The organism is Bacteroides reticulotermitis JCM 10512 (assembly GCF_000517545.1).
Taxonomy (GTDB): domain Bacteria; phylum Bacteroidota; class Bacteroidia; order Bacteroidales; family Bacteroidaceae; genus Bacteroides; species Bacteroides reticulotermitis.
In genome coordinates, this window is the sequence record NZ_BAIV01000006.1 from 57,672 (window position 1) to 115,342 (window position 57,671).

Annotated in this window: 43 protein-coding genes and 9 pseudogenes (2 of these 52 cut by a window edge); 34 read left to right on the plus strand and 18 right to left on the minus strand. The window is 41.6% G+C overall.

Features of this window, described 5'->3' with window-relative positions; translation table 11 throughout:
* Together JCM10512_RS04970 and JCM10512_RS04975 are read left to right on the plus strand one after the other, a co-directional pair.
* Window positions 1–1,399 carry the 3' portion of a S46 family peptidase gene (locus JCM10512_RS04970; RefSeq protein ID WP_044161037.1) on the plus strand. 761 nt of this gene lie to the left of the window's left edge, so 1,399 of the gene's 2,160 nt are visible here — the last part of the coding sequence; its start codon lies beyond the left edge, outside the window; it ends in the stop codon at window positions 1,397–1,399.
* A pseudogene (locus JCM10512_RS04975) lies at window positions 1,399–3,557 on the plus strand (S46 family peptidase). Before JCM10512_RS04970 ends, JCM10512_RS04975 begins: the two are co-directional and overlap by 1 nt.
* Before the next feature lie 77 nt (window positions 3,558–3,634).
* Here JCM10512_RS04975 and JCM10512_RS04980 read toward each other — a convergent pair.
* Window positions 3,635–3,817, minus strand: a complete 183-nt coding sequence (locus JCM10512_RS04980; protein WP_044161040.1) for a hypothetical protein — start codon at window positions 3,815–3,817, stop codon at window positions 3,635–3,637.
* Window positions 3,814–4,940: pseudogene (locus tag JCM10512_RS04985) on the minus strand (glycosyltransferase family protein). Before JCM10512_RS04985 ends, JCM10512_RS04980 begins: the two are co-directional and overlap by 4 nt.
* Window positions 4,941–5,135: 195 nt before the next feature.
* On the opposite strand from JCM10512_RS04985, the gene trxA reads away from it, so the two are divergent.
* The 3 genes from trxA to JCM10512_RS22710 all read left to right on the plus strand — a co-directional run bounded on the left by trxA (window position 5,136) and on the right by JCM10512_RS22710 (window position 6,614).
* A complete protein-coding gene (gene trxA / locus JCM10512_RS04990; RefSeq protein WP_044161043.1) occupies window positions 5,136–5,435 on the plus strand; it encodes a thioredoxin in 300 nt (99 codons plus the stop codon).
* An 18-nt stretch (window positions 5,436–5,453) separates the two neighbouring features.
* On the plus strand, window positions 5,454–5,921 hold the full coding sequence (locus tag JCM10512_RS04995; RefSeq protein ID WP_044161046.1) for a thioredoxin family protein: 468 nt from the start codon (window positions 5,454–5,456) through the stop codon (window positions 5,919–5,921).
* Between the two features lie 540 nt (window positions 5,922–6,461).
* Window positions 6,462–6,614: a hypothetical protein gene (locus tag JCM10512_RS22710; protein ID WP_158332183.1), complete on the plus strand. Its 153-nt coding sequence runs from the start codon at window positions 6,462–6,464 to the stop codon at window positions 6,612–6,614.
* 279 nt (window positions 6,615–6,893) lie between these two features.
* Here the strand turns inward: JCM10512_RS22710 and JCM10512_RS05000 are convergent, their stop codons facing one another.
* Complete coding sequence (locus JCM10512_RS05000; protein WP_044161048.1) at window positions 6,894–7,454, minus strand: NADH peroxidase; 561 nt, start codon at window positions 7,452–7,454, stop codon at window positions 6,894–6,896.
* A gap of 36 nt (window positions 7,455–7,490) precedes the next feature.
* Window positions 7,491–7,901 carry a Fur family transcriptional regulator gene (locus tag JCM10512_RS05005; protein ID WP_148298276.1) on the minus strand — a complete coding sequence of 137 codons (411 nt, stop codon included), beginning with the start codon at window positions 7,899–7,901 and terminating at the stop codon, window positions 7,491–7,493.
* A gap of 248 nt (window positions 7,902–8,149) precedes the next feature.
* Here JCM10512_RS05005 and JCM10512_RS05010 point away from each other — a divergent pair, with 248 nt between their 5' ends.
* Window positions 8,150–10,075, plus strand: a complete 1,926-nt coding sequence (locus tag JCM10512_RS05010; protein WP_044161052.1) for an NAD(+) synthase — start codon at window positions 8,150–8,152, stop codon at window positions 10,073–10,075.
* Window positions 10,076–10,322: 247 nt separating this feature from the next.
* Here JCM10512_RS05010 and JCM10512_RS05015 read toward each other — a convergent pair whose 3' ends face one another.
* From JCM10512_RS05015 to JCM10512_RS05050, 9 genes are all read right to left on the minus strand, one after another.
* A complete protein-coding gene (locus tag JCM10512_RS05015; protein ID WP_044161054.1) occupies window positions 10,323–10,886 on the minus strand; it encodes a phosphatase domain-containing putative toxin in 564 nt (187 codons plus the stop codon).
* Window positions 10,886–12,010 (minus strand): bifunctional histidinol-phosphatase/imidazoleglycerol-phosphate dehydratase HisB, encoded by a 1,125-nt coding sequence (gene hisB / locus JCM10512_RS05020; RefSeq protein ID WP_044161057.1) that lies wholly within the window; start codon window positions 12,008–12,010, stop codon window positions 10,886–10,888. The genes JCM10512_RS05015 and hisB overlap by 1 nt, the downstream gene beginning before the upstream one ends.
* 6 nt (window positions 12,011–12,016) lie before the next feature.
* Window positions 12,017–13,057 carry a histidinol-phosphate transaminase gene (hisC, locus tag JCM10512_RS05025; protein WP_044161059.1) on the minus strand — a complete coding sequence of 347 codons (1,041 nt, stop codon included), beginning with the start codon at window positions 13,055–13,057 and terminating at the stop codon, window positions 12,017–12,019.
* Between the two features lie 10 nt (window positions 13,058–13,067).
* A complete protein-coding gene (gene hisD / locus JCM10512_RS05030) occupies window positions 13,068–14,357 on the minus strand; it encodes a histidinol dehydrogenase (protein ID WP_044161061.1) in 1,290 nt (429 codons plus the stop codon).
* A gap of 12 nt (window positions 14,358–14,369) precedes the next feature.
* The gene (gene hisG / locus JCM10512_RS05035) at window positions 14,370–15,221 is read right to left on the minus strand and encodes an ATP phosphoribosyltransferase (RefSeq protein WP_044161064.1); all 852 of its coding nucleotides are present in this window, start codon (window positions 15,219–15,221) and stop codon (window positions 14,370–14,372) included.
* Window positions 15,222–15,477: 256 nt separating this feature from the next.
* Window positions 15,478–15,969 carry a PaaI family thioesterase gene (locus JCM10512_RS05040; RefSeq protein ID WP_044161066.1) on the minus strand — a complete coding sequence of 164 codons (492 nt, stop codon included), beginning with the start codon at window positions 15,967–15,969 and terminating at the stop codon, window positions 15,478–15,480.
* 154 nt (window positions 15,970–16,123) lie between these two features.
* Window positions 16,124–17,731 (minus strand): fimbrillin family protein, encoded by a 1,608-nt coding sequence (locus tag JCM10512_RS05045; RefSeq protein ID WP_244436910.1) that lies wholly within the window; start codon window positions 17,729–17,731, stop codon window positions 16,124–16,126.
* Window positions 17,728–17,940, minus strand: a complete 213-nt coding sequence (locus JCM10512_RS23400) for a fimbrillin family protein (protein ID WP_244436912.1) — start codon at window positions 17,938–17,940, stop codon at window positions 17,728–17,730. The genes JCM10512_RS05045 and JCM10512_RS23400 overlap by 4 nt, the downstream gene beginning before the upstream one ends.
* A 337-nt stretch (window positions 17,941–18,277) precedes the next feature.
* Window positions 18,278–18,934, minus strand: a complete 657-nt coding sequence (locus JCM10512_RS05050) for a DUF2490 domain-containing protein (protein ID WP_394354183.1) — start codon at window positions 18,932–18,934, stop codon at window positions 18,278–18,280.
* 291 nt (window positions 18,935–19,225) lie between these two features.
* Between JCM10512_RS05050 and JCM10512_RS05055 the strand changes: the two are divergent.
* The 7 genes and pseudogenes from JCM10512_RS05055 (at window position 19,226) to JCM10512_RS05080 (ending at window position 26,759) form a co-directional block, all read left to right on the plus strand.
* Window positions 19,226–19,727, plus strand: a pseudogene (locus JCM10512_RS05055) (DMP19 family protein).
* 82 nt (window positions 19,728–19,809) lie between these two features.
* Complete coding sequence (locus JCM10512_RS05060; protein WP_044161225.1) at window positions 19,810–20,622, plus strand: hypothetical protein; 813 nt, start codon at window positions 19,810–19,812, stop codon at window positions 20,620–20,622.
* 26 nt (window positions 20,623–20,648) lie between these two features.
* Window positions 20,649–21,194, plus strand: a complete 546-nt coding sequence (locus JCM10512_RS05065; protein WP_044161228.1) for a Yip1 family protein — start codon at window positions 20,649–20,651, stop codon at window positions 21,192–21,194.
* 12 nt (window positions 21,195–21,206) lie between these two features.
* On the plus strand, window positions 21,207–21,659 hold the full coding sequence (gene smpB / locus JCM10512_RS05070; protein ID WP_044161069.1) for an SsrA-binding protein: 453 nt from the start codon (window positions 21,207–21,209) through the stop codon (window positions 21,657–21,659).
* Window positions 21,660–21,707: 48 nt separating this feature from the next.
* Entirely contained in the window at window positions 21,708–24,455 is a 2,748-nt protein-coding gene (gene metH, locus JCM10512_RS05075) for a methionine synthase (protein WP_081741220.1), read from the plus strand.
* A 634-nt stretch (window positions 24,456–25,089) separates the two neighbouring features.
* Window positions 25,090–25,215: a symporter small accessory protein gene (locus JCM10512_RS23405; RefSeq protein WP_244436914.1), complete on the plus strand. Its 126-nt coding sequence runs from the start codon at window positions 25,090–25,092 to the stop codon at window positions 25,213–25,215.
* Window positions 25,212–26,759 carry a sodium:solute symporter family protein gene (locus JCM10512_RS05080; RefSeq protein ID WP_044161072.1) on the plus strand — a complete coding sequence of 516 codons (1,548 nt, stop codon included), beginning with the start codon at window positions 25,212–25,214 and terminating at the stop codon, window positions 26,757–26,759. The genes JCM10512_RS23405 and JCM10512_RS05080 overlap by 4 nt, the downstream gene beginning before the upstream one ends.
* 79 nt (window positions 26,760–26,838) lie before the next feature.
* On the opposite strand, the pseudogene JCM10512_RS05085 reads toward JCM10512_RS05080, so the two are convergent.
* Window positions 26,839–28,232: pseudogene (locus JCM10512_RS05085) on the minus strand (MltF family protein).
* Window positions 28,233–28,245: 13 nt separating this feature from the next.
* The gene (gene udk, locus JCM10512_RS05090) at window positions 28,246–28,857 is read right to left on the minus strand and encodes a uridine kinase (RefSeq protein WP_044161075.1); all 612 of its coding nucleotides are present in this window, start codon (window positions 28,855–28,857) and stop codon (window positions 28,246–28,248) included.
* Between the two features lie 101 nt (window positions 28,858–28,958).
* On the opposite strand from udk, the gene JCM10512_RS05095 reads away from it, so the two are divergent.
* The 14 genes and pseudogenes from JCM10512_RS05095 (at window position 28,959) to JCM10512_RS05150 (ending at window position 46,614) form a co-directional block, all read left to right on the plus strand.
* Window positions 28,959–29,258 (plus strand): Dabb family protein, encoded by a 300-nt coding sequence (locus tag JCM10512_RS05095; RefSeq protein WP_044161077.1) that lies wholly within the window; start codon window positions 28,959–28,961, stop codon window positions 29,256–29,258.
* 13 nt (window positions 29,259–29,271) lie between these two features.
* A complete protein-coding gene (locus JCM10512_RS05100) occupies window positions 29,272–31,314 on the plus strand; it encodes a protein-disulfide reductase DsbD family protein (protein WP_044161080.1) in 2,043 nt (680 codons plus the stop codon).
* 287 nt (window positions 31,315–31,601) lie between these two features.
* Window positions 31,602–32,303 (plus strand): iron-sulfur cluster assembly scaffold protein, encoded by a 702-nt coding sequence (locus tag JCM10512_RS05105; RefSeq protein WP_044161082.1) that lies wholly within the window; start codon window positions 31,602–31,604, stop codon window positions 32,301–32,303.
* Window positions 32,304–32,321: 18 nt separating this feature from the next.
* Window positions 32,322–33,331 (plus strand): annotated as a pseudogene (locus JCM10512_RS05110) (GGGtGRT protein).
* A gap of 277 nt (window positions 33,332–33,608) precedes the next feature.
* A complete protein-coding gene (locus tag JCM10512_RS05115; protein WP_044161085.1) occupies window positions 33,609–34,190 on the plus strand; it encodes an epoxyqueuosine reductase QueH in 582 nt (193 codons plus the stop codon).
* A 3-nt stretch (window positions 34,191–34,193) separates the two neighbouring features.
* Window positions 34,194–34,706, plus strand: a complete 513-nt coding sequence (locus JCM10512_RS23410; protein ID WP_244436915.1) for a tetratricopeptide repeat protein — start codon at window positions 34,194–34,196, stop codon at window positions 34,704–34,706.
* Window positions 34,646–35,971 (plus strand): AraC family transcriptional regulator, encoded by a 1,326-nt coding sequence (locus JCM10512_RS05120; protein ID WP_244436917.1) that lies wholly within the window; start codon window positions 34,646–34,648, stop codon window positions 35,969–35,971. Before JCM10512_RS23410 ends, JCM10512_RS05120 begins: the two co-directional genes overlap by 61 nt.
* 130 nt (window positions 35,972–36,101) lie before the next feature.
* Complete coding sequence (locus JCM10512_RS05125; protein WP_044161088.1) at window positions 36,102–39,218, plus strand: SusC/RagA family TonB-linked outer membrane protein; 3,117 nt, start codon at window positions 36,102–36,104, stop codon at window positions 39,216–39,218.
* Window positions 39,219–39,240: 22 nt separating this feature from the next.
* A complete protein-coding gene (locus JCM10512_RS05130; RefSeq protein WP_081741221.1) occupies window positions 39,241–40,584 on the plus strand; it encodes a RagB/SusD family nutrient uptake outer membrane protein in 1,344 nt (447 codons plus the stop codon).
* A gap of 117 nt (window positions 40,585–40,701) precedes the next feature.
* Window positions 40,702–41,412 (plus strand): DUF4843 domain-containing protein, encoded by a 711-nt coding sequence (locus tag JCM10512_RS05135; RefSeq protein ID WP_081741222.1) that lies wholly within the window; start codon window positions 40,702–40,704, stop codon window positions 41,410–41,412.
* 21 nt (window positions 41,413–41,433) lie between these two features.
* Window positions 41,434–43,023 (plus strand): PKD-like family lipoprotein, encoded by a 1,590-nt coding sequence (locus tag JCM10512_RS05140; protein ID WP_081741223.1) that lies wholly within the window; start codon window positions 41,434–41,436, stop codon window positions 43,021–43,023.
* An 8-nt stretch (window positions 43,024–43,031) separates the two neighbouring features.
* Window positions 43,032–43,637 carry a DUF4369 domain-containing protein gene (locus JCM10512_RS23415; protein WP_244436920.1) on the plus strand — a complete coding sequence of 202 codons (606 nt, stop codon included), beginning with the start codon at window positions 43,032–43,034 and terminating at the stop codon, window positions 43,635–43,637.
* Window positions 43,637–44,206, plus strand: a complete 570-nt coding sequence (locus JCM10512_RS23420; protein ID WP_244436922.1) for a TlpA family protein disulfide reductase — start codon at window positions 43,637–43,639, stop codon at window positions 44,204–44,206. Before JCM10512_RS23415 ends, JCM10512_RS23420 begins: the two co-directional genes overlap by 1 nt.
* Before the next feature lie 2,042 nt (window positions 44,207–46,248).
* Window positions 46,249–46,614 carry a DUF1622 domain-containing protein gene (locus JCM10512_RS05150; RefSeq protein ID WP_044161099.1) on the plus strand — a complete coding sequence of 122 codons (366 nt, stop codon included), beginning with the start codon at window positions 46,249–46,251 and terminating at the stop codon, window positions 46,612–46,614.
* Between the two features lie 20 nt (window positions 46,615–46,634).
* On the opposite strand, the pseudogene bamJ reads toward JCM10512_RS05150, so the two are convergent.
* Together bamJ and JCM10512_RS05160 are read right to left on the minus strand one after the other, a co-directional pair.
* Window positions 46,635–47,035, minus strand: a pseudogene (gene bamJ, locus JCM10512_RS05155) (BamJ family beta-barrel-assembly machinery protein).
* Between the two features lie 49 nt (window positions 47,036–47,084).
* Window positions 47,085–48,113 carry an energy transducer TonB gene (locus tag JCM10512_RS05160; protein WP_044161101.1) on the minus strand — a complete coding sequence of 343 codons (1,029 nt, stop codon included), beginning with the start codon at window positions 48,111–48,113 and terminating at the stop codon, window positions 47,085–47,087.
* Window positions 48,114–48,231: 118 nt separating this feature from the next.
* Here JCM10512_RS05160 and pheS point away from each other — a divergent pair, with 118 nt between their 5' ends.
* The 7 genes and pseudogenes from pheS to JCM10512_RS05195 all read left to right on the plus strand — a co-directional run bounded on the left by pheS (window position 48,232) and on the right by JCM10512_RS05195 (window position 57,024).
* Window positions 48,232–49,251 (plus strand): phenylalanine--tRNA ligase subunit alpha, encoded by a 1,020-nt coding sequence (gene pheS / locus JCM10512_RS05165; protein WP_044161104.1) that lies wholly within the window; start codon window positions 48,232–48,234, stop codon window positions 49,249–49,251.
* Between the two features lie 100 nt (window positions 49,252–49,351).
* Window positions 49,352–50,550, plus strand: a pseudogene (locus JCM10512_RS05170) (MFS transporter).
* On the plus strand, window positions 50,547–51,224 hold the full coding sequence (nth, locus tag JCM10512_RS05175; RefSeq protein WP_044161108.1) for an endonuclease III: 678 nt from the start codon (window positions 50,547–50,549) through the stop codon (window positions 51,222–51,224). Before JCM10512_RS05170 ends, nth begins: the two are co-directional and overlap by 4 nt.
* A gap of 91 nt (window positions 51,225–51,315) precedes the next feature.
* Window positions 51,316–52,575 (plus strand): phosphoglycerate kinase, encoded by a 1,260-nt coding sequence (locus JCM10512_RS05180; protein WP_044161110.1) that lies wholly within the window; start codon window positions 51,316–51,318, stop codon window positions 52,573–52,575.
* Window positions 52,576–52,654: 79 nt separating this feature from the next.
* Window positions 52,655–53,617 carry an ABC transporter substrate-binding protein gene (locus JCM10512_RS05185; protein WP_044161113.1) on the plus strand — a complete coding sequence of 321 codons (963 nt, stop codon included), beginning with the start codon at window positions 52,655–52,657 and terminating at the stop codon, window positions 53,615–53,617.
* A gap of 11 nt (window positions 53,618–53,628) precedes the next feature.
* Window positions 53,629–54,814, plus strand: a pseudogene (locus JCM10512_RS05190) (DUF418 domain-containing protein).
* Window positions 54,815–54,820: 6 nt separating this feature from the next.
* Window positions 54,821–57,024 (plus strand): annotated as a pseudogene (locus JCM10512_RS05195) (tetratricopeptide repeat protein).
* Between the two features lie 329 nt (window positions 57,025–57,353).
* Here JCM10512_RS05195 and JCM10512_RS05200 read toward each other — a convergent pair.
* Window positions 57,354–57,671, minus strand: partial view of a Maf-like protein gene (locus JCM10512_RS05200; RefSeq protein WP_044161116.1) — the 3' portion only. The gene runs 264 nt beyond the window's last position; 318 of the gene's 582 nt are visible here — the last part of the coding sequence; the start codon falls outside the window, past its right edge; the stop codon is at window positions 57,354–57,356.

The following is a 57,671-nucleotide window of genomic DNA, read 5'->3' on the forward strand; positions in this document are numbered from 1 at the left end:
TCAGAAACATTTATCTATTTCACTGAAAGGTTTGAAAGAAGGAGATTATGCCATGATTATGGGATTTCCGGGAAGCACAAGCCGCTATCTGACTGTTTCCGAAATTAAGGAGCGCATGGAGTCGACCAATGATCCTCGTATCCGCATTCGGGGTGCCCGCTTGTCTGTACTGAAAGAAGTTATGAATGCCAGCGACAAAATACGCATCCAGTATGCGAACAAATATGCCGGATCGAGCAATTACTGGAAGAATTCCATCGGAATGAATAAAGCAATTATCGACAATGACGTATTAGGCACCAAAGCCGAACAGGAAACGCTGTTTGCTGCTTTTGCACAAAAACAGAATAACAGCGATTATGTGAAGGTTGTGAGTCAGATTGACAACCACATAGCCCAGACTTCTCCGCTAAACTATCAGTTTACCAGCCTGCGTGAAGTATTCTTCGCTGCCATTGAATTTGGTAATAATCAGCTAACCACGCTGCGTGAAGCATTAGTTGCCAAGAATGACTCTTTAATTAAAGTCCGTTTACAGGAACTTAAAGAGGCCTATGCTGAAGTTCACAACAAAGACTACGACCATGAAGTAGACCGCAAGGTAGCCAAAGCTTTATTCCCATTGTATGCCGAAATGATTCCGGCAGAGCAACGCCCGTCTATCTACCGGGTTATCGAACAGAAGTATAAAGGAGATTACAATAAGTTTATTGACGAGATGTACGACCATTCAATCATGGCCAATCAAACCAACTTTGATAATTTCGTTAAGAAACCAACTGTTAAAGTTATCGATCAGGATCTGGCTATACAATATTGTCAATCCAAGTACGATGCCTACAGACAGCTTGCAAGCCAACTTCAAGAACTGAACAAAGACTTAGCTCTTTTGCATAAAACATACATCCGCGGACTAAACGAGATGAAGTTACCCGTTCCCTCCTATCCGGATGCGAACTTTACCATTCGGTTGACTTACGGAAATGTGAAAGCATATAGCCCTAAAGACGGTGTGCACTATAATTACTATACGACAACCAATGGAATACTTGAAAAAGAGAATCCGGAAGACCGTGAATTCGTAGTACCTGCCAAGCTGAAAGAATTGATCGAGAACAAAGACTATGGTCGTTACGCTTTGCCCAACGGTGAAATGCCGGTTTGCTTCCTGTCGACGAATGACATCACCGGTGGTAATTCAGGAAGTCCTGTTCTGAATGAAAACGGCGAACTGATTGGTTGTGCTTTTGATGGTAACTGGGAATCACTAAGTGGTGATATTAACTTCGATAACAGCCTGCAACGCTGTATTAATTTGGATATACGCTATGTACTCTTTATCTTGGATAAACTAGGCAACTGCGGACATTTGATTAATGAAATGACAATTGTAGAATAATGAAGAAACTATTTTTATTTACTACTTTTTTATTAGCAACCTTAAGCATTCACGCCGATGAAGGGATGTGGATGCTTACCGACTTGAAAGCGCAGAATGCGGTTGCTATGCGAGAATTAGGACTTGAAATTCCTATTGAAGAAGTTTACAACGCCAACGGATTATCTCTGAAAGATGCAGTCGTGCATTTTGGAGGAGGCTGTACTGGCGAAATCATCTCTTCTGAGGGACTGATCCTTACCAACCATCACTGTGGCTATGGAGCTATCCAACAACATAGTAGCGTAGAGCATGATTATTTAACCGATGGCTTCTGGGCCATGAATCGGGATGCCGAGCTCCTACGCCTGAACTAACCGTTACTTTCATTGACCGTATACTGGATGTAACCAGCTATGTAAACGAACAATTGAAAACAGACGGAGATCCGAATGGCGTTAATTATCTTTCTCCGACTTACCTCAGCAGAGTAGCCGAGCGGTTTGCACGGGCAGAAAAGATAGAAGAAAGCCCAAGTACAAAGCTGGAACTTAAAGCTTTCTACGGAGGCAACAAATATTATTTGTTTGTCAAGACCGTCTATAGCGATATACGTATGGTCGGCGCGCCTCCTTCTTCGATAGGCAAGTACGGGGCCGATACGGACAACTGGATGTGGCCTCGCCATACCGGCGACTTTTCTTTGTTCCGTATCTATGCGGATAAAGATGGCAAGCCGGCAGCGTACGCTAAAGATAACGTTCCACTTCATGTGAAGAAGCATCTTAAAATCAGTATTGCCGGAGTTCAGGAAGGTGATTTTACCTTTGCGATGGGATTTCCGGGGCGTAACTGGCGTTATATGATATCCGATGAAGTTGAGGAACGAATGCAAACAACCAATTTCATGCGTCACCATGTACGTGAAGTTCGGCAAGATGTATTGATGGAACAGATGTTGAAAGATCCTGCTGTGCGTATTCATTACGCCAGCAAATATGCATCATCTGCCAACTATTGGAAAAATGCCATTGGCATGAACGAAGGACTTACCCGTCTGAAAGTGCTTGACACGAAGCGTACACAACAAGAAGACCTTCTAGCTTACGGACGCGAGAAAGGAAATGATGCCTATCAAAAAGCTTTTGATGACATACGCGCCATTGTCGCTCATCGCCGCAACGCACTTTATCATCAGCAAGCCATCAACGAGGCGCTTATCAGTGCACTCGACTTTATGCGCATTCCTTCCACAACCGAACTGGTCGCAGCTCTTCAAGCGAAAGATAAAGAGAAGATCAAGCTGGCTACTCAAAACCTGAAAGTAGAAGGTGATAAATATTTCGCTTCCGTGCCATTCCCCGAGGTTGAATTGTTAGTAGCCAAAGAAATGCTTAAGACTTATGCAAAGTATATTCCAGAAGAGCAGCGAATTAATATCTTCAAGATCATTGATTCTCGTTTCAAAGGAAGTATAGACGCTTTTGCAGAGGCCTGTTTCAAAAGTTCGATTTTCGGCAATCCACAAAACTTCGAAAAGTTTATTCAGAAGCCTAGTCTCTATAAGATAAAGTACGACTGGATGGTGTTATTCAAATATTCAATTACCGATGGAATATTGCAAACAACCATTGCCATGAAAGACGCAAATGCCAATTATGATGCTGCACATAAAGTATGGGTAAAAGGCATGATGGATCTAAAGCGAGAGAAAGGGACTCCAATTTATCCGGACGCGAATTCGACCTTGCGTTTGACATACGGGCAAGTATTGCCTTATGAGCCTGCCGATGGAGTGAAATATGATTATTACACCACCCTCAAAGGGGTAATGGAAAAAGAAGACCCGGCTAACTGGGAGTTTGTAGTACCTGATAAACTCAAACAGCTATACAAAGCCAAAGATTATGGCAAATACGGAAAAGATGGAGAAATGCCTGTCTGCTTCATTGTAAACACCGACAATACCGGAGGTAATTCGGGAAGTCCGGTATTTAACGGCAAGGGACAACTCGTAGGTACTGCGTTCGATCGCAACTACGAAGGGCTTACCGGTGATATAGCATTCCGCCCCTCTTCTCAGCGGGCTGCGTGTGTAGACATCCGTTACATCCTGTTTCTTATTGATAAATATGCCGGAGCATCGCACATCATTGATGAGCTAAGCCTGGTAAATTAAAAAAGATAGAACCGGAAGCAGGTAACTTGCAGATTCAATCAATACTAGCAAGTCCGCTTCCGGTTTTTAGTTAGTCGCTAAACAAACTCCTCTACCATATACATTTCGGAAATGATCGTATTGATCACATCTTCCAGATTCTTAACCGCTTCTTCTTTCGAGTTCCCAGATGCATTGTATTGCATACTAGCTACCATCCACGCATAATACCGACCGTCTACCGCAAACGCGAGTACATAATCATTCTTTTCCAGTTTCATGTTGATAAATAGTTAGTTAATGTTGTTATTGGAGTAATACTTGGCTGCGTCGTAAACATGTTTTCCAATTCAAAGAGAATTTTGCGTTCACAACTTCGAGTCCAATACATAAATTCCCGATTAGGCGTATATGTTTCGGCCGAGCTCAGCAAAGCTTTTAAATCAAAAGAATCGCTAATGATACCGGCACCGGACAATTGAGCATCGTACGCATTACATTCCTGTTCGATGTGTACCGGCACCATCAAGACCGGTTTGCCTAAATACATTGCCTCACAAATCGACTCAAACCCACCTGTGCTTGCATAAGCATAACAACCGGCCATGCCATTGAGGAATTTCACATCATCTATCTGGTGAAAGCTCAATGTTTCGTCAACTTGTGTAACTTCTTCGGCCTCAGCCCTATCCCAAAAAAACTTTAAAGAGACCTCGGGGTGCAAGGCATGAAAGGCTTCTATAGCGTCCGAAAAGCCGGAGTTAACCATATAACCATGGATATGATTTCCCTTTGCAGCTTGCAGCGCCAAAACTTCCTGCCGCAACAGAGGAGGAATTACAACAATCTCCTGCTTTTGATCTTTCTCCATCTGCTGAAAAGAAAGAGCTAGCTTTTTATCTGCCCGAAGACTTGTCAGTCGAGTGAAGAACCGAAGCATAAATAATTGGAGCGAACTCCTTTCCGGAAACTTAAACTCCTGATGCAAAAACATATACTGATGTCCAATGCATACACAGGGAACAGACGGACGAAAGAACGCGTAAGTCAGTCCGGCCAATAGTTCGTAGAAATTGATAACAACTTCTGCCCCACTCTCCTCAATACGGCGATTGATATAGCGAATGCTACGTAGATATTCCGGAAAATGCATGAGATTATAAGTGAAGCTTTTCTTCAGATTCATTCTTTTATGATCTGCTTCGGGTAAAAAGTTGGGGCTGATAAAACGCTTTACCGGTGCTTGAACACTTCGATTGAAGAATCCCGGTAAAGTACGCGTCGAACTTTTACCAACCAATATCTCCACAACTTCATGCCCGTTACGTATCAACATATCTTCAAGCGTGATGGCCTGTGTAAGATGCCTCTGCCCTCTCCTTGAACAATAAATAAAAATTTCATAAGCAATAGTTATTGGTTCCGTTTCTGTTTTTTTCTTTACGCAAAGATCCTTTTTCCATGTTACAATGGAATAACTACGAGATGACTATTTGATGAACAAATATGCCTATTTCACCGTTATAGTAATAAATCAGTTAATATACACCGTATTCATAGCTCCTGATAGATGTGAATACCATAAAGAAAGGAAAAATCATGGAAAAGTTCGAAGATTTAATACAATCCCCCACTCCCGTTTTAGTAGATTTCTATGCTGAATGGTGTGGACCCTGCAAGGCTATGAAACCGATTCTAGAAGAAGTGAAGGCAGCCGTAGGTGATAAAGTGCGAATCGTAAAAATAGATGTAGATGAGCGCCCGGCACTGGCTGGTGACTATCAGATACAGGCAGTACCGACATTTATTCTTTTCAAGAACGGTGAACCGGTATGGAGACATTCCGGTGTTATCCAGACCAATATCTTGAAAGGAGTATTGGCTCAGCATTACGTATAAAGAATTTAAAAACAATAAATGAAGAAAGTATTAGTATCAGTAACCCTTGTCATGATCAGTGTGATTGTGTATGCATTCAATGACGGGGCTAAAACAAATCAGGGTAAACAAGAAAATACAGGTAACGGTGAAGTTGTAACAATGGATAAAGCCATGTTTCTGAGTAAAGTTTTCAACTACGAGAATTCAAAGGAATGGAATTATACCGGAGACAAACCTGCCATTATCGACCTATATGCCGATTGGTGCGGACCTTGCCGTCAGATAGCGCCTATCATGAAAGAGCTAGCTAAAGAATATGCTGACAGCATTGTCATTTATAAAGTGAATGTGGATAAGCAGAAAGAGCTGGCAGCCTTATTCAATGTAAGCAGTATTCCTCTATTTGTGTTCATACCCATGAATGGTGACCCGCAACTTTTTCGTGGAGCTGCCGATAAAGCAACTTACAAAAAGGCTATCGATGAGTTTCTATTAAAGAAATAAGAAGTTAATTAGTTTATAAAGCCATCAACAACGGCAGCCTCGGAAGAAGTCGCCTTGTTGATGGCTCTTTTTATTATTGCATTTCGGAAACTCAAGCCATGTTTCGGATCACCTGCAAAAGTATGGGGATTACGCCTGAATCTTTATTAATATATACAATAATAAGAGAATATTCATTATTCCCCTTAACTTAAATCTAGGGATATAGCCTGCCCTATAAACTAAGTAACCGATAAAACACGCAATTTAAGCGAGTTACACAATGATACAACACTCTTATGTCATAATCACTTTTTTCCGTAAACGACTGATTGACAGTTCAATATATTGCGTCTACTTTTTTTCAGCCTGATCTACTCAATAGATAATACCGATTCCCGAAGATTGAGTACTTGACAAAATCCCTCGGGAGATAGTAGTAAACAACTAGTAAAAGACATCTTTACCCATAATATTTCCTGTTCCACAACTGTGGAACAGCTGACTCACATATTGTGAAGCACGTGTCCCACATAATGTGGAACAGGCGTCGCACAATATGTGAAACAGGAAATAGAAGGAGAAAAATATAGAAAAAAGCTATTTAAATTTACGAATAGTTGCGCACAATACGGTTCTAAAACAGGCTTGTTTGGTGCATTGGAAGCTCTATTTTTTGAAAAAATAAGCAGTAGCTATCACCTATCAGAATAAAATGATCTAAAAAAAGAAGGCGCATTGCAATTAATTGATATACTGAACGATATGCAAAAAAGTGATTTAGTCATAAGAGTGTTGTATCATTGTGCAAAGTCAAGCCCCGAGATGAAAATATAGACAAAAATCGGATGTAGGGATATTGTATGGGGTGTAATTTAGCTAGTACTCAGAAAGCATGAGCCCACATCGCCCCCATACTTTGACAAGTGATCCATAAAAAAGGCTTGTATTCCGCAAGAATACAAGCCTTTCAAAAGCCATTAATAAAATGACTTATTTCTTATCGCCGAAATAACGATTGTATAGCCCTTCAAAACCTTTACCGTGACGAGCTTCATCTTTACACATCTCGTGTACTGTGTCGTGAATAGCATCTAAGTTTAATGCTTTAGCACGAGTTGCAATACGCTTTTTGTCTTCGCATGCACCTTGTTCAGCATCTTTACGTTTTTGCAAGTTGGTTTTAGTATCCCATACGCAGTCACCCAATAACTCTGCAAATTTAGCAGCATGTTCGGCTTCTTCCCAAGCATAACGTTTGAAAGCTTCAGCCACTTCAGGATAACCTTCACGGTCAGCTTGACGACTCATAGCCAAATACATACCTACTTCTGTGCATTCGCCCATGAAATGGTTATTAAGATCCTTAATCATTTCTTCGTCGCATCCTTTAGCTACACCAATTACATGCTCATCGGCAAAAGTAAGAGCTCCACCTTCTGTCTCAACCACTTCTACAAATTTGCTAGCAGGTGCTTTACACAAAGGGCATTTTTCTGGAGCTGCGTCACCTTCATAAACGTAACCGCAAACAGTACATCTAAATTTTTTCATTTCTTTTCAATTTTAATTAATTAGTCATTTTGTATATTATTGTTCAGTCAAACAATTCCGGCAAGTACCTTTATAATAGTAATGTATCTCTGTCACCTCATGACCACCCATATCTTGTTTTTCCACCTGTTTTACTCCTTCCGGAGCTTTTAGATCGTAGATATGTGAACAAGACTTGCAAAAGAAATGCGAGTGCGGAGAAGTATCAGCATCGAAATTGGCATTTCGCTCATCAATCGTGAGCATTAATGCCGCACCATGCTCAGCAAAGAGTTTCAACGTATTATAAACAGTTGTTTTCGAGAGAGTCGGCATCTTTGGTGACAAAGCTGTATATATCTCATCAGCTGAGGGATGCGTACGATGTTCGATTAAATACTCCATAATTGCAATTCTTTGCATAGAGGGTTTAATGTTATACTTCAGTAACCGATCATAGGATTCCATTGTCTTCTTTTTATTTACAATATTGTAGTTATTACAACTATAGAGCTAATGCAAAGGTAAATGAGTTATTCGAAATATACAAATAAATACAAGCTTTTTTTATAAAAAATACAATTTCACAAATCAAGCGGTAAAGCATAAGGGTATTAACTATAATTCAGTCTTTCCTTTAGGATTTACCTACAAACCTATGAGGAATGAAAACTATTTTTTACTTTTGCATTCATATTATATAAATAAGACGTCAAATGAACTACGGATTCGTTAAAGTAGCTGCGGCAAGCCCACATGTCAGAGTAGGTGACTGCAAGTTTAATACAGAGAGAATAGAAGGCCAGATTGCTATTGCCGATGGAAAAGGAGTACAAATAATCGTATTCCCCGAACTGAGCATAACCGGATATACATGCGGCGATCTATTCGGCCAGCAACTATTGTTGGAGGAAGCCGAAATGGGACTGATACAAATACTAAATAATACCAGACAACTGGACATTATTTCAATTATCGGCATGCCAATAGTAGTTGACTCAACACTCGTCAATGCCGCTGTAGTCATTCAAAAAGGCAAAGTCTTAGGAGCGGTAGCGAAAACTTATCTTCCAAACTATAAAGAGTTCTACGAACAACGCTGGTTTACCTCTTCCACTCAACTGACCAGAAGCAATGTACGTCTTTGCGGACAAATTATTCCAATTGGCGCGAACCTGCTGTTCGAAACTTCCTCTACAACATTCGGCATTGAAATATGCGAAGATTTGTGGGCAACCATACCACCCAGTTCTGCATTAGCATTGCAAGGTGCGGAAATCATTTTCAATATGTCGGCAGACAATGAGGGAATCGGCAAACATAATTATGTATGTTCCTTAATCAGCCAACAATCGGCACGTTGCATCTCTGGATATGTATTTGCGTCTTGCGGGTTTGGAGAGTCTACTACGGACGTAGTATTTGCCGGTAACGGTATCATTTATGAAAATGGTACTCAACTGGCACATAGCGAACGCTTCAGCATCAAAGAACAACTGACCATCAGCGAAATCGATATAGAACGTATTCGTGCCGAACGGCGAGTTAATACGACTTACGCAGCTAACAGAGGCAATCTCGGACGACTAGATCCGATTCGTATCTATACGGAATTCGTGAACAAGAGGGAATTGACCCTGACTCGTCCAATCAATCCACACCCATTTATTCCACAAGGAGCAGAATTGAATGAACGATGCGAAGAAGTGTTCTCAATCCAAGTTAGCGCATTGGCACAACGGTTGAAACATACCGAGGCAAAAACTGCTGTAATAGGGATTTCGGGCGGACTGGACTCAACGCTTGCTCTATTAGTTTGTGTTAAGACTTACGATAAACTGGGGCTTTCCCGAAAAGATATTCTGGGAATTACAATGCCCGGATTCGGTACAACCGATCGTACCTACCTCAATGCCATTGAATTAATGAAATCCCTGGGAATATCGATGCGCGAAATCAGCATCAAAGAGGCATGCATCCAACACTTTAAAGATATCAATCACGACATCAACGTACACGATGTAACCTACGAAAACTCGCAGGCTCGTGAACGTACGCAAATTTTAATGGATATCGCCAATCAAACTCGAGGAATGGTAATCGGTACAGGTGATTTATCTGAGTTAGCTTTAGGATGGGCCACATACAACGGCGACCATATGTCTATGTATGGCATCAATTCGAGTATTCCCAAAACACTTGTCAGACACTTGGTGCAATGGGTAGCGGAGAATGAAATAGACAATACTTCTCAGAAGACACTTTTGGACATTGTGGACACACCAATCAGTCCGGAACTGATCCCGGCAGATGAAAACGGAGAAATTAACCAAAAAACCGAAGATCTGGTAGGACCTTACGAACTACATGACTTCTTCCTCTATTACGTTCTCCGTTTTGGCTTCCGCCCCTCTAAAATTTTCTTCTTGGCAACTATTGCCTTTAAAGGTAGTTATGACGATGAAACCATAAAGAAATGGTTGCAAACCTTCTTTAGACGCTTCTTTACACAGCAGTTTAAACGCTCTTGTCTACCCGATGGACCGAAGGTCGGAAGTATTTCAATCAGTCCCCGAGGGGACTGGAGGATGCCGAGTGATGCCAGCCCTGCCAGCTGGTTGAAAGAATGCGAGAAGCTTTAAATAAGGCTCAACGTTAACCTCATGTGACAGTATTTCGATTGTCACATTCCGATCACAGCAATCCGTCATATGTTTAAATACTAATAATCAAGCTATTGAATGCATTTGTGATAGGTGACAAAAAACTGATCGAGAACAATCAATAGAAAGAAGATAAAATACATAATCCCAACTAACTTGCATAAATTAGTTGGGATTATATTTTTAATAGATTGCTTGAGTAAAGCATCTACCAACGGGCAGTTCTTTATTCCTGCAAAACTTTACGGTGTATTCGTTCTACATCGGCATTGCGTATTGTACGAACTATGTTTTTGTAAATCCGGTGAAAGCCAAAACCTCCATCTTTCATTTCACGAATGGCTTCTTCTTTCGAAACTCCCTGAAAAACGATCCGGTACATAGCACAAACCGCTCCTGTTCGATCGGACCCGTGATGACAATGAATTACAATAGGCCCCCTGCGCTGGTGAATAACCCGCAAGGCTTTAATCAATTGATCTTCATTCACACGATGAGCCTTCATCTTTTGCCGATGAAGAACCAGCGATGTTCCCAAAGCCTCATCTGTATCATTATGCCTATTCCGCAGATTCAAGACTTCAGTTATACCATATGCTTCCAGCGCTTTAAAATCATTCTTCTCAGGCTGTTCCGAACGATAAACTCCGTCATCTATCCGGTATAAGTTTACCAGCTTACTACTCGGCAATTCTATCTTTTTGGCCTGAAACTCTTGACCGCAAAGTGAAATCAGACAACCGAATAATAAGACTATGCCGGAGAAAAACCTTTTAGATGTAACCTGCATTAAAGCACTCCTTTACTCGACGGAAGTTCAAAATGATAGATATCACGCTTAATTGCCATCTTCAAAGCACGGGCAAGTGCCTTGAAAATTCCCTCAATTTTATGATGTTCGTTTTGTCCTTCAGCTTTGATATTCAGATTCATTTTAGCAGCATCACTCAAGGATTTGAAGAAATGCAGAAACATCTCTGTAGGCATCTCCCCTATTTTCTCTCTCGTAAACTCTGCATCCCAAACCAACCAGGGGCGACCGCCAAAATCAAGACACACCTGACAAAGACAATCATCCATCGGTAGCGCATAACCGTAACGTTCTATCCCACGCTTACTGCCTATTGCTTGATAAATACATTCGCCTAAAGCAATTGCGGTATCTTCAATCGTGTGATGTTCGTCCACCTCAAGGTCTCCTTTAACACGGATCGTGAGATCCATACCGGAGTGTTTGCCAATCTGTTCTAACATATGGTCAAAGAATCCCAATCCGGTAGAAATATTGCAGCAACCTTTTCCATCCAGATTTAGTGCCACATAAATATCTGTTTCTTTAGTCGTACGACGTACTTCCGCCTTACGTTCTCCGGCAAAAAGAAATTCGGCTATTTTATCCCAATCGGTTGTAGCCAAAGCACATACATCCGCCAACCCTTGCTGCTCCAACAATTCCACAGTATCCTGCAAATAGATAGCACGACAACCCAGATTCCGGGCTAACTCGACATCCGTAGGACGGTCGCCCAACACAAAGCTTCCGCTTAAGTCATACTCCGGATTATCTATATATTTGGTAAGCATGCCGGTGCGAGGTTTACGAGTCGGCGCATTATCTGCCGGAAAGCTACGATCGATCAGTGTATCGTCAAAAGTAATTCCCTCTCCTGCCAATGTTTTCAGCATCAGGTTATGGGCCGGCCAAAATGTCTCTTCAGGAAAAGATGTCGTTCCCAATCCATCCTGATTGGTTACCATCACAAACTCATAATCCAGATTGCTTCGGATAAATCCTAAATTCCGAAATACTTTCGGATAAAACTCCAACTTCTCCAACGAGTCCAACTGATAGTCTATAGGAGGTTCTATCACTAATGTACCATCTCTATCAATAAACAAGACTTTCTTTTTCATATCCTCTTATCCCTTATATTTTTGAAGTGCTTCTATCAGTATCTCATTCTCACGGCGCGTCCCGACGGTTACGCGCAGACAATTGCCACAAAGTGCAATGGAGTTACGGTTACGAACTATAATCCCCAAACCCACCAGGTAATTGTATATTTTCACGGCATCAGTCACCCGCGCCAAAAAGAAATTCGCATCGGAAGGAAATATCTTCTCCGTACAAGAAAGTTTTTTAAAAGCATGAGTCAAGACTTCACGTTCTTCCTTCAGGCTTGTTACCCAACGTTCCACTTCATAGTATTTACGAAGCAGTTCCATTGCCTGTTGTTGCGTCAGTTGATTTACATTATAAGGGTATTTGATCTTATTCAAGATACCAATAATCCCTTCCGAAGCAAAAGCCATCCCCAAACGAATAGCAGCACTACCCCATGCTTTAGAGAATGTTTGAAGAATAACCAGATTAGGGTATTGCTCCAAATTACGTAGAAAAGAAGGCGTTGCTGAGAAATCATTGTAAGCCTCGTCCAAAATTACCAGTCCTTCAAACTTACTCAATACTTTTTCGATTTCAGAACCGTTCAAGTCATTGCCTGTCGGATTGTTCGGCGAGCAGAGAAATATTAGTTTCGTATGTTCGTCCGTTGCAGCAAGTAAATCCTCGGCCGAGAACTGAAACTTATCATTCAGTAAAACCTTGCGATACTCTACATTATTCACATCAGCACACACCTGATACATGCCATATGTCGGATCGATTGCAACAACATTGTCTTTCTCCGGTTCACAGAATGCCCGATAAACCAAATCGATGGCTTCATCACTTCCATTACCTAAAAAGATATGTTCAGGAGAAACCTTTTTAATCTTCGAAAGCTCCGTTTTCAAATCACGTTGCAACGGGTCCGGATAACGGTTGTGTGGCAAACTATACGGATTCTCGTTAGCATCGAGGAAAACAGATGCGACAGCACCTTTATATTCATCACGAGCAGAAGAGTAGGGCTTCAACTCCCAAATATTCGGACGAGTCAGTTCTTTTAAAGTTTTCATTCGTATTCTATTATTGTTTATTAATCATTTGCAGGCGGACAGTTACTGCATTCTTATGTCCATCCAACTGTTCATTAGCTGCCATTTCTTCAATAGCGGGACCAATAGTTTTCATGCCTTCCGATGTTATTTCCTGAAAGGTTATTTTTCGGATAAAGCTATCCAGACTGACTCCGCTGTACGCTTTTGCGTACCCATTGGTTGGCAAGGTATGATTGGTTCCCGAAGCGTAGTCGCCTGCACTTTCGGGTGACAGGGAACCTAAAAAGACAGAACCTGCATTTATAATACGCTCGGCAACTTCTTGGTAGTTCTCCGTTTCTATTATTAAGTGTTCGGGGGCGTATTCATTTGTCAAGTCCAACGCTTCCTCCATATCCTTAACCAAAATCAACTTACTGTTCTCTAAAGCTTGTGAAGCAATATCTTTCCGAGGAAGTTCCATCAACTGACGCTCCACTTCGATTTGCACAGCTTCCATTAGCTTTTCGGATGTTGTCACTAATACTGCTTGACTATCCGAACCGTGTTCTGCCTGTGAGAGTAAGTCGGCGGCAACAAATACCGGATTGGCGGAGGCATCGGCTAAGACTTCTACTTCAGAGGGGCCGGCCGGCATATCGATCGCCACGTCACGCAAACTGACTAACTGTTTGGCAGCCGTAACGTACTGATTTCCCGGTCCAAAAATCTTATATACTTTAGGAATACTTTCCGTTCCATAGGCCATAGCAGCAATAGCCTGAACACCACCGGCCTTAAATATTTTATTTACTCCTGCCAATCGGGCTGCAAAAAGAATAGCCGGATGAATACTCCCATCCTTAGCCGGAGGAGTACAAAGCACAATCTCCTTACATCCGGCAATCTTGGCAGGAACGGCCAACATCAGTACGGTTGAAAAAAGAGGAGCAGTTCCACCGGGTATATAAAGCCCAACTTTCTCAATGCCTACAGCCTTTTGCCAGCAAGTTACTCCAGGCATTGTTTCGATCTTCTTCCCTACAAATTGCTGGGCAGCATGAAACAGTTCAATATTCTTCTTGGCTAAAATGATAGCTGTTTTCAACTGTTCACTAATTTGGCTTTCACCAGCCAGTATTTCTTCCTCACTGACAGACAAAACAGATAAGTTTACTTTGTCAAAAGTGGCTTCGTATTCCAAAACGGCTTTATCACCTTCCGCTTTGACTTTATCTATAATCAAACGAACCGTATCAAACAAATTTTCCGTTTTCAGAGCAGGGCGTCTCAATAACTCTCCCCATTGATTTTTCGAAGGGTATTTTATTAGCTTCATAACACCATCAAATTAAAGAATCATTTTCTCAATCGGTAATACAAGAATGCCTTCCGCTCCAAGAGCTTTCAGTTTTCCGATAATTTCCCAAAAGCTTTTCTCATCCAAAACAGTGTGCACAGAGCACCATCCTTCTTGTGCCAACGGCATCACAGTTGGACTCTTCATACCGGGGAGTACAGAGACAATCTCTTCCAATTTATCTTTAGGTGCGTTCATTAACACATATTTCTTATCTTCCGCCGTTTTAACCGCATTCATTCTAAACAGTAATTCTTCCAATACAGCTTTTTTATCCTCATCCATATCTTTATTAGCAATGAGTAAAGCTTCAGACTTCATCACAACCTCTACTTCTTTTAAACGGTTGCTAATCAAAGTAGAACCGGAACTAACAATATCAAAAATCGCATCAGCAAGTCCAATACCCGGAGATACTTCCACCGATCCAGTAATGACATGTATTTCAGACTTTATCTTGTTTTTCTTTAGGAAATTACGAAGAATTACCGGATAAGAGGTTGCTATCTTCTTTCCTTCAAACCAAGTCAGACCCGAGTATTCAATGTCTTTAGGCATCGCTAAAGATAAACGGCATTTACTAAATCCCAATCGCTTGATAATCTCAGCATCTTCTTCCTTTTCCAGAAACTCGTTTTCACCTACTATTCCTAAGTCAGCAACTCCGGTTGCTACAGTTTGTGGAATATCATCATCCCGAAGGAACAATACCTCAATGGGGAAATTAGAAGATTGCACAAGTAGTGTGCGCTTGGTTGTACTTAGTTTAATATCCGACTCCTCTAAAAGTGTCATTGTTTCTTCAAACAGACGACCTTTGGCTTGCACTGCGATTCTTAACATAAAGCTATTCTATTATTTTGGTTATATATTTATTTGCAACTACAGAAATAAAAAAAGGCTCGCCTTATCGGCAAGCCTTAGTTATCGTTATATAGCGTTATACACAATATCATCTACGCCCACCGAGTTATTCGCTAGGAAAATGATGATGATGATGTGCTGCTGTATATTTCATACTTTTCATATTTACTGCGACAAAAATAAAGGTTTTCTTCTATACTGCCAAACATTTATCACAAAAACTTCATTTTAGATATCAAATTAAAGGCAACAGTTCTTCCGGTTCGACCTCACATTCTTCAAAATGCATTTCATTTTTTGCCTTTTCTTTAGAGAATGTAAAGTACGTACAGACAGCTTCTGTACATAACTCACCCACTTCATTAAATAAACGTGCCTCAAGAATTATAATATTTCGTTTAATCTCTTTTATAGAAGCACGAAGCACTATATGAGAATCATTCGTAGAAATAGCTTTTCGGTAACGAGTCTCCATCTTTGATGTAACACCGGCCGTTTGTAACTTACGAATAACTACCCATGCACATATTTCATCAAGCAATACCGCCTGAATGCCACCATGTAATGTATCAATCCAACCTTGATATTCAGGACGAGGTTTCCAGATGCTTACTACTTCATCACCATCCTCATAAAATTCCATTTTTACACCAGCTTCGTTTTTAGAAGCACAACCAAAACAGTTGTATCCATCTAAACCTTTCCAAGGATTTATAATTTTCTTCATGATTCTATCTCAATGTATTTAATATTTCGATCCCCAAATATAAATAAAATATGAGAAAATGTACCATGATTCTTCTTTTACTTGCGAATAGCACGAATTGCATAAGCTTTATCTTTGGCAGTATTCCCTTTTATCATCTCATTGGAATCCGTTTTTAGTAAAAACACCTCCGTTGGTACTCCACCTGCATCGTCCAATGTCCAGTAGCTAAATATTTGCCTTCATATTCTGATACATTATAACTCCCAAAGCACATACCTACGGGTTCTGCAGAAAAGCCCGAAAGATTATTGACTTCTGCAATAGTAGTCCCCTCTTTCATAGGTTTCCAATCACCAGATTTAAGCGTAGAGACATCATCATTTAAATAAGACATCAACAACGTCCAGTCTTCCCAAACAGGTATTTCCCAACCTTTAGGTAGCATTCGATGAGTTGTAACCACATCAGCACTATAAAAATAGTTTCCCACATCCGAACGTATATATCCTACAGCGCCTTCATGCATCTCTTTCAAACTTGGGATTTGTTCCCCGTCAATATATGAACCAGCCTCCAAATTACTCTTCATCCAATATTGAGTTCCCACTTTTACAATTGAATAATTATTAATAACTCCACCCCGTACATCACGAATTACATCATCCAAATAAGTAAGCGACAATACATCATCTGATGCAGCCCTTGACAAAACAATACGCCCATCCGCCAATACAGACAAATAGTTTTGAGCAGCTATTGTTCCTGCAGTATAATTCAATGTCTTCTTTTCTAAATCCCATGCAACTGCGCCACCATGCACTTTTCCAGTTTCTCCAATCAACTGCATAACTATACCCTTAGATAGATCAGTCGTTTTATCATCTTTCATGGGATAAGCCACAATTGCTTGGGAAGTAATCTCCGGATTCACTAGAAACTCCTTACAAATTTCCGCAACTTGCCGACCACCAGACATAACTTTGCAAACTTGAGAATTTTCAAATTTCAGCTTGGAGATATTGATATATTCATGAGCAGTTTCTGACTCAGTCTCCTCCATACCCGTATTCTCCCAATCCGCTATTTCTCCAGAGATCGCATCCAGCAACACCTCTTCATCAGAAACAAAAGTTATTTGAAGTTCTTGTTGCTTACCACTCTGCAACACTAATGCAGAAGGCAAAAAAGCAGTATATATTTTCCCACCAGCCTTCAAGGAGATATATTGATAGCGGCTCGATATGTCCTGAGGAATGAGAATAACTTCCTGGCCCACCAACTTGCCGTCAGACACTTTCCACTTTCCAGCCGGATAAATATTCTCTTCATCTAAAAAGCCAGTATACTCTTCTTCATTAAAATCATACTTCGATTTTGTAAAGAAACCACATATAGTTAATTTAGGATCCGCGGCAAGCATTTGCTGAACATCTTCTCCATCACCAGGATTGAGAGTCAATTTCAATCGAAAAAAACGATGCTTATATGTCAGTTTAATCGGATTTTCACTAGCTTGTACATCCCTTTGTAAAGCAACCAAAAAGTCTGAAGCTGAATAATCTTCCTGATTAGACTGATCAGTTTTTACACGAACCGACATACTACTTTCTCCCGCAGCTATCCCCTGTTCTGCGTAAGGATAATAACTAACCAAATTCAAATCGGACCCATCTTCCGGATAATACATCACCTCATTAGGAACAAACTCGTTTTCTGCTGAATGCACAAAACACTTATTATCAGCATAACGTTCTCCCTCCAAGCTACCAGAACCTATCATGGCATAAAGCCTATTTTGTCTCCTTCTTCAAAACTATTACCAGCCATCCGAGTCGATGTTCCCGATTGAACAGTAGCCATAAGCTTGACCGGTATTTCCCTTTGATTTTCCGATCCATTCTCCACAGAAACTGTATTCACACATGCTGTTAATGAAAACAATAAATACAGAATTCCCTTTACTTTTAGAAAAGCACTTTGTCGTTTCATGTTATTTTACATTAATATTAATAAGTCCACATCAGAATGGCAGAGAAATATTACATAAAGGGAAGTAATAGGCTTTCGGTTATGAAATAATATGCGGCAGGCCTGTCGTGCTGAGCCATTTTTCAACTATACATTTCAGAATGAAATGCTTGCGACAAATATATATATTAAAATCAAAATAGCTTATTTTATCTTCTATTTTTTCAATAAAAAGATATATAATACTCATTATGAGATACTTATAAATGGAAGTGTTTTCTGAAAGAAAAACACGTCTACCTTATTATAATACAAAAAAGAGGCAATCATTATTTTTTATATGAAGCTTACTTTTTCTTTAGAAGGAATAGGACACTTCCAAACCAACTATATTTTTACTTTTTGCCGGTTCATATTGACGGCAATAATAAAGATCAAGCATCCATTTTTTAGACAACTCGACTTCCAATCCGGAACGATAGCGCATACGCGCTATGCTCCAGAAAGAAGCTCCACCAATGCTTTGATAAAGCTCAGCGGAAAAATAAGGAGACACAATTCCTTTCGCAGGAGCATAAGCTATTTTTAAGCGTGAGCGTAAACGAGAGCTTGTACTTCCTTGATCAAATGTTTGCTGAAAGCGTTCCCTCAAAGAGAATTTCCAATTTTGATATTGTAGGCTTGTTGACGCACCAATTTGGTAACGATAGCGAAACTTCCACTCCGATTCTCCTCTGTTTCGATAATGCATTTCATAACCGGTCTCTAGTTTCAGATAAGATGATACTCTGTAATCCCCTCCAACCGCTATCCCCAAACGGTCAATCCGACTCATATCATCCTTTGTGCGGAATTCCAAATTGCCCGATACGGCAAAGCGAGAATTAATTTTATGTTTGGCATTTAGTTTAGTCCAACTGGTAAAATCATCACTTTGCGCCCATCCGACAAACGTTATCAACAAAAACAAACTTAGACAAAAAAAACGACTATAATATATTTTAATCATAAACATAGCTACTTTATATCCAAAATCACATTCCAATTTCAGGCAAAGATAAAATATGAAACTGAAATAATGCTGAAATATTTAAATTAATCGTGTAAACTTCTCCTACCAACAACAAATCTGTAGTGCAGTAAAAGAATGAGTTACTCAATCATCAAAGACACAGCTAGGTGAAGCGCTATCAGAATCCGGCATATACCCTAATCCAACAAACACTAATATCTTTTGCCCCCAAATGAACCAACTGATCAATAAAGTTTGTAAATTTGCCTCTTCAAACGTTTATATAGACAAAGTATGATAGAAGTTACTGATTCTGCATTGCAGGTGGCTGCCAGCGAAGGTATGGATGAATTTATCCAAGTATTTACCGACAAGTACAAAGAAGTGACCGGTGGAGAGTTAACCGCCGCAACAATGCCTTTACTAACCGGAGAGCAACATTCGTTGCTAGCTTACCAGATATTCCGTGACGAAATCATGGTGGGAGGTTTTTGCCAATTGATTCAAAATGGTTACGGAGGATACATCTTTGATAATCCATTTGCTAAAGTTATGCGTTTGTGGGGTGCTGAGGACTTTTCAAAAATTGATCTATAAAGCAAAAAAAATATATGATGCGAATCGGAGCGACCTTGAAAAAGAGCGTACGGATGACGAATTCATGGCAATGTATGAACAATATGAAGTTTTTGACGACCTGGAAGAAGAGTATCTCGACATGGAAGAACTGGTAACAGCTTCACTCGCAAGTTACGTAGATGAGCATTTAGAGCTTTTTGCGAAAATAATAAAGTAATTGATGCAGTATTTTTTAAGTACTTGTATTTAGTTATTATGAATCAAAAATTATATCTTTGCAAAATCTAAAAAATATGTTTATGAAACAGATGAAATTTTTCTTGGCAACGTTAGCTATATTAATCAGTGTATCTTTTACTTCTTGCATCAGTAACGGAGACAACAATACTAAATATACGCAATTGGCCATCGCTAAATGTACAGATTACTTTCCGCCTACTTTTGTATTAGCAAGTGGACAGAAACTTATAGTAAATGATGCGACTCTGTCTGATCTTAGTACAGGTGTTTTTTATGCATTCTATTTTCAGTTCGATACAGCTGAACAATCTCCAACAGCTTCAAGTATAAATGTAACCCTTTATGGTGGAAGTACGCCTACTGCCATAAGTGCTAAAAACGAAGAGCAGCCTGCACCTTTAGAGGACACAGATGTTCAACCGGCTAATGCACCTATACACACTCTAAATGGCTATGCTTCAGGTTTAGGCCAAGTAAACCCTGCAATGTACAGTGACGACTATATCATCGTCCCGGTAGTATATTGGATTAAGAGCGAAACTGATGAAACAAAAATGAAGGAAGAATTGGCCAAACATACATTTGAAATGACTTATAAAAAATCAGAAATGAAAAATGGAGAGTTGGTCTTAACGCTCAACCATATCATTGATGATGGTGAAGTCACTGAGGGAAAAGAAGTTACACGAGATAAATACACGTATACATATAAAGTGTATGAAATCAGAAATGTGATAAATGACTTCAAGATCGAGACCGGTAGCGCACCGACCAAGGTTACTATCAAGGCGGAAACAAATTCGAATAAAAATTCTTTAGAGGGAGCAACCACGCAAAAAGCGTCTCTAGATTATCCAGTAAGTAAAAATTGAATTATAAAGAATTATTCAAAACAGCAATGAAGTTAATTTCCTCTCCGGCTAAAGCTTGGGAGGAAATTTCTATAGAAGAGGATAGACAAAAGGTATATATTGCCTTTGTTTATCCTATGATTGGTTTATGTGCCCTATCAGTTTTCATTGGATCCTTATTAACAAATGGCTGGGGCGGACCTCAAAGTTTTCAAATAGCAATGACCGCCTGCTGTGCAGTAGCGGTTGCCCTATTTGGAGGCTATTTTTTGGCAGCCTACGCCATCAATGAAATGCGCGTAAAGATGTTTGGTTTAGTATCCAACAAAGCATTGGTACAACGTTTTGCCGGTTATGCACTCGTTGTCCCCTTTCTACTCCAGATCATTACCGGGCTATTACCCGACTTCCGAATTATAGCTTGGTTACTACAGTTTTATATTGTTTATGTTATATGGGAAGGTGCACCTATTCTGATGAAAACTGAGGAGAAAATACGTTTAAAGTTCACTCTTATTTCGTCGGCTTTGCTAATATTCTGTCCAGCCATAATACAGTTTATATTCAACAAACTGACAACGATACTCAATTAAGAAAATGCAAAGATGAAACAACCATCTATAAACATCCGAAATAAACGTGCCACATTCGATTATGAGTTAGTCGACACATATACCGCTGGCATTGTACTAACCGGAACAGAAATCAAATCGATTCGTGCTGGAAAAGCCAGTTTGGTAGATACATTTTGTATCTTCATCAAAAACGAGTTATGGGTAAAGAATATGCATATCACTGAATATTTCTATGGATCATACAACAACCATACAGCCCGTAGAGATAGGAAGTTGTTACTAAGTAAAAAAGAATTAGAGAAGCTTCAACGAGGGATGAAAGATCCAGGGTTTACAATCGTACCCACTCGATTGTTTATCAACGAAAAAGGTTTAGCGAAACTTGTTATCGCACTGGCAAAAGGGAAAAAACAGTACGATAAGCGGGAGGCATTAAAAGAGAAAGACGATCGCAGAGATATGGCGCGTCTATTCAAAAGATAAATCAAGGCAGAGATTTAAAGGTTTAGGTATTAACGTGATTAGGGAAAAATGAAAAAAACAATTTTGCAGTTAGTATCCGAGCGCATACTAATATTAGATGGCGCAATGGGTACTATGATTCAACAATATAACCTCAAAGAGGAGGATTTTCGCGGGGAACGCTTTGCGCATATCCCCGGACAATTAAAAGGAAATAACGATTTACTTTGCTTGACTCGTCCGGATATTATTCAAGATATTCACCGCAAATACCTTGAAGCTGGCGCAGACATTATTGAAACGAATACATTCAGTTCGACAACAGTCTCAATGGCTGATTATCATGTCGAAGAATATGTACGTGAAATGAATCTAGTAGCAGCAAAATTAGCGCGTGACCTAGCGGACGAATATACTGCAAAGAATCCAGATAAACCTCGTTTTGTAGCAGGTGCCATCGGTCCGACAAATAAGACCTGCTCCATGAGTCCGGATGTGAATAACCCTGCATATCGTGCTCTCAGTTATGACGGACTGGCAGCAGCCTATCAGCAGCAGATGGAAGCTCTTCTGGAAGGAGGAGTTGATGCTATTCTAATTGAAACAATATTTGATACACTAAATGCCAAAACAGCTATTTATGCAGCTGAACGGGCTATGCAAGTTACAGGAATAAATGTGCCCATAATGCTTTCGGTTACAGTGTCTGATATTGGGGGCCGCACATTATCGGGACAAACTCTAGAGGCATTTCTAGCTTCCGTACAACATGCTAACATATTTTCAATTGGCCTTAATTGTTCGTTTGGTGCACGTCAATTGAAGCCTTTCTTAGAACAATTGGCTTCACGGGCTCCCTATTACATCAGTGCTTATCCCAATGCCGGACTCCCGAACAGCTTGGGAAAATACGACCAAAGTCCAACCGATATGGCTCATGAAATAGAAGAGTATATCCATGAGGGGCTTGTTAACATCATCGGCGGTTGTTGTGGTACAACGGATGCGTATATAGCAGAGTATTCGGCTTTAATAGAAGGGGCTAAACCACATACACCTGCTCCAAAACCAAATTGTCTATGGCTTTCCGGCCTTGAATTGCTCGAAGTTAAACCGGAGATCAACTACGTGAATATAGGTGAACGATGCAACGTAGCCGGATCACGTAAATTCTTGCGACTTGTTAATGAAAAGAAGTATGAAGAAGCTCTTTCCATAGCACGTCAACAAGTTGAAGACGGAGCGCTGATTATTGACATCAACATGGATGACGGATTACTGGATGCCGAAACAGAAATGACAACTTTCCTAAATATGGTAATGTCAGAACCGGAGATTTCACGAGTCCCAATCATGATCGACTCTTCAAAGTGGGATGTCATAGTTGCCGGATTGAAATGCCTACAAGGTAAGTCCATTGTCAACTCCATTTCGCTAAAAGAGGGAGAAGAAATGTTTTTGGAACATGCACGGGCTGTTAAAAGCTATGGAGCTGCAGTCGTAGTTATGGCTTTCGATGAGAAAGGTCAAGCAGACACCGCCGCACGCAAAATAGAAGTCTGCGAACGGGCCTACCGCTTGCTTGTTGATAAACTAGACTTCAACCCCAACGATATTATCTTTGATCCGAATGTACTTGCAGTGGCAACGGGTATCGAAGAGCACAATAACTACGCTGTTGACTTTATTAATGCAACCGGATGGATACGTAAAAACCTACCTGGAGCACATGTCAGTGGTGGAGTAAGCAATTTATCTTTCTCTTTTCGCGGTAACAACTATATCCGCGAAGCGATGCATGCCGTATTCTTATATTATGCCATCCAACAAGGAATGGACATGGGTATCGTAAATCCGGCCACTTCAGTATTATATAGTGATATTCCAGCCGATGTTCTCGAGAAAATTGAAGATGTAGTTCTGAATCGTCGCCCAGATGCTTCCGAAAAGCTAATCGAATTAGCAGAATCATTAAAAGACGAATCATCAACGTCTTCCGTAATAAAAGAGAAACAGGATGCATGGAGAAGCGAAGCCGTGCAAGAACGCTTAAAATACGCATTAATGAAAGGGATTGGCGACTTTCTGGAAGAAGACTTGGCAGAAGCCCTTCCACTCTACTCAAAAGCTGTAGATGTAATTGAAGGCCCATTGATGGATGGAATGAATCATGTCGGAGAACTTTTCGGAGCCGGTAAAATGTTCCTTCCCCAAGTAGTAAAGACCGCTCGCACAATGAAGAAAGCCGTTTCCATTCTTCAACCGATCATTGAGTCGGAGAAACAGGAAGGAAGTAGTTCGGCAGGAAGAATATTGTTGGCTACCGTTAAAGGAGACGTGCATGATATTGGCAAAAATATAGTAGGCGTTGTGATGGCGTGCAATGGATACGAAATAATCGATCTGGGCGTGATGGTACCTGCAGAAACGATCATACAGCGTGCCGTTGAAGAAAAGGTAGATATGATTGGACTCAGTGGTCTAATCACTCCTTCTTTGGAGGAGATGTCACACGTTGCAAGTGAATTGGAGAAAGCCGGTTTAGACATCCCTCTCTTGATTGGAGGAGCAACAACGTCCAAAATGCACACCGCATTAAAAATAGCGCCGGTATATCATGCTCCAGTTATACATTTAAAGGATGCCTCTCTAAATGCAGGGGTAGCCTCACGCCTATTAAATCCGGTACAGAAAGAAAAAATCATTAGCGAGCTAAATGAGGAATATCAGGAACTCAGAGATAAAAGCGGGCTAATGAAGCGAGAGACCGTTTCATTGGAAGAAGCTCAGAAAAACAAACTGAACTTGTTCGATTGAGTCGTTACTTAAATCTGAGTATGCAAACGAGTATTCTTAAAGCTCGACTTAATAATACATCATTAAAAGCCATTTTCATCTACCGATAGATGAAGGTGGCTTTTAACTTTTTACAGGCTTACCGGTAAATTTATGTAGACTCTGCATTATTCTTCGTTAATCTACGCAGAAAGACAGACATGTTCCTACAACTGAAAGCAACATGAAATCTGAGAAGTGAACTGTATCGATAAACTTATTGTCTGGTAAAGCACATAATTTGAGATAGTGTAAGAATGCAAACTAAGATATAGACAGATTTCACCATAAATAGCTGATATATAAATCCATATATTGCGATTACTTTTCTGATATTGGCTAATCAATACCTAGTACCGATTTCCAAAGGCTGTATACTTTGCTAAAATCGCTCTATCGAAAGTAGTAAAATCAACTAGCAAAATGCCTATATCGGATCCCGACGATGAAATTAGGAATACAAAGATGAGCCCTTTTTATCTATTCTTCAAGCTAGTTACAGAGATAGTATTTCCATGCCAGAGATCTATTGTACTTTCATTTAGCAAACAAAAGTTTTGCTATTCCGATAAAATATTTACATTTGTAGTTTTATTAACCAAAATACAAAACACAAATGTTTGGAATCGACGACCCTTTTATCATTTTGCCATATCTTCTATCAGTGATATGTGTAGTATTCTCCGCTTGGTATGGAATTAAGTATTGGAATAAGGACGATCAAAAAGATGAAACAAAATGAGTACATTTACACTCGGACTGATAGTCATAGCTTATCTGCTTTCTTTAGCTTACCTTGGTTTTCTAGGATATAAAAAGACAACTTCCACCAGCGATTATCTGGTAGGAGGACGTCAGATGAACCCCATCGTAATGGCCCTTTCGTATGGTGCCACTTTCATCTCCGCTTCCGCCATTGTGGGATTTGGAGGAGTAGCCGCCGCATTCGGTATGGGTATTCAATGGCTCTGCTACCTAAATATGTTTGTCGGAGTAATAATCGCATTTCTTTTCTTCGGACTGCGCACCCGTCGCATGGGAGCTAAATTAAATGTAAGTACCTTCCCTCAACTACTCGGAAGGCATTACCGATCGCGAAACATACAAGTGTTTATTGCGGTCGTTATTTTTCTCGGTATGCCACTCTATGCTGCCGTCGTAATGAAAGGAGGAGCTGTCTTTATTGAACAGATATTCCAAGTCGATTTCAATATTTCATTGTTAATCTTTACCTTGGTAATAGCTGCATATGTTATAGCCGGAGGTATGAAAGGAGTCATGTACACCGATGCCTTACAAGCTATCATCATGTTCTGCTGCATGCTATTTCTTCTTTTTTCCTTATACAATGTTCTCGAAATGAATTTCACGGAAGCCAACCGTGCACTGAAAGACATTGCACCACTGGTACCGGAACACTATAAAGCATTGGGACATCAAGGATGGACTACCATGCCGATAGCAGGATCTCCTCAATGGTATTCATTGGTTACCTCACTTATTCTAGGGGTTGGGATCGGCTGCCTGGCGCAACCTCAACTGATTGTTCGTTTCATGACGGTGGAAAGTAGCAAGCAACTAAATCGTGGAATATTTATCGGTTGCTTATTTCTCATCGTAACCGTGGGCGTTATTTATCATGCAGGCGCATTAAGCAATTTGTTTTTCCTGAAAACTGAAGGAGCTATCGCCACAGAAGTCGTGAAAGACATCGATAAAATTATTCCGTATTTTATAGACAAAGCAATGCCTGACTGGTTTACGGCACTATTCATGCTCTGTATTCTTTCCGCCAGCATGTCTACACTGAGTGCCCAGTTTCACACGATGGGTGCTTCCGCAGGTTCGGATATCTACGGTACGTATAGACCTCGCTCCAAAAGGAAGCTGACCAACGTCATCCGCCTCGGTGTATTGATTTCAATCCTAATCAGCTATATCGTATGCTATATGCTACCCAATGATATTATTGCCCGGGGGACAGCCATCTTTATGGGAATTTGTGCGGCTGCCTTTCTGCCGGCTTATTTTTGTGCTCTATATTGGAAGAGGGCTACCAAGCAGGGAGTTATGGCCAGCTTATGGACAGGTTCCATCGCCAGCATATTTGCATTAATCTTTCTACACGAAAAGGAATCAGCAGCATTGGGTATATGCAAAGCTTTGTTCGGACGCGATGTACTTATAGCGACCTATCCGTTTCCGGTAATTGATCCGATTTTATTTGCTCTCCCTTTATCCATATTAGTCATTGTTTCGGTTAGCTTAGTTACCGCCAAGCGATAAGCGTTCCAAAGCTATAAAATAAAACTGCTCCGATACCTAGTTTCAAATATCGGAGCAGTTTAGTATAACACAGAAAATATCAAGTTTTGATCTTCTTTTTATAGTTTTCATACCGAGAAGTGACATCTCGTACAAAATTGAACGTTTCTATCCCACGATAATAACCATTTTTACAAACCGGATCGGTGAAATACTCCTCATTACTTTTGAGTAGAATGAACGTTTCAACATTTTCTTTCCAAACATATTTGTCCTTGCCATATTTCTCAGCCAATGCCATTGCATCATAAATATGCCCCAGACCTGCATTATACGAAGCTAAGATAAAATTAATGCGCTCGTGTTTATTAGCAATCATATTAAAACTCCGATCGGTTGCCATTATGTACTTAATTGCCGCCTTGACACTTTCTCTCGGGTTCTGTTCCTTTCCCTGAGGTACCCCCATTGCACGTGCTGTAGCAGGCATTAATTGCATAAGTCCTTTCGCTCCTGCCCAAGAAACAGCAGTTGTATCAAAGTTAGACTCCGTATACGCTAAAGAAGCCAACATACGCCAATCCCATCCTATTTCCTTAGCATATTCTTTAAACAAATGATCGAAGTGAGATATTTTCCCTTCCTTTAAAGACAGAATGGGTGAATGAGGCATCATCTTGCTACTTTCGAAATAACGTTTCATACTAGCCGTATAGGCCGGAGAAGTTACATTCTCTTTATGCCACTTATTGGCAAAAGCCGCCAACTCAGGACAGTCTTTTCTCACCGCCCAAGACGAACGTTGGTCAAAACTGATAGAAAGATCAATATTCAGATTCGGATAATACGTTTTATTCAGTTTGGCTAAATCATTATCGGCCACCGTATAAGGGATCTTCCCCAGAGCGACCTGAGTAATCAAATCTTCTGTGGTAATGCTATCATTCGTCACTTCATGAATTTGAATACCCCCACCCAGCTCATTGTTTAGATTAACCAAACGATCATAATATCTGCCGGGCTTCACATAAACTTCCTGGCCGATCAATTCGGTGACGTCTTTCAACATTTTCCCTTTTCCGCCTCCTTGCTGTACAATCACTTGATGCGTAATGATTTTCTCCCCACAATAAAGCAGGCTATCTTTCCATTCTTTGGTTATAGCAAGTTGTAAGCGATGATATCGCCTTCGCCGGACAATAATTTATGAATCAGTTCATCTACATTTCGTGCCACTTCGACACGTAGCGTTACTCCCAGGCTTTTGGCAAACTGTCCACTGAGCTCGTATTGAAAGCCCATCTCTTGCCCGCGGTAGTTAAAGTAAGAAGTAGAGCTGTAAAGAGTCAGCACGACCAACTCTCCGCTATCTTTTATTTGTGCCAGATCGCGTATATTTTCTTTTTCCCTGCTATGTTTTTTATTTCTGCAGCCGGACATACAACAAAGAAAAACAAAGAAAAACAAAACAATACTTATCGCCCTGGAACTCATTGGCTTGATCTCCTTACTCTTTTAGATGTTTTTGAATATACATAGTCAATATATCGATAGCTACTTTATTACTTCCTCCTTCGGGGATAATCAGATCGGCATAGCGCTTGCAAGGTTCGATGAATTGCAAATGCATCGGTTTCAACACACGGGTGTAGCGTTCCATAACGGCTTCCGCAGTACGGCCACGTTCTATAACATCACGCTGGATCACACGGATGAGTCGCTCATCGGGATCGGCATCTACAAATATCTTCAAGTCCATCATGCCGCGTAACTTCTTATCGCATAGTGCCAAGATACCCTCAATGATAACCACTTTACGCGGTTCGATATGAATGGTTTCGGGCTGACGCGTACAAGTAAGATACGAATAAGTCGGCTGTTCTATACTATTTCCTTCTTTCAACGAGGTAACATGTTTTGAAAGCAAACTCCACTCAAAAGCATCCGGATGATCAAAGTTTATATTCTGACGTTCTTCTACAGGAACATGACTACTATCTTTATAGTAAGAGTCCTGAGGTAACAACACGACCTCTCCTGCGGGAAGGCTTTCGACAATTTTCCGTACGACGGTGGTTTTTCCTGAGCCTGTCCCGCCTGCTATTCCTATAATTAACATCTCTTTAAGTGTATATTTAAACTAAATAGAGTAATTTTGCAAGATCAATATGTAATATTGACCAGACAAATATAGAAACATTTAATTAAAATAGCAACGTAATGGTAAAACACATTGTATTATTTAAGTTAAAAGACGATGTCCCTACAGCAGAGAAACTCGCCATCATGAACAATTTCAAAGAGGCGATCGAGGCACTACCCGCTAAAATATCTGTCATCCGCAACATTGAGGTCGGTTTGAACATGAATCCGGGTGAAACATGGAACATAGCTCTCTACAGTGAGTTTGACTCTTTAGAAGATATGAAGGCTTATGCTACACACCCCGACCACGTTGCTGCCGGAAAGATTTTGGCCGATGCCAAGGAAAACCGTGCATGCGTAGATTATAATTTCTAACCCCTATAAAATAATGAAAAAACTATTCTCTCTCCTGCTCTTGTGTCTTGCATTCGGGACAATACAAGCGCAGATCAAAGAACCAGTCAAGTTCAAAACCGAGTTAAAAACGCTTTCTGACACAGAGGTCGAAGTTCTTTTCACAGCTACTATTGACCAAGGATGGCATGTTTATTCTACCGATTTAGGTGAGGGAGGTCCAATTTCCGCTACATTTAATGTCGATAAAAAAGCAGGCGTCGAACTAGTTGGAAAACTTAAGCCTGTTGGAAAAGAGATTGCAACTTACGACAAACTCTTCGAAATGAAAGTGCGCTATTTTGAACATAGTGCAAAGTTCTCGCAGAAGTTGAAATTAACAGGTGGCAAGTATTCCATTGAAGGTTATTTGGAATTTGGAGCCTGTGATGACGAAAGTTGCTTACCTCCGACTGAAGTACCTTTTAAGTATTCAGGCGAAGCCAAAGCAAGTGCACCGGCTGCTGTAAAAACAGCGGAAGTAAAAACTGAAGATAGCAAAGCAGCCGAACCGGCTGCTACTGCTACTTCGGAAGACACCGCACAGGTAGCAACAACCGCTGCAGACTCTGCCGCAACTACTGCTCCTACCGTATCTTCGACAGATCTTTGGAAACCGGTTATTACCGAATTGCAGAACTTGGGTGAAGAAAACACACCGGGCGATATGTCTTGGATATACATATTCGCTACCGGATTTTTAGGAGGTTTGATTGCTTTATTCACACCATGCGTGTGGCCTATTATACCCATGACAGTTAGTTTTTTCCTGAAACGGAGTAAAGATAAGAAGAAAGGTATTCGTGATGCTTGTACATATGGGGCATCGATCGTTGTAATTTACGTTGCTTTAGGACTGGCTATTACCCTAATCTTTGGTGCCAGTGCTCTGAACGCTCTATCGACTAATGCCATTTTCAATATCTTCTTCTTCCTGATGTTGGTTGTATTTGCCGCTTCCTTCTTTGGAGCGTTCGAAATAACCCTGCCTTCTAAATGGAGCAATGCAGTAGACAGCAAAGCTGAATCAACCAGTGGGCTATTAAGTATCTTCTTGATGGCTTTCACGCTGTCGTTGGTTTCTTTTTCTTGTACAGGTCCGATCATAGGCTTCTTGCTGGTACAAGTATCTACTACCGGTAGTGTGGTAGCTCCGGCAATTGGTATGCTTGGCTTTGCCATTGCGCTTGCATTGCCGTTTACACTGTTCGCCCTTTTCCCATCTTGGCTGAAATCAATGCCTAAATCGGGAGGATGGATGAATATAATTAAGGTTACGCTAGGTTTCCTTGAGTTAGCTTTCGCTTTAAAATTCTTATCGGTTGCCGATTTGGCTTACGGATGGGGAATCCTCGACCGTGAAACATTCCTTGCTTTATGGATTGTAATCTTCGGCCTGCTCGGAATCTACCTACTTGGCAAGATCAAATTCCCACACGATGACGATAGCAATAAGGTCGGAGTTACCCGTTTCTTCCTTGCACTCATATCGTTAGCTTTTGCTGTGTATATGGTACCGGGATTATGGGGCGCACCTCTGAAAGCAGTAAGCGCTTTCGCTCCTCCGATGCAGACTCAAGACTTCAACTTATACGAGAACGAAGTACGTGCTAAGTTTGACGATTATGATATGGGAATGGAATATGCCCGCATCCAAGGCAAACCAGCTATGATCGACTTTACCGGTTACGGCTGTGTAAACTGTCGTAAAATGGAAGCGGCCGTATGGACCGATACCAAAGTGAGTGACATCATCAACAATGACTATGTACTTATCACACTGTATGTAGACGACAAGACTCCGTTACCTGAGCATATCAAGATACAGGAAAACGGTACAGAACGTACTTTGCGCACCATCGGTGATAAATGGAGTTATCTGCAACGTTCTAAGTTCGGTGCAAATGCCCAGCCTTTCTATGTATTGCTCGACAATGCCGCACAACCGCTAAACAAATCCTATGCGTATGATGAAGATATTCCTAAATATATCGAATTCCTACAAACCGGATTAAACAACTTCCAAAAGGCAAAGTAACTTTTGTGATATAAATTCCCCAACGGCCTCATTCTGATACAGAACTGAGGCCGTTTTTGCATTGTAAAAGCCAACTACTATTTCAAAAAGTTTGCTTGCAACCTTCCATCTTTGATAAATGTAATCTCTACTTTGCAAACCGCATCAAACGAATGATCTATTTGTCTCTTTTCATAAAAAAGTAATAAAAGGCAGTTTGCATAAACCAATAAAAGAAGTAACTTTGTATGCGATTTTGAGAATCGTGACTACGTATTTTAATTATATTACTTAAAAAAGAGCTAATTATGACTTATTCACACGAAGTGGAACACATGTGTGTTGTAAAGAAAGGTCCTAATCACGGACCAGCTCCCATACCCGAAGAAGGCAAATGGGTAAAATCAAAAGAAATTGTAGATATTTCAGGTTTGACACACGGTATCGGTTGGTGTGCTCCGCAGCAAGGTGCTTGTAAGCTGACACTCAATGTTAAAGAAGGTGTTATCCAAGAAGCATTGATCGAAACGATCGGATGTTCGGGTATGACTCACTCTGCCGCAATGGCTTCTGAAATACTTCCGGGCAAAACTATCCTCGAAGCTTTAAACACAGACTTAGTTTGCGATGCAATCAACACTGCTATGCGCGAGTTGTTCCTGCAAATCGTATACGGACGTACTCAATCAGCTTTCTCTGAAGGCGGTTTGATTATCGGTGCCGGTCTGGAAGATTTAGGTAAAGGTCTTCGCAGCCAGGTAGGTACTTTGTACGGTACATTAGCAAAAGGTCCTCGTTACCTTGAAATGGCAGAAGGCTATATCAAAAACATCTTCCTGGATAAGAACGATGAAATCTGTGGATACGAATTCGTACACATGGGCAGATTCATGGACGAAATTAAGAAAGGTACCGATGCGAACGAAGCATTGAAGAAAGTTACCGGAACTTACGGTCGCGTAACGCCGGAACAGGGAGCAGTTAAACACATTGATCCACGTCACGAATAATATAAGGAGGAAGAAACAATGATTAGAGAAGTAAAATTTGAAAGTCAAGACCGTCGTATCAAAGGTATTTTAGCAGCTTTGAACGCTAACGGCATCAAAGATATTGAAGAAGCTAACGCTATTTGCGAAGCTGCCGGACTCGATCCTTATAAGACATGTGAAGAAACTCAACCAATCTGTTTTGAAAATGCGAAGTGGGCTTACGTAGTAGGTACTGCCATCGCTTTGAAAAAAGGTTGCAAAAATGCTGCTGACGCTGCCGAAGCTATCGGTATCGGCCTGCAAGCATTCTGTATCCCGGGTTCTGTTGCGGCTGATCGTAGTGTAGGTATTGGCCATGGTAACCTAGCTGCTATGTTGCTTCGTGAAGAAACAAAATGCTTTGCGTTCCTTGCCGGTCACGAATCATTTGCAGCTGCCGAAGGTGCTATCAAAATTGCAGCAAAAGCAGATAAAGTACGTAAAGAACCTTTGCGTTGCATCCTGAACGGTCTTGGAAAAGACGCTGCCCAGATTATCTCTCGTATTAACGGCTTTACGTATGTTCAGACTCAATTCGACTATTATACAGGCGAACTGACAGTAGTACGTGAAATCGCCTATTCTGACGGTGCTCGTGCTAAAGTAAAATGCTACGGTGCAGATGATGTTCGCGAAGGTGTAGCTATCATGTGGAAAGAAGGTGTAGATGTATCTATCACTGGTAACTCTACCAACCCGACTCGTTTCCAACATCCAGTTGCAGGAACTTATAAGAAAGAACGCACTTTGCTAAAAAGCCTTATTTCTCAGTAGCTTCTGGTGGTGGTACAGGTCGTACACTTCACCCGGACAACATGGGAGCCGGTCCTGCTTCTTACGGAATGACAGACACAATGGGTCGTATGCACTCAGACGCTCAGTTCGCTGGTTCTTCATCAGTTCCTGCTCACGTAGAAATGATGGGATTCTTGGGAATTGGTAACAACCCGATGGTAGGTTGTACAGTAGCTTGTGCGGTTGACATTTCGCAAGCTTTGAACAAGTAATCTAACTAATTACAACATAGGAGATCCCTGTAACTCTATGAGTTATGGGGATTTTCTATATATACCTAAGCAATTAAAGAAGAGAAAACAACTATTAAGAGAGAGAAACGGAAGGAGCGATTTCCACAACCCAGCTTCCTAATTTTGTTCAATCATACCAATTTTCGCATCAATTTGCAGCTTTTTCAAATAATATCTCTTCCACATCAAACTTCTGACAAGCATAAAACTATTGGAAGCATTATTCTATTTCAAAAATATCCCTTAAATTTGTAAAGTGAAAAAGAAACTCCAAATAGAAGTGCCTAACGGAGCCGATAAGATTCTGCTTCATACTTGTTGCGCTCCCTGCTCATCGGCCATTATCGAATGTCTGATGCAAAATGATATAACCCCGGTTATCTATTATTGCAATCCGAATATTTATCCACTGGAAGAATATAACATCAGAAAAGAAGAATGTACCCGCTACGCTCAGTCGCTGGGACTCGAAATTATAGATGCGGATTACAATCATGACGAGTGGCTCTGCCGGATAAAGGGTATGGAAGAAGAACCCGAACGAGGAGGCCGATGCCTGCGCTGCTTCAAAATGCGTTTGCTCGAAACCGCCCGTTATGCACACGAGCATGGGATTTCCGTCATAACAACAACACTAGCTTCAAGCCGTTGGAAGAGTTTGGAACAAATAGAAGAGGCCGGTGCGCATGCTGTCGCCCCATATCCCGATGTAACCTATTGGAAGCAGAATTGGCGTAAAGGCGGACTGAGCGAACGCCGTATCGAGATAATCAAAGCATATAACTTCTATAACCAGCAGTATTGTGGCTGTGAATTTAGTATGCACAAGAATGAATAGAAAATGAAGTCTTTCAAATGCTATATAATCATCATGCTATCACTCCTGCCCGCTATCGTATTGGGGCAAGAGGAGATCAATGACGCCATTAGCACTCAGTTGGAACTCTTGAGGAAAAAACCTAAAGATAAGGAAGCACTTCGCAAGGTGAGCTTTCTCTTTCTTAATAAAGCCGATTATAACAAAGCGATTCTGTATGGACAAAAGTTATTCGATATCGGTTATGCCGAAGAAGATTATAATCACGCCGTCATTTACTCGCACATTTGTTTGGGACAGGCACAGATGATGAAAGGCAACACCAAAGAAGCATATAGCCACCTGGCACAAGCGCAACTCATTGGTGAAAGCAATAAAAACGACTCAGCCTCTGTTCAGTTTACAATGGGTTGGGCCTATACGCATCCAACGTTCAGAAAGACTACTACCTATCACTCACGTACTTCTTCAAAGGAGTGGAAGCTGCTAAACGTTCTAAGTATGACAGGCTGTACTCGATTATACTGGTCAACATAGCCGGTATTTATTATTTGAAGAATGATGCCAGCGGCTTGAAATATGCATTGGAGTGCTATGAGTTGGGACACAAACAGAAGGACCCTTACCTTATATATAGTGGTTCGACAAACGTGGCATATATGTACTACCTGAAGAAAGATTATCAAACTGCCCTCAAATACATTCAGGAAGCCGAGTTTGTCATGATCCAGAACGACTTCTATGACCAGTCTAACATTTATAATCTTTACGGATACATTCTGTCTAACCTAAACAGAGATGAGGAAGCAATCTCCTATTTCCAAAAAGCATTGGATTTAAGAGAACAAGGGCAGACGTCATCCGTTATGAATGCGTATTTAGGGTATGCTAAAATCCTAATCAAGCGTCATCAATATCCGCAGGCAATCCGGATGTTGAATGCTGGTATCGAGCTTTCCAATAAACAGGAGAGCCCGATATATCGAAGCGATTTGCTGAAATCCCTCTCCCAATGCTATGAAGCAGCCGGCATGTTTCAGGAAGCACTAAGCTATCACAAACTATTCCAGATCGAAAACGACAGTCTTTATAATGCCGATAAAGAACGGGCTGTTGGAGAAATCCGTGTGAGATATGATGTAGAGCGACAAGAGAACGAGATAAAGAAAAACAAGCTTATTCTGCTGCAAAAAGAGAAAAAAGAGCAACTTCTTATTTCGATCATAGCAGTGATTATCCTCATATCGCTCTCCTTATATTATATGTATTGGCGCAAAAACCACTTCTACCTAACCATAGTACGCCAAAATCAGGAAGCTATCCGCCGTGAGCAACAATTGCAGAAACAAATACGCGCATTAAAGAACACCGATCCGGACCAGAACGATGAGGTAAAAGAAGAAATAGCGACGGAGAAATATGCTTCTTCCTCGTTGACCGAAGAAAAGAAAAGCTCCCTGTTCCTGCACTTGGAAAAGCTGATGAGCGAAGAACGAGTCTATGAGGATAATTTGCTAACCAAAGAAAAGGTTGCCGAACGTTTGGAAAGCAATCGCACGTACCTATCTCAGGTCATCAACGAACAAACCGGACAAACTTTTACCCAGTACATAAATAACTACCGGATCAACGAAGCTGTACGCCTACTAAGTGACCCATATAACCAGACACCACTCAAAGCTCTTTCGTCTAGTTTAGGCTTTAATTCGATGACAACCTTCTATAAACTCTTCCAAAACGCTGTCGGAATGACACCAGCTCAGTACAAAGAGCGCGTTCAAAAGTTGCATAAAGATAAGTAATATATAAATTCGCTGACATTTTTCATTCAATTACGGCAATTGCCGTAATTGAATACACTCTTTCATAGGTAATTCAAAGATTTATGGATTAATTCGCAAACGTTAAGTAACCCATTATAATCTGTCGAGTATGAAAGAAAACTGTACTATTTTGATTTATTTCAGACAATTATTTCACAGAATCCCTTTATTGATTGTCGCTTTGCTCCTAATCTCGCAAACCGACATTTACGCACAAGGTGTTCGCACAATTAGTGGGATAGTTGTCGATGAGACCGGTGAGCCGCTTCCCGGTGCAAGTGTTGTTCAAAAGAGAGCGAATAAATCTGAGAGTCTGAATGCGGTAATTGTTGATATCCACGGACACTTCAGTCTGACCCTTGCTAATTCAGCTCAGGAAATTGAGATCTCCTACTTAGGCTATGAGACAAAGACAGTCAAGTTAACATCAGAAATGTCTTATCGCATAGATCTGAAACCATCTTCCGAAATGATTGAAGAGGTAGTAGTAACCGGTGCATTTACACGTAAAGCCAATACTTATACAGGATCGGTGACAACAGTGAAAGGTGACGATCTGCTAAAAGTCGGAAATCAGAATTTGCTTTCCAGTTTAGCCAACATCGATCCTTCTTTTACCCTGTTGGACAATCTGGCCGCAGGCTCGAATCCTAACGCCCTGCCGGACTTCCAGATGCGTGGTCAAACAGGCTTTTCCGATTTGAAAGGCGAGTATGAATCGAACCCCAATCAACCGCTGTTTATCCTTGACGGTTTTGAAACAGACCTTACCAAGATCATTGACCTTGATATGAATATGGTAGCGAGTGTCACCTTGCTTAAAGATGCCACCGCTAAAGCTATTTATGGATCAAAGGCAGCAAACGGGGTAATTGTTGTTGAAACAAAAAGACCGGAAGCCGGACGCATGAAAGTATATTATACGGGCGGCCTTAGCATTGAAATGCCTGATCTAAGCAGTTATGACCTAACTAACGCAGCTGAAAAGCTACAAGTAGAAAAGATGGCAGGGCTTTACACCAGCGATAATGCTCAAACGCAAATTGCTTATCAACAAGAGTATGAAAAGAAACTGAGAGAGGTCTTGGCGGGAGTAAACACAGACTGGAAGTCACAGCCTGTACGAACCGGTATCGGTCAGAAGCACTCAGTCTATTTGGACGGAGGCGACCAGCATATGGTTTATGGCGTGGATTTGTCGTACAACAACATTCAGGGTGTGATGAAAGGCTCCAACCGTAACACCTTCTCCGGAGGAGTTACACTGGCGTATCGACTGAAAAAGTTTCAATTCCGCAATAAGCTTTCAATTACCTATAATGAATCAAACGATTCGCCATGGGGAAGTTTCTCTACCTATACGCAAATGAATCCTTATAGCCGCTTGTATGATGAGAAAGGCCAATTGATTCAAAGCTACCAATATGTAACCGGAGGAAGCAAAACAGCCAATCCGATATGGGACTCTACGATCAATACGGTGTATCTGAGCAAATATACGGATATAACGAATAACTTTTATGCAGAGTGGAATATCCAAAACAACTTAAAGTTAACAGGACGTTTGGGCTTAAGCAAGAAAAATACGTCCACTGATAACTTCAGGCCGGCATCGCATACCAATTTCATCAATTATGAGTCGAAAGACTTGTATCGCAAAGGAACATATTACAAAGCCAACGGCGACAACTTCAACATCAATGGAGACTTGGGCATTAGCTACTCCGTGCAATTGAAGAAGCACCTGATATTCCTCAACGGACAGGTAAACTTCACCAACTACACATACAACCTGTCCGCCATGCAAGCAGAAGGTTTTCCGAATGATAATATGGATCATATTATTTTCGGTGTTCAGTATGACACGGAAACCGGAAAGCCGACAGGTAATGAAGGAATTTCCCGTAGTGTAGGTGGAATCGGTTCAATCAACTACTCTTTCGACGACCGCTTCCTGTTCGATGCGAACTACCGTTTGAGCGGTTCTTCCGAGTTTGGTGCCAACAGTCGTTGGGGATCTTTCTGGTCATTAGGAGCCGGTTGGAACATTCATAATGAAGCGTTTCTAAAAGATAATGCGTGGATTAATCAGTTAAAACTCCGGCTATCTACCGGCTATACCGGTTCCCAAGGGTTCAGCACCTATGAAGCCTTAGCTACAGTTAAATATTACGGTTCATCTTCTTACAACGGAAATATCGGATCGTATCTGGTAGGATTGGCCAATCCGGACTTACGCTGGCAAAAGAAATATGATAATAGTGTCGGACTTGACTTTACGGTCATGAATAAACGTATCAACGGACGGTTCGACTACTATACATCGACCACCAAAGGTATGTTGACCGACATTACCGTACCTCAGTCTACCGGTTTTGCCACCTATCGCGAAAACATGGGCGAAACCGAGAACAAAGGTTATGAAGCCTATTTGAACGCCCGTGTATGGGAAAACAAAGAGAACCGCAGCTACATCAATGTATTTACTTCATTGGCACGCAATAAGAATAAAATTAAAAAGATATCCAACAGCCTGCGCAAGTTCAATGAAGATCAGGATGCCAATAAGAACCAAGATGATGACGAGAAATACAAGACCAGCATCACCACGCCTTCTGTTCGCTTTGAAGAAGGACAATCGATGTCAGCTATCTGGGCAGTTCGTTCACTGGGTATCGACCCGGAGAATGGTAAAGAGATTTATCTGAAAAAAGATGGTAGTGTGACTTATGAGTGGAACGCAGCCGATCAGGTTGTATGTGGTGACACCCAACCCGAGTTTAACGGCAATTTCGGCTTCAATGCAGAAGTAAACGGTTTTGGTTTCGGAACCACATTCAGCTACCGTGTGGGAGGCCAGATATATAATAGCACGCTAATCAACAAAGTTGAAAATGCCAGTCCGTATTACAATGTAGACCGCCGCGTGTTCACTGACCGCTGGCAAAAGCCCGGCGACGTGGCTCTGTACAAAGCAATCACCGATAAGTCGTACACACGTCCTACTTCACGCTTTGTTGAAGACTACAATACATTGACACTTTCCTCGATAAATGTATACTACGACTTCCGCAATTGCAATTTCATGAAACGTTGCTTTCTCGAACGTCTGAAAGTTAGTGCATATATGAATGATGTATTCGTTGTCTCGTCTGTAAAGACTGAACGCGGAACCAATTATCCATTTGCGCGTACCATTTCATTTGCCGTACAAGCATCCTTTTAACTTCTCATAAAACTTTAGGAATATGAACATATATAGATTAAATATAAACCGACTATTTTTACTGAGCATCACCGTATTAATGGTCTCATGCAGTGACTGGTTGGACGTGCGCCCTAAGTCGGAGATTCCAGTCGAATTGCATTTCGAACACGAAAGTGGATTTAAAGATCAGCTGACCGGTGTCTACACCAAAATGTGTAATACCCGCATGTATGGCCGCGATATGAGCTTCGGCTTGACTTCCGTACTTTCACAGGACTATGATTTAAAATCGAACAGTATATATCGATATGCTGCCGAATACCAATATCAGGAAACGTCTACTAAGAACATCATAGACTCCATCTGGGTCGATACATACAACTGTATTGCGAACTTAAATGTTATGCTTCAATATATCGACAAAGTAGACGCGAATATATTCAGTGACAACAATCACGATCTGTACAAAGGAGAAGCTTTAGGCTTACGCGCCTTCCTGCACTTAGATATGCTTCGCCTCTATTCGCCATCACTCGCCAGCAACCCGAGCGCGTTGGGAGTACCTTATGTGACAGCTTATGATAAAGTGATAACCACTCAGAAACCGGTCAGTGAAACATTGGATCTGATTATCGCCGATTTAGTGCAAGCCGCCGATTTATTGCAAGTTGATCCGTTTCTCAACGCGAAAGAGGATTATAAAACACGCTATGCCCGCAGAGTTTACTTCAACTACTATGCAGTGGTTGGTACACTCGCACGTGCCTATATGTATAAAGGCGACAAAGCAAACGCGTTGAAATATGCTGAGATGATTATTGAAGAAGGGCAAAAAGAGAATAGCAACTTCGCATGGACGCATTACTCGACTTTGGAAACCGCTAAAGAAGAACAGGTCAACCGTATTTTCAGCGGTGAAACCCTTTTCTACTTAAACATCAAGGACATGAATAACATCGTTAAACATTACTTCACCGCATCCTCCGGAAACAACACCTTGACTCCATCGGACAACAAAGCCGATCATATCTTCGAGAAGAGCAGTAAAGGATATGGTAACGATTACCGGATGCTGAAAGGCTTCTCCTACGATGGCGAGAATAAATACTTCTGGAAATACCATCAGTATGAAGGCGGATCGTATGTCGACATCATGCCTATCCTGCGCAAATCGGAATCTTACTACATAGCTGCCGAAATATTGAAGGATAGCAACCCCAAACGTGCCGTTGAATTACTGAATATCGTACGTACTGCGCGTAACTTGAAAGACTATGCCCTTAGCGAGACTCTGACCGCTGATCAAATTCAGGCAGAAGTCGGCAAGGAATACCGGAAAGAGTTTCTGGGAGAAGGCAGATGTTCTTTTATTATAAGCGTTTGAACTCAGCCCGAATTGAAGGTGCTGCCGTAAATGCAGGCGATGCTATTTATGTATTGCCAATGCCGGACAATGAAATTGAGTTTGGAGGACGTAATTGACTTATAAAATGACAGAATCATGAAAAAAATAAGAATAATCATAGTATCAGTGTTGGCGATAACTCTATGGTCTGCCTGCGAAAACGATGGATTTTACTATCAGGATGAACCGCGCGTTCGCCTCAAAGGGCCGTATGAATGGGCATTGAATACTGATTCGCTCGAATTCTCTTTTGCCTCTTCGCCATCTACGGTGACCAAACAAGAAATGCTAATGACGCTGCACGTCATGGGAAATCCTGTAAACAAAGACCGCGTGGCAAATCTGGAGCTTGTATCCGCTCAGAGCACAGCCACAAGTTCTCAATACAGCATACCGCTGCAAGTTACCGTTCCTGCCAACCAGCTTACCGTTGATTTCACCGTCGACCTATTGCGTACAGTTGAATTACAGGAAAAGACGGTGCGGCTTTATATCAAACTAGCAGAGTCCGCCGACTTTAAAACAGGAGTGGTAGAACAAGATCATTTCCTCTTTAAATGGAATGACGTTTTGAGTAAACCTAAAAACTGGGAAACCGAACTTAAAAGTGTGTTTGGCGAATATAGTTTGGTGAAGTACCGCTTTATGATCGACATTTTGGACACAGCAACATTTAGTTCCGAAACGATGAGTTGGGCCGAATTGAACAACTATAAAATCAAAATGCGGAATGCACTGACTGCATACAACGAAGCACACCCCACAGAACCCTTAAAGGATGAGAACGGGCAATTAGTCAGTTTCTAAACTTTATTAAACTTTTAGATTATGAAGAAAATATTGATACATATATGGGTTGCGATTCTACTGATAGCAGGAGTTTCCGCCTGCAATGATGATAATGGCAACTACGACTACCAGACGGAAGAACAAGTTGGCATCATTGAGATAGATACCACAGGAATTCCTAACCGAACCGCCTTTAACCAGTCTTACTATCCGGGCGATGTAATAAACATCACACCCAAAATTAAATACGCGCATCCGGAGAATCTGAAATACTCATGGATTGCGTATCCATATCCCTACGAAGCTGTTCAGGTAGGTAATGCGACGATGTATCCCAAAGCCGATACGCTAAGCCACGAACTGAGCCTAGCCTGGGAAGTGAATTTAAAACCGGGTAACTGGACTACACACTTAATTGTTGAAGACACTGTAAGAGGTCTTAGTGCCAGCATGAAAATGCAAGAACAGTATTTTAAGATTCTGAAACCGGGCAACCGAAACGGTGTATATGTCCTGTCGGAATACAATGGCCAGACAGATATTGACTTCTATACCAGCTCGCTTTGCCTTATTTACGGAAAAGATACGGTAATTCCTCATTATTACAGTGAGGTATGCAAGCAAGGTTTGCTTCCCGGCAAGCCCAAGTTTATCAGTTGGGGACAAGACTATTATTATGCTTTTACCGAGAACAACGGTTATCGCTTAAACGTATCCGGACTGGAGTTGATGGAAGACTTTGAAGGAATGTTTTATGATGCTCCGACTTATAACCCTCAGGTCATGAAGTACATCAACAATTGCGAATTCCTTGTAAACGACGGAAAGTTGCATGTACTCTATACCAACAAGACGAACGATCGTAAATTCTCGGCTCCAATTGGAGGAAACTACAAAGCAGCTACTTACCTGAGCGACGAAACGCGCGTCTCGTGGGGAGCCATATCGGGAGCTATTAACTCCGATCAAGTTATTTTCGATGAGAAGAGCGTAGGCTTCCGTCCGTATTTCGCACAGGGAACAGAGATCAGTGAATTCAAAACGACCGCTTCCGACGCGATTATCAATGCCAAGAAACTGCCTGCGGTTCCACTTGCCATGCAAGGTGCAGAAGGAGGAAAGACGTATGCTGTCGTTGTTGTTAACAACATTCCTTACCTATACATTATGAAATTCAGCAATGTAATAGACGATGGAGATTTAAGTGGTAACGGAGGAAATTCGATTATCAACTTAAGCGGTTGTAAAGACATCATGAACATGAAGTACTTCGTATCCAATCATAACGGTTCGGCATTCTTTTACGCTACAGATAAGGCGGTTTACTCCTTCTCTCCTTCATCCGGACAAACCACGAACTCACTGCTTTATGAATGTACAGGTAGTGAAACCGTGACGTGTACCGACATTTTCTACAGACATGGCGGCGGCGGTTTCCCAACAGCTGGAGTTATTCTCTGGATCGGTGTTTGGGATGAAGCCGGCAAAGAGGGCAAATTGGTTGAGTTCGAAATAGATCCGAACAATGGTACTCCGCGATGGATGTGGGGAAGCTCATTCAGTCCGGATCATCAAAATCCGCATATCACTACCGGCTTCGGTAAGATTAAATCAATCGCAGCTAAATAATAATTATTATGAAAAAGTTAAAAACAGTTCTAGGAGTTTGCTTATCAACTCTTTGTATGCTGAGTTGCCAATCCCAACCCGCTACATCTTACACAATTACAGGTAACCTTGAAGGCTTGCCGGAGGGGGCACGTGTGCAGTTGGTCCCAATTAGTCACGACGACGAAAAGCCGCTAGTCGACACAGTAGCCGTTCATGGAAAGTTCACGTTCAAAGGGAGTGCCAAAGAGCCGCTATTAGTAGGCCTCAGCATCAATGACATGTATGGACGCTATGCATTTATGCTCGAAAACGGGAAATTGATGATCACCGGCAAGGTAACTGTTAACAAACAAGGCGACAATACGTTCGCTCAATTTGCGGACATGAAAGTGGTAGGTTCTCCGTTGACAACAGAGTACCTGAAAAAGATTAATGTACGCGAGCAGATGGATTCTATCTACAAAGCGAATGCTGAAAAGTTTAAAGACATCAACGAGGCCTTAACTGCTGCTCGTGGTGCGAAAGACAAGGCTAAGTTGGATTCATTAGCCACAACTGAAGCTATAAAGCGTATGGTGAAGCCGACAAGAAGTTCTTTGCAACGGTCGACAGTACCTATAAGAAAGCTGTGATGGAAAATAAAGATTCTTTCTGGGGACCTTTGTTGATGATAAGCCTGACCAGTTATTTAAGCGAAGAGATGAAGCCTTGGTACGAAGCACTCAGTCCCGCAGCCAAAGAATCTTATTATGGTAAGAAGGTAAAAGAAGAACTGTATCCTGCCGGCAAAGTTGGAGCAAAAGTGCCCGGTTTTACAGCCAAGGGACAGGATGGAAAAGAAGTTTCATTAGCAGAACTATGCCAAGGAAAGAAGTATATCCTGATCGACTTCTGGGCTTCCTGGTGTAATCCTTGCCGCAAAGAAATCCCTAATTTGAAAAAGCTCTACGCACAGTATGCCGCTAAAGGCTTCCAGATCGTAAGCATTTCCATTGATAAGAAGGAGGCTGAATGGCTGAAAGCATTGAAAGAGGAACAACTTACATGGCCTAATTACCGGGATACAGAAGGAATTGCCACCTTATACAAAGTTAAGTTTGTACCTACCATGTATCTGATCGATGCACAAGGGGTAATGGTTGGAGAAAACCTTCGCGGAGAAGATTTAGCCAATAAACTGGGCGAGCTTTTTGGCAAGTAATCCGGCAGAATTAGAAACAGAGCTTCTGCGACTGAGCTGAAGAGCATGTTTGGGTAATACTTTTCTGCTTTGTATTTTACAGCGAAGTTCTGATAACGAATATAACTGTCGAGGGGGCTGTCTGAGAAATCGGATAGCCCCCTACTCTATCCCCTACCCTGAAGAATCAGCCGACTATCTTTACCGATATACCGAAGCCTTCAAGCAGACTTTACACTAACTATCACCTCCAGCGAAACACAATCGCCTCGAGTCGAAAGCCGTCCTCTAAAAGACTAATAAAAATAAAATATTTCCTAATCTCAAAAACAGTACCAACAACAGAGATTGTGGTTGTAAGAATTATCAGAACCATTTTTATGCGCCCCCTATCAACTACTAATTAATTCATAAAACGCCAATTAAAACGGTCAATTCACTGCCACAACGACCAACTGCCACCTTATGTTTCTCCCAGCGAGTGTTTTTTGATAAAATCCAACACTAAGCGTAAGTATATAGTAAAAATATAGATAAACTTTCCCACCACTATTTAAAGTGAAGTTATACTCAACTACCCTGCTTGCTAAAAGAAGTTCCGGAACCGTTGTGCAAGAAACGTAACCTAAAGAACCGTTTGTTTGGTTAACTCTTGAATCCGAGTAGCTGCATACCCAACATTCTCTTCTAAATGATGGGAGTATATGCGAACAGTACAATATCCGTGTAACCATTCTGTGTTCCTAATTTCATCATCAAGGCTTGATAGAAGCACTCTGCACAATGATACAACACTCTTATGACTAAATCACTTTTTGGCGTATCATTCAGTATATCAATCAATTGCAATGCGCCTTCTTTTTTGGAATCACTTTATTCTGAGGAGCGATAGCTAGTGCTCATCTTCTCAAAAAACAGACTATTCAATTCACCAAACAAGTCTTTTCTTAAACCGTATTGTGCGCAACTATTCGTAAATTTAAGCAGTCTTTATTGTGCTGATAATCTTCTCATTAGCTGTTTCACATATTATGCGACAGCTGTTCCACAATATGTGCGACGCGTGTTCCACATTATGTGAGTCAGCCGTTCCACAGATGTGGAACAGGAAATATAATAGGCAAAGATGCTTTTGTCTAGTTGTTTGCTACTATCTGCTGGAAGATTTTTGTTAAGTACAAATCCTTTGGAAATCGGCAATATCTATTGAGTAAATCAGTATAAGAAAAGTAGGCGCATTGTAGTAGGCTTTCAATCAGCATTTTACAGCAAAAAGTGACTATGACATGAAAGTGTTGTATCATTGTGCAACTCGCTTAAATTGCATATTTTACCGGTTTACTGATTCATAAATACAAGCCATCTCTCCATATTTATGCTGATATGATGGGCGCAATCCTACTCACTGCAATATTGCCATAAAGCAGCAGGATGATAAATACTCATACGACGAAGAGCAATTGAGAAACAATACGCTGGTCTATTTGATAGCTTATGGAGCATCAATGAGAATAGTAAATCTTCGTGCAAATTCACCGAACCGAATCAGCGGTTTTATAAGTGAAATATTTACAACAAACATTCCTATATAAAGCAATAAAAGTCAAATTGTAAAAGAATAGCAGCTGCCAGTTTAGTGAAACCTTATTTAAATGTATATATCGAATAATTAAGCCATAACTCATTACAAGAAGTCGAAAGACAAAAAGATTCAAGTACAACAAACGACTAACTCGTGTACAGCAAATGACTAAGATAACTAACCTTATAAAAAAGACTCTTCGACACATACCTTCAATCGCAGCGAAGGCTATTCAATATAAAAAACATTTGCATGCATCTATTCGGCCAATTTCCGAGAAAGCCAAACACACCGGAATCGTTTTAAATATCACCGGATGTAGCGGCTTACTCAGGATTATTAAATCAGCCTCAGCGACTGAAACAAAATATTGCGCTGGATTTTTTATCGTCCCAATGTTTTTTTCATTACCTTTACCACATCTTACAAACCTTTGTAAGGCCGATCTATTTATTCATCCTAAACGAACGATTGTACAACGATGCTACTGACTTTTTTAAACTTATTGGCAACTATCATCAGCATTATCAGTTTGCTGATTGTTACTTATGGTGTACTCATTGGATTTATAGCGTTCCTGCGCAATGAATTCAAACGTTTCGATGGCACCTATACGACGAATAATATCCGTCAGCTTAGAGTAAACTTCGGTAGCTACCTGCTACTGGGACTCGAGTTCCTCATCGCCTCGGATATACTAAAAACAGTATTAGACCCCGCACTCGATGAACTCGCCATACTGGGAGGCGTTGTAGTGGTCCGAACCGTGCTATCTGTATTCCTGAATAAAGAAATACGCGAGTTGGCCGAAGATAAAGACGCATCCGGCGAAGAAAAAGCAGCGTAAGTAAGCCCTTGCGAGAAAAGTTAGGCGATGCCCAGCAACTCGACTTCGAAAACCAAGGTTGAGAAGGCCGGAATCGGACCGGAAGAGCGACCACCATATCCCATTGTATAGGGATATAAACCACCCATTTATCACCAACGCGCATTTGCTGAAGCGCCAATTGCCAACCTTCAATCACCTCGGTAAGGCGAAATGCCTCCGGATAGCCACGTTGATAGGAGTTGTCGAATACACGTCCGTTAATCAAACTACCCTTATAATGCACCGTAACGATGCTTCGGGCACCGGGCTTCTGAGTGCTCGTACCCTTTTCCAGGACTTTATAATAGATACCACACGGCAATGCAAAGACCTCTTCTTGCACAGCAAGCTCCTGAAGAAACTTCAAATTATCTTCTTTATAAACTTCTTTCTTTCCCATTATTATATTGTATACTCTTTTAGAATCTGGCAATCATCATCAATCCGTGTTACTTCCCATTCAGAAGCCGTTGTTTGTAGTCTTGTACGCGAAAGGGAGCATATAGAATATAATTACACTCCAAAGGCTGATTCGCAGCCAGTGCCGGACTCCAGACAGGCATTTGCTTGACAACCCGCAAAACTTCTTCCGCAAACTGAGGATGAGTTGACTCTAAGATATGTGGTCGTAGAATTTCGCCTCCCTTGTCGATTGTAAATTCACAAAGAACATATCCCTTAATGTCCTTCGCTAATAGTTCTTTCGGATACACAACCTGTTCGAACACATAGCGTTCAGGAGTTACACGAGGAAATGTAGGCCCTTTCTCCACCGCTTTCCGATTCGGCGAACGCTGGACACCAAGCGTATAAATCCCCATGTAGATAGGTCGTTTATGCGCATTCGGCTGTTCTTTACTACGTTTCTGCAATTCCTTCAGCAGAGCGGTGGCCTCCTCAGCCAATGTCTTTTCCGATATATTCCCTCCGGTCGACAACAGATAGGCCGATTCGCAAAGAAGAACCAGACGTCCCATCAGCATTTCCTTCTGAGGCATCCATTTCCGCCCCATCATCACATGACCTTGCGCATCTGTAGATGAAACATAGTAAGCGGTTCCATCCAATCCGACCGCTGTGCCGTCCATATCTTGTATCTGACTGGTAACCAAACGGAAGATCAGGCCCAAAGATTGATAAAGAGACGGGCTAATTACAACCGAATGATTATTCACTTTAACCATTTTCTTATCGGCTTGCCAATAAGTACGCGACAACGTGTTTGAGATCAAACAAGTTCGTCCATTTCTTTTCTCTACCGACATGGCATATTCGGGCGAAAAAGAGGGAATTACCGTAAAACAGGCATAAGGCTTTTTCTGAAATCCGGTATGCAGTAAAGAGAATACATTCCGGTAATATTCGCCAAGCTCACCGGGGTACTTATCGACCGATCGTACCGGATCGAGGTAATCCACCTGAGCAAACAAAGGAAAGGAAAAAAGCAATATCTGTAAAATGACAACAAACCTTTTCATACGCAGTCCGTTTTCTGTATAATCTGATAACAAAGATAGGATTTATTTCGATGTATTGCGATAAAATTATATCTTTGCAGGGTTTTTATCAAAGATACGAATACAATACATCAAAAATATGATAGCTAAGATTGAACAACTTCTGAAAGAGGTGGAAGCATTGAAAGCCTCCAATGCCGAAGAACTCGAAGCTCTCCGCATCAAATTCCTCAGCAAGAAGGGAGCCATAAACGACTTGATGGCTGACTTCCGCAACGTTCCTGCCGAATTGAAAAAAGAGGTCGGCATGAGACTGAATGAGCTAAAAGACAAAGCTCAGGATAAGATTAACGTTCTGAAAGAACAATTTGAGAATCAAGATAACAGTTGCGATGGATTGGATCTCACCCGTTCGGCCTATCCGATCAAGTTAGGCACTCGTCACCCCCTCACAATCGTTAAAAACGAAGTTATTGATATCTTCGCCCGTTTGGGATTCAGCATTGCCGAAGGCCCGGAAATAGAAGACGATTGGCATGTGTTCTCGGCACTTAACTTTGCCGAAGATCACCCGGCACGCGATATGCAAGATACATTCTTCATTGAAGCTCAACCGGATGTGGTGCTACGTACACATACATCCTCGGTACAAAGCCGTGTAATGGAAGTGACTCAACCTCCTATCCGCATCATTTGCCCGGGACGCGTCTATCGTAATGAAGCGATCAGCTACCGCGCACACTGTTTCTTCCATCAGGTAGAAGCGTTATATATCGATAAGGACGTTTCCTTTACCGACTTAAAACAAGTTCTGCTGCTCTTCGCTAAAGAAATGTTTGGAGCCGATACAAAGATCCGCCTCCGTCCATCCTATTTTCCATTCACAGAACCTAGCGCTGAAATGGACATCAGCTGTAACATCTGTGGAGGAAAGGGTTGCCCGTTCTGCAAACATACCGGTTGGGTAGAGATTCTGGGTTGCGGCATGGTAGATCCGAATGTACTCAAGGCGAACGGAATCGACAGCAAGGTATACAGCGGTTACGCACTGGGCATGGGTATCGAACGTATAACGAACCTCAAATATCAGGTGAAAGACCTCCGTATGTTCTCCGAAAACGATACACGTTTCCTCAAAGAGTTCGAAGCGGCCTATTAACGAAGTCAATACGTATTTACGTCAGTTCTGACATAACTCAATACTAATATGAAAGCTACTCCCCCTTCTCGCAATGAGATGGGGGAGACTTTATTTCATCATGGCAAAAGATAAACTTGTTACCTCCGGTTACTGTTTCATCTTAGCAGCCAACTTTCTACTTTACTTTGGCTTTTGGTTGCTAATCCCCGTCCTGCCGTTCTATTTATCCGAAATATTTCAGGTAGGCAACTCCGCTATCGGTATCGTCCTGTCGTGCTATACCATAGCCGCTCTATGCATCCGCCCCTTTTCCGGTTATCTCCTCGATACATTCGCTCGCAAACCGCTTTACTTATTCGCCTATTTCATCTTTGCCATGATGTTTGGCGGATATCTGATTGCCGGCTCTCTTACCTTATTTATACTCTTCCGGGTGCTGCATGGCGTATCATTCGGTATGGTGACCGTAGGAGGCAATACGGTGGTTATCGACATTATGCCTCCTCACGTCGAGGCGAAGGGCTTGGCTACTATGGCTTGACAAACAACATCGCGATGTCTATCGGCCCCATGTTCGGGTTATTCCTGCACGACGCCGGGGTATCTTTTCCCACAATCTTCTGCTTTGCTTTCGGAGCCTGTTTAGTCGGGCTGCTATCCGCCAGTTTAGTCAAAACGCCCTATAAGCCGCCTGTAGTCCGTGAGCCGATCTCACTCGACCGCTTTATTTTATTGAAAGGCATGCCGGCAGGTTTCAGTCTACTCCTACTCTCCATTCCTTATGGAATGACAACCAATTACGTAGCCATGTATGCCCGTCAGATAGGTATCAACGCACAAACCGGATTCTTCTTCACTTTCATGGCCATAGGAATGGCAATCTCCCGCATATTCTCCGGGAGAATCGTAGACCGGGGGAAAATAACGCAGGTTATATCCGCAGGTTTATACGTCGTTGTGGTTAGCTTTTTCTTACTGGCCGCTTGTGTATATATCATAAAATGGGACAGCATGGCTTGCACGATTCTGTTTTTTTGCATAGCTTTGCTGTTAGGCATTGGCTTTGGCATTATGTTCCCGGCATTCAACACGTTGTTTGTCAATCTCGCACCAAACAATCAGCGGGGAACAGCTACCTCAACCTACCTTACATCTTGGGATGTAGGCATTGGCATAGGTATGTTATCGGGTGGATATATTGCTGAAATCAGTAGTTTCGATAAAGCCTACCTTGTGGGTGCCTGCCTGACGGTGTTGTCCGCTCTCTACTTCGGTTTGAAAGTAACGCCGCATTATCATAAAAACAAGTTAAGATGAGAAAGAAAGAACGCTATGAGAAAGTAATAACCTGGTTTCAGGAAAATGTACCGGTAGCCGAAACGGAGTTACACTACAACGATCCATTCGAACTACTGATCGCTGTTATTCTCTCGGCCCAATGCACAGACAAACGGGTAAACATCGTCACTCCGCCACTCTATCAGGACTTCCCCACTCCGGAAGCGATGGCTGCCAGTAGCCCGGAGGTGATATTCGAATACGTACGTACGGTTTCCTATCCCAATAATAAAGCCAAACACTTAGTTGGCATGGCACGTATGCTCGTGGCGGATTTCGACAGTCAGGTACCAGACAATCTGGACGATTTAATAAAGTTACCGGGGGTGGGACGTAAAACCGCCAACGTTATTCAATCCGTAGTATTCAAGAAAGCGGCCATGGCAGTAGACACGCATGTTTTTCGCGTCAGTCATCGCATCGGCTTAGTCTCAAAGACTTGTACTACCCCGTATAGTGTGGAGAAAGAGTTGGTAAAACATATTCCGGAAGATCTTATTCCCATTGCTCATCACTGGCTGATACTTCACGGACGCTACATTTGCCAGGCCAGAACACCGAAATGTGAAGTGTGCGGTTTGCAAATGATGTGCAAATATTTCTGTGATACGTATAAAGTAAGTAAAGAGAAGCCAGAGGGCAAGAATAAATAACAAATTCATAGCAAAAAAGAGAAAATAATAGTAACTTTGCACTCATTAAAATTATAAGAGAGACTAACACTTTTAAATAAATTAGAGTATTATGCAGACAATTGACAAATTCAATTTTGCCGGAAAAAAGGCATTCGTTCGCGTGGACTTCAATGTGCCTCTGGACGAGAACTTTAACATTACAGATGACACTCGTATGCGTGCGGCTCTTCCTACTTTGAAGAAGATTTTGGCAGACGGTGGCAGCATCATTATCGGTTCTCACCTAGGCCGTCCGAAAGGCGTTACTGACAAATTCTCTTTGAAACATATCCTGAAACATCTTTCTGAGCTATTGAACGTTGAAGTTCTATTCGCAAATGACTGTATGGGCGAAGAAGCTGTTACCAAAACAGCTGCTTTGAAACCAGGCGAAGTTTTATTATTAGAAAACCTACGCTTCTACGCTGAAGAAGAGGGTAAACCAAGAGGATTGGCAGAAGACGCAACCGACGAAGAAAAAGCAGCAGCTAAGAAAGCTGTAAAAGAAAGCCAGAAAGAATTTACGAAGAAACTTGCTTCATACGCAGATTGCTACGTAAACGATGCATTCGGTACAGCTCACCGTGCGCACGCTTCTACAGCTCTTATCGCGAAATACTTCTCTACCGAAAACAAGATGTTCGGCTTCCTAATGGAGAAAGAGGTAAAAGCAGTCGATAAAGTATTGAACGATATCAAACGTCCGTTTACAGCTATCATGGGTGGTTCTAAGGTTTCTTCCAAGATTGAAATCATTGAGAACTTGCTGAATAAAGTAGACAACCTGGTTATTGCCGGAGGTATGACATATACTTTCACCAAAGCTTTGGGCGGTAAAATCGGTAACTCTCTTTGCGAAGACGATAAGTTGGATCTAGCTCTCGAATTGCTCAAGAAGGCAAAAGAGAAAGGTGTGAACCTGGTTCTATCTGTTGATGCTAAAATCGCTGACGCATTCTCTAACGAAGCTAACTCGCAGTTCTGCGAAGCTGAAGAAATTCCAGACGGATGGTTAGCGCTGGATATCGGTCCGAAAACAGAAGATATATTCGCTAACATCATCAAAGAATCGAAAACAATTCTTTGGAATGGCCCAACAGGAGTTTTTGAATTCGATAACTTCTCTCATGGTTCATTCGCAGTAGGTGAAGCGATTGTAGAAGCAACCAAGAACGGTGCGTTCTCACTTGTTGGTGGTGGTGACTCAGTAGCTTGTGTAAACAAGTTCGGTTTTGCTGACGGTGTATCTTATGTATCAACCGGTGGCGGCGCTTTACTCGAAGCTATTGAAGGTAAAGTTCTTCCGGGAATTGCTGCTATTCAAGAATAATTCGCAATGTTTTATTTATGAGTTAACATAAAGTTTGAGGCAGCTCTTTACACAAAGAGTTGCCTCTTTTTCATTAACCATGAAAAATATACTCCTTTTTCTCTCTGTCTATATCGTTTTATTCACTGCTTGCCAGCATAAGAAGAACGATACGCCACCCATCTCTTCAGCCGAACTGCAACCGTTGCGATTAGGGATGATGACTACATTGGATGGGCTCCCCTTCTATATGGCAAAACAGCAGGGAGTATATGATTCACTGGGACTCGACCTGAACATTATCCAATTCAACTCCGCTAACGACCGGGATGCCGCATTCCAAGCCGGACAAATAGATGGCATGATAACCGACTATACCAGTGCCGCTATTCTTGAATCCCGCTATCATGACATAAGCCTCATCATGCGAACAGAGGGGTATTCTTGTTTCATTGTATCGAAAGAAAGCCGCATCAAACGGCTGCAAGAACTTCCTCGCCACAACGTAGCCATCTCTCACAACACGACCGTAGAGTATGCTACCGACCAAATTCTGAAAAAAGCAGGCATCTCACCTGATGTCGTAAACTTACCCGAAATAGCTCCCATATCTCTTCGCCTGCAAATGTTACAATACGGGCAAGTAGATGCTTCCTTTCTTCCCGAGCCCTATGCGTCCATTGCCATGAAGGGGGGACATAAATCACTTATCAGTACACAGGAGTTAGGCATCAACTTTATCGGTACCGCTTTCTCCCGAAAATCGATCAGTGAGAAAAGAAAAGAAATAGAGTTGCTAATTACCGGATACAATGTAGGCGTGGACTACATACAAAAGCACCCACAAAAAGAGTGGGAACAAGTACTGGTGGAATTGGGGGTACCGGAAAACATCACAGGATTAATTGCACTCCCCTCCTACTCTCAGGCATCACGCCCCTCTACTAAGGATGTAGGGGAAGCTATTCGATGGTTAAAAGAAAAACACCGCATTCCCGACCAATACTCGGAAACTCATTTAATAGACACTACTTATATACATTCACAAAACATTTCACAATAAAAACGAAGACCATGGAAAATAAAATTACCGCACCAAACGCCCGCGTAGACGTAGCCGATGTATTAAGAGGCCTTGCTGTGATGGGGATTATCCTTCTTCACAGTATCGAGCATTTCAACTTCTATTCTTTTCCCGAGCAGAATCCGTTTGAATGGATGAACTTCACCGACCAAGCTATCTGGCGGGGACTATTCTTCACCTTCAGCAATAAGGCTTATGCCGTATTCGCTTTGCTATTTGGATTCAGCTTTTACATTCAGGACAATAACCAACAGCGACGGGGAAAGGATTTTCGCCTGCGTTTTCTCTGGAGATTATTCCTTCTCTTTATCATCGGTCAGTTCAATGCGGCTTTCTTTACAGGCGAAATATTGACGATGTACGCCATTCTGGGAATCATTCTTCCTATATTCTGTCGCATGAGCAACCGCACGGTAGCTATCTTTGCGACCATACTGATATTACAACCGGTTGACTGGGTTAAGGTCATTTATGCTTTATGCAATCCTGACTATGTGGCAGGCAAAGGTTTGGCAAGTTATTATTTTGGTTTAGCTTTCGAGGTTCAAAAAAACGGAACGTTTCTCGAAACGGTACGCATGAATCTGTTCGAAGGACAGCTGGCAAACATGACTTGGGCCTTGGAGCACGGACGTATTCTGCAAACTCCCGGACTCTTTCTGTTTGGTATGCTGGTAGGACGCAAAGGCCTTTTCTTATACAGCGAGCGGAATGAGCGTTTGTGGCTAAAAGCATTAGCAATCTCACTAATCTGCTTCTTCCTATTTACGGCTCAACAACATGCTACCTGAGTTTATAGAAAGAAGTGCGGTTCTCGCTCCTCTGCAAATTATTCTAGGCTCACTGAGTAGTTTGAGTTTCATGGTATTGCTAGTAACCGGATTATTACTCACTTTCTACCGAACCAAAAATCGCAGTTTCTTCATGCGTTTTACATCGTATGGTAAGATGAGCCTTACGAACTATTTGGGGCAATCTTTTTTCGGTTCACTCTTGTTCTATCATTGGGGTTTCGAATTAGGACGCTACTTAGGGATAACGTATAGTTTTCTTTTTGGCATCCTTTTTGTACTCCTACAGATGGTATTCTGTTCTTGGTGGCTAAGCCGCTATAAGCATGGACCGTTTGAAGGTATATGGAGATATTTCACCTGGATTAGGAGCAATAAAAAATAAGCAATTATGAATGAGAAATCTGTTAACGAACAATATTCCTATATATGCACATTACTGGCAGAAAGAAGGTTAAAGGAAGCTTTGATCGAATTGGATGCTTTTCTGTGGATGTGTTCAGACTGGACGATACGTACTCAGTTGGAACAAGCACAGACTTCCTATAACTATATGCTGCAATACATGCGTGAGGGAGTAGAGGACCCTGAGCGTTGGAAATTACACAAGAAATTAATGACAGATGCGTGGGAAATTGCCGATCGAGCACGTATTTATGTGTTGGACGGTCTTTCTACACATTATTATCATGAGGTACGTTCTATACCACGCTCGGAAGAATTAAAAGATTATAATCTCGAAGCAGTACGGCATATACTGGAATCTTTTAATGACGATCTGGCTGTAAGCCAATTCGTTTCGGACGCCAAGAAAATGAATGTACTGAAACGGCATGAAAGCACATTGAAGTATATGTTCCTGTCTACATGGACCAACAGTGCGTGGGATGCTCAGGAAAGTGAGCATGCGCAAGCTATGCTGACGTCGGAATTGTTGCCGACCAATGATGCGTGTTTGTTTGTCAGTGCGGTTACGCTGAGTGCGATGGAATGTTTTGACCTTAAAAAACTCACGTGGCTGTTAGAAGCATACCAGCATGCAAACACGCAGATTAATCAGCGGGCACTGGTCGGAATAACGATCCTGCTTCATTTCTATAAAGAGCGGATTGCTCTGTATCCGGAGCTAACCCAGCGAATAGATGTACTGAACGAAAGTCCTTCCTTTGCCGATGATGTTGTGCGTGTTTACAAGCAACTCTTACTCTGTCAGGAAACCGAGAAGATAGATCGGAAGATGAGAGAGGAAATTATTCCTGAAATGTTGAAGAATGTTTCTTCTTTCCGTAATATGCGATTCGGTCCAGATGAGAATGAAGAGGAGAAAGATGATATTAATCCGGATTGGGAGAAAGCTTTTAAAGATACCGGGTTAAGTGATAAGCTACGCGAGATGAATGAACTTCAGTTGGAAGGTGCCGATATATACATGAGTACTTTTTCTCAGCTTAAAGGATATCCATTCTTCCGCGAAGTACAGAACTGGTTTTACCCGTTCGACAAACGTCAATCGAATGTGATGCAAGAAGCTCAACAGGATGTAAGTGAGAAGAGTAGTGTATTGGACCTGATCCTCCAGTCCGGCTTCTTCTGTAACAACGACAAGTATTCGCTCTTCTTCACAATCCAACAGCTACCCCAATCGCAACGGGAGATGATGTTGAGCCAGCTCACGGAACAACAAATGGAAGAGTTCACCGAGCAAACCAATGCTGAATCTTTAAAAGCGTTCTCCGAACGTCCGTCGACGATCAGTAGCCAGTACTTACACGATCTCTATCGTTTCTTCAAGTTAAACGTACGCCGAAGTGAATTCCGCGATATATTCAAAGAGAAACTCGATCTTTATACGAATCCGATATTATCACCGATCTTGTATTCCGATCAGTACCTGCTTCCTATCGCCGACTTTTACCTACGTAAGGAACGCTGGCAGGAGGCTATCGATATATACAAGCATATCGAATACGCAGATCGTCCGGAAGTAGAGGCTCCTATCTTCTATCAAAAGATGGGTTACGTTTTGCAGAAAGTGAGAAATTATAAAGAAGCCATTGAGGCTTACCTAAGAGCCGACACGATTCTACCGGACAACATTTGGACAATTCGCCACCTAGCTATTTGCTATCGTCTGACGCGCAATTATGAGCAAGCGTTGGCTTACTATAAGAAGGTGGAGGAAGTGAATTCCGAAGATACGAGTGCGGTGTTTTATATTGCGAGCTGTTTGGCTGAGTTGGGACGATATGAAGAATCACTCAATTACTTCTTCAAGCTGGACTTCCTCGAAAACGATAGTATCAAAGCATGGCGTGGCATCGGCTGGTGCTCGTTCATCAGTAAGAAATATGAGCAAGCATGAGGTATTATGAGAAGGTATTACAGGGCAAACCCTTAGCCATAGACTATATGAATGCCGGACATGCAGCCTGGTGTATGAATGAGATAGACAGAGCAAGCGGATATTACGAAAAAGCGCGCGCACTAAGCGATACTAAAGAGCGATTCCTTGAGTTTTTCCGCAAGGATAAAGAAACTCTTCTCGAACAAGGTATCCGAGAAGAAGACATTCCGTTAATGCTTGACTTAATCTAGTTTTTTCAACTCCCCGTACAGCCTTTGTATGGGGAGTCTCATTTATAGAAGCTATACATACCAGACTTAAAGCACAAATATACATCAGATGAGTATATCAGTAAAACTATTGCAAAACAAAGATTCCTTTCCCCATAGGTACTGTTCATTTCAAATTAAAAGAGACTATCTTTTAATAGCTATGAATAATGCCAATACCGGTAGTCTGGAACATAGAACAAGACGTACACGGGTCTCAGCATTCTATAGATTGCACAAACGTAGCAAATTAAACTAGGAATACCGTACTTTGTGCCAAAGGAAGTATATATTAATTAGAAGCTAACAGCCTATAAACGTTTGAGTTCCGTATATAGTCTTTGTATTGGCAACCCCATAATGTTATAGAAGCTACCGGATATTGAATTTACACCAACGTATCCAATCCATTCCTGCACACCGTAAGCACCCGCTTTATCCATCGGTTTATAGCGGTCGACATAGTATTCGATCTCGTCATCGGTCAATTCGGCAAACAGTACATCAGAGGTAGCTGTAAAGCTCTTCTGCCATTCCGTCGTAGTCAGACAGACTCCCGTAAATACTTGATGTAGCTTTCCGGAAAGTTGCTGAAGCATTTCGATTGCTTCTTGCCGATCTTTCGGCTT

Bases quoted from the DNA above. Each gene is read 5' to 3' on its own strand.
- JCM10512_RS05040 (WP_044161066.1), bottom strand. From the start codon at position 15,969: ATGAAGAAAATTATAAATCCTTGGAAAGGTTTAGATGGATACAACTGT.
- JCM10512_RS05045 (WP_244436910.1), bottom strand. From the start codon at position 17,731: ATGATAGGTTCTGGTAGCTTGGAGGGAGAACGTTATGCTGATAATAAG.
- JCM10512_RS05050 (WP_394354183.1), bottom strand. From the start codon at position 18,934: ATGTTTATGATTAAAATATATTATAGTCGTTTTTTTTGTCTAAGTTTG.
- JCM10512_RS05180 (WP_044161110.1), top strand. From the start codon at position 51,316: ATGCAGACAATTGACAAATTCAATTTTGCCGGAAAAAAGGCATTCGTT.
- JCM10512_RS23410 (WP_244436915.1), top strand. From the start codon at position 34,194: ATGAAGTCTTTCAAATGCTATATAATCATCATGCTATCACTCCTGCCC.
- JCM10512_RS04980 (WP_044161040.1), bottom strand. From the start codon at position 3,817: ATGAAACTGGAAAAGAATGATTATGTACTCGCGTTTGCGGTAGACGGT.
- JCM10512_RS05010 (WP_044161052.1), top strand. From the start codon at position 8,150: ATGAACTACGGATTCGTTAAAGTAGCTGCGGCAAGCCCACATGTCAGA.
- JCM10512_RS23420 (WP_244436922.1), top strand. From the start codon at position 43,637: ATGGAAAATAAAGATTCTTTCTGGGGACCTTTGTTGATGATAAGCCTG.
- hisC (WP_044161059.1), bottom strand. From the start codon at position 13,057: ATGAAAACTTTAAAAGAACTGACTCGTCCGAATATTTGGGAGTTGAAG.
- JCM10512_RS04995 (WP_044161046.1), top strand. From the start codon at position 5,454: ATGAAGAAAGTATTAGTATCAGTAACCCTTGTCATGATCAGTGTGATT.
- JCM10512_RS05015 (WP_044161054.1), bottom strand. From the start codon at position 10,886: ATGCAGGTTACATCTAAAAGGTTTTTCTCCGGCATAGTCTTATTATTC.
- JCM10512_RS05140 (WP_081741223.1), top strand. From the start codon at position 41,434: ATGAAGAAAATATTGATACATATATGGGTTGCGATTCTACTGATAGCA.
- nth (WP_044161108.1), top strand. From the start codon at position 50,547: ATGAGAAAGAAAGAACGCTATGAGAAAGTAATAACCTGGTTTCAGGAA.
- JCM10512_RS05080 (WP_044161072.1), top strand. From the start codon at position 25,212: ATGAGTACATTTACACTCGGACTGATAGTCATAGCTTATCTGCTTTCT.
- hisB (WP_044161057.1), bottom strand. From the start codon at position 12,010: ATGAAAAAGAAAGTCTTGTTTATTGATAGAGATGGTACATTAGTGATA.
- JCM10512_RS23400 (WP_244436912.1), bottom strand. From the start codon at position 17,940: ATGAAACGACAAAGTGCTTTTCTAAAAGTAAAGGGAATTCTGTATTTA.
- JCM10512_RS05105 (WP_044161082.1), top strand. From the start codon at position 31,602: ATGACTTATTCACACGAAGTGGAACACATGTGTGTTGTAAAGAAAGGT.
- JCM10512_RS05065 (WP_044161228.1), top strand. From the start codon at position 20,649: ATGAAGTTAATTTCCTCTCCGGCTAAAGCTTGGGAGGAAATTTCTATA.
- udk (WP_044161075.1), bottom strand. From the start codon at position 28,857: ATGTTAATTATAGGAATAGCAGGCGGGACAGGCTCAGGAAAAACCACC.
- hisG (WP_044161064.1), bottom strand. From the start codon at position 15,221: ATGTTAAGAATCGCAGTGCAAGCCAAAGGTCGTCTGTTTGAAGAAACA.
- trxA (WP_044161043.1), top strand. From the start codon at position 5,136: ATGGAAAAGTTCGAAGATTTAATACAATCCCCCACTCCCGTTTTAGTA.
- JCM10512_RS05130 (WP_081741221.1), top strand. From the start codon at position 39,241: ATGAACATATATAGATTAAATATAAACCGACTATTTTTACTGAGCATC.
- JCM10512_RS05100 (WP_044161080.1), top strand. From the start codon at position 29,272: ATGAAAAAACTATTCTCTCTCCTGCTCTTGTGTCTTGCATTCGGGACA.
- JCM10512_RS05095 (WP_044161077.1), top strand. From the start codon at position 28,959: ATGGTAAAACACATTGTATTATTTAAGTTAAAAGACGATGTCCCTACA.
- metH (WP_081741220.1), top strand. From the start codon at position 21,708: ATGAAAAAAACAATTTTGCAGTTAGTATCCGAGCGCATACTAATATTA.
- JCM10512_RS23415 (WP_244436920.1), top strand. From the start codon at position 43,032: ATGAAAAAGTTAAAAACAGTTCTAGGAGTTTGCTTATCAACTCTTTGT.
- JCM10512_RS05005 (WP_148298276.1), bottom strand. From the start codon at position 7,901: ATGGAATCCTATGATCGGTTACTGAAGTATAACATTAAACCCTCTATG.
- smpB (WP_044161069.1), top strand. From the start codon at position 21,207: ATGAAACAACCATCTATAAACATCCGAAATAAACGTGCCACATTCGAT.
- pheS (WP_044161104.1), top strand. From the start codon at position 48,232: ATGATAGCTAAGATTGAACAACTTCTGAAAGAGGTGGAAGCATTGAAA.
- JCM10512_RS05060 (WP_044161225.1), top strand. From the start codon at position 19,810: ATGAAACAGATGAAATTTTTCTTGGCAACGTTAGCTATATTAATCAGT.
- JCM10512_RS05160 (WP_044161101.1), bottom strand. From the start codon at position 48,113: ATGAAAAGGTTTGTTGTCATTTTACAGATATTGCTTTTTTCCTTTCCT.
- JCM10512_RS05000 (WP_044161048.1), bottom strand. From the start codon at position 7,454: ATGAAAAAATTTAGATGTACTGTTTGCGGTTACGTTTATGAAGGTGAC.
- JCM10512_RS05135 (WP_081741222.1), top strand. From the start codon at position 40,702: ATGAAAAAAATAAGAATAATCATAGTATCAGTGTTGGCGATAACTCTA.
- JCM10512_RS23405 (WP_244436914.1), top strand. From the start codon at position 25,090: ATGTTTGGAATCGACGACCCTTTTATCATTTTGCCATATCTTCTATCA.
- hisD (WP_044161061.1), bottom strand. From the start codon at position 14,357: ATGAAGCTAATAAAATACCCTTCGAAAAATCAATGGGGAGAGTTATTG.
- JCM10512_RS05125 (WP_044161088.1), top strand. From the start codon at position 36,102: ATGAAAGAAAACTGTACTATTTTGATTTATTTCAGACAATTATTTCAC.
- JCM10512_RS05185 (WP_044161113.1), top strand. From the start codon at position 52,655: ATGAAAAATATACTCCTTTTTCTCTCTGTCTATATCGTTTTATTCACT.
- JCM10512_RS05150 (WP_044161099.1), top strand. From the start codon at position 46,249: ATGCTACTGACTTTTTTAAACTTATTGGCAACTATCATCAGCATTATC.